The sequence below is a fragment of the Sphingomonas sp. R647 genome, assembly GCF_020177055.1.
GTDB lineage: Bacteria > Pseudomonadota > Alphaproteobacteria > Sphingomonadales > Sphingomonadaceae > Sphingomonas.
Genome location: NZ_JAIQXT010000005.1, coordinates 382,348 through 439,714, shown reverse-complemented (window position 1 = coordinate 439,714; position 57,367 = coordinate 382,348). Strand labels below are relative to the sequence as shown.

Sequence of the window (57,367 nt, the reverse complement as noted above, 5' to 3'; positions counted from 1 at the left end):
AAGTCGAGCTGGTCGTCATTCGCGTCCAGGCTGACGAACAGGTCGAACACTTCGTCCAGCACTTCCTGAATACGCTGGTCGGGGCGGTCAACCTTGTTGACCACGACGATCGGACGCAGGCCCAGCGCGAGCGCCTTGCCGGTCACGAACTTGGTCTGCGGCATCGCGCCTTCCGACGAATCGACCAGCAGGACGACGCCGTCGACCATCGACAGGATGCGCTCCACCTCACCGCCGAAGTCGGCGTGGCCGGGCGTATCGACGATGTTGATGCGGATCGAGTTCGCCTCGGTTCCGTCGGGCGACCAGTCGACCGAGGTCGGCTTGGCCAGAATCGTGATTCCGCGCTCCTTTTCCAGGTCGTTGGAATCCATCGCACGCTCTTCAACGCGCTGGTTGTCGCGGAACGTGCCGGACTGACGGAAGAGCTGGTCGACGAGCGTGGTCTTGCCATGGTCGACGTGGGCGATGATCGCCACGTTGCGGAGATTCATACGAGTTCCTGGATATCGCAGAAGTGCGGTGCGGGCGCCCTTAGCGGAAATGTCGCACTGCGGGAAGACCTAAGCGGTCGCGGCGATCAACCGCTCTGCAGAGTCGGCGTCGACGGGCCGTGAATAGAGATAGCCCTGGGCAAAGGTGCATCCCATCTCGCGCAGCCGATTGCGCTGGCCGATGGTTTCGATGCCCTCGGCGACGACGGCCATATCCATGGTATTCGCCAGGTCGAGCACCGCCTGGACGATCCCGACGCCCTTGCGCCGGTCGACCGCGCTCATGCCGACGATGAACGACCGGTCCAGCTTGAGCGTGTTGAACGGATAGCGGTGAAGGTTGCCGAGCGAGGAATAGCCGGTCCCGAAGTCATCGAGACTGATCTTGACCCCGATATCCGCCAGATCGCGCATCACGCGGATTGCGCGTTCGGGCTGCGCGATGGCGATACTCTCGGTGATCTCAAGCGCAAGCGTTCCGGGCGCGATCCCACTCGTTGCGATTGCCGCCCGCACAATCTTTGCGAAGCCTGGCTGAGCGAATTGCCGTGGCGAGACGTTAACGCTCATCGTCAGCGATCGCCCGGGAAAGCGCCGGTTCCACCGCGACGCTGCCAGACACGCCTCGTTGAGTGCCCATTCGCCGATCGCGACGATCAGGCCGGTTTCCTCCGCCACCTCGATGAATTCGGCCGGCGACACGATCTCGCCGCGCTGGCGCTCCCACCGCAGCAGCGCTTCGAACCCGACCAGCGCATCGCTTCCCATGTCGACAATGGGCTGAAAGAACAGACGGAACTCACCGCGTTGCAGCGCGCGGCGTAGGCCATTTTCGATATGCAGGCGGTTGAGCGCGCGTGTGCGCAATGCGTCGTCGAACAGCGCGGCCTGGCCGCGGCCGCGCGCCTTGGCCGCGTACATGGCGGTGTCGGCGTTGCGCAGCAGTTCGATCGACGTCGTCGCTGGGCTGTTTGCCTCGGCGATACCGATGCTGGCGCCGCCGACCACTTCGGTGCCTTCAACTTCATGCGGCAGCGACGCAGCGTTCAGCAGCGCCGATGCGATGCGGAGCGGCAGGCCTGCGTCATCGAAATCGTCGAGCACGACGGTAAATTCATCCCCGCCCAGTCGCGCCAGCGTCCATTGGGCGCTGGCGCGCGAGTCGCCGAGCGCGGTTTCAAGCGCTTCGCGAAACCGATCCGCCGTCGTGCACAGGATCGCGTCGCCCGCATAATGGCCGACGCTGTCGTTGACATATTTGAACCCGTCCAGATCGATGAACAGTACCGCGATGCCCTGATCGGGATGCCGTTCGCGACGGCGCAGCGCCTGTTCGATGCGATCCATGAACAAGGCCCGATTGGGCAGGCCGGTCAGTGGATCGTGAAGCGCGTCGAAGATAAGCTTGGCGTTGAACCTGTCACGCTCGATCACGCGGCCCAACTGGGTGCCGATCTGGGCGGTCAGGTCGAGCAGCACGGGATCTGCGTCGCGATTGTCGCGAGCGAAAAACTCGATCACGGCCTCGATCCGGTTGCCGACCATCACCGGAAAGGCGAAGGCACAGTTCAGACCCGCCGTCCGCGCGACGTCACGCCGGGGGAAATTGGTGGCATTGCGCAGGTCGTACAACCAGTGCGGGCGCAGATCGGCGAGCACGCGGCCGGGCAGCCCCTCGCCCTTCGCGAAGCTATGGTTGAGTGAAAAGCCGATGAAGTCGGCAAGGTCTTCGGGTTCGGAGGAATACCAGATTCCGGCAGGCTCCATCGATTCGCCATCCGATGCGGTCAGATAGACGTTGCCGAAAGCCGATTCGGTGAATTCGCAGAGCTCGACCAGCGCAAAATCGAGCGCTTCACGCACTGCCGATGATTGATTGGCGACCGTGGCGATGCGTTGAAGCAAGCCGGCGCGCTGCTGCGCCAGATAGAGATCGCGCAGACCCTTCTCGGCAATCGTCTCTGCTTCATCGCGCGCGGCGCGTTCGCGCCGGAGCGCACGTTGAGCGCGCGCGAGTTCCTGCGCGAGATCGATCGCATCCGAAACGTCGAAACTGACGGGGTTCAGGACACCCATTTGACCGCGAGCTGACAGTCGTCGGCACCGTCATGCATGCACCGGCGATGCTCCACGGTGACGGTCTCGCCATAATGGGTGGCGCCCCCTTCGATGAACCCGTGCGCGAGTGCGCACAATTTGCGCGGCGAATTATAGCCGATCAGCAGTTCGCCGGCCTGTTCCTTGAACTGGAAATGCGGGCATCCGGCGCCTGAATAGAGCTTGCGCACCTCCGGGTGGATGATCCCGTTGACGCTGAGCAGGAAGTTTCGTGCATCGGGCTGATTGTCGAAGAAAGCGGGATATTTTACTGCCAGGCGCGGGATTGCCTGCGCGCCGAACCAGCGCAGAATGTCCGCCGGCGTCTTGCCCAGTGCACCCGATGCGGCATCGACCAACGCCATGATCTCGCTATCCGGATAGCTCCCCAGCGACGTGTACGCGCCGTCGAGGCCCGTGGCATCGAGCAGGTCGTCCCAGGTGCCATCGCCGAGTTGTTCGACGACCACCTGTTCGAGGATATTGAAAATCACGCCCTTCATGCCGCCCTCCGCCCGGCTGAACCATGGCGTGAAGCATGTAAAAAAAGGTCTAAAATCCGGGTGCGTAGGGATTCACTGGCAGTTCGAGTTACTCATTTTGGGATCTGCGGTCAGGATCCCGTTGCGGGCCGCGCCCATTTGTCGACGATATCGAAGCGCGCCGCGTTGAGCACCAGACGCCGCCCCGCAATCGAGAACTCGAGCAGCGCGTCGCCGCCGCTCGGGCAGCAATTGGGATCCTTGTCGCGCCACAGCTTGCTGGTCGCCGCCATCCCCTCGAAATCATAATCGACGCCCTTCCAGATGCCGAACCCCGTGGGCAGCTTTGCGGGCAGGGCGTCGCGCCAGCTTTCGAGCTCGATGTCCTGCCAGCTTTTGCTCGCCGCGTCCCATTTGAACAGCAGGTCGGCATTGCCATTACCGGTGCCCATCGTGCGGCCTGGCACCCAGATCATCCCGTCCTGCGTCATGCGTGGCGGCTCATAAACAACGCCGTCGAACGACCATCCGATCGCCTTTGCGGTGCCGTGTCCGCTTTCGGCCCACAGAACGATGCCCGCGCCGATGCCGTCGTCACCCGAAGCGCCGTCCATCATCTGCCAATGGACCGGCTGGCCGTCCTTGCGCCACAGGACGCCCGACGCGGTCACCCCGCACCCCCGGTCCAGCCATTTGGCCATGCACGTCTGGCTGCGCGCCGATGGCGTCTTTATCATCGTGCGCACGCCCTGCGCCTGCGCGAGCGCCTTGTCATACGCGTCGATGGCGTCGCGGAACGTCTGTTCCAGTGCGACGTCGTCCATCGGCTTGCCGTCATAGTCGAGCGCGGCGCGAATGTCGCGCAGCACCGCGTCATGCCGTGCCTGCCAGGTCGCGGTGCGGTTGCCGAGCGCCATCACCGCTGCGAACTTGTGCGCCATTTCGGCGCGGAGCGGGGCGAGCGAAGTCGCCGAGCACGCGCGCTGGCCATAAGTCTGTTGGCAGAGATCTGCCTGCGATGCCGAAGCGGGGATGGCGAGCGCGGACAGCAGAACCGCGATCAAACTAGCGCGCATGATCCTCCATGACGGGGGGCGCATCCTTCGCGGGCTGGGCTTTCAGGCGATAGACTTTCCCCAGATCGACTGCGGCAGGGCGCGCAGCGGCGGCCGAAGCCACCGGCACCCACACCGCGATCGAACCGGCGATCATCATCCTGAGCCTGCGTTCCATGACTCCTCCGTAGGGCCAAGACGTTAACAGCCTGTTTGCCATCAACCACTGATAATCACAGTCGGTTGCACGATAACGCACGTGTATTATATTTGCGATACACTTGAAGGCAACGCGGTTCCCGTTCATCTAGGGGAGAACCGCTGGAGGGATGGGATGGCGACCGAGACTGCGACTGCCGAAAAGACCGACGATCTGGTGCTGACCGCGCCCGAGCCGCTGAAGGAACGTCCGATCGAGAAAATGTCGGGACTGGTGCCCGTCGATGAAGGCAAGAAGTCCGAACTGGTGACCCGGGTCGAGGGCTTTATCGATGACCTCGTCGCGCAGGATGTAAACTCGCCCGAGTTCGGCAAGCGCGTCGATGCGATCACCGCGATGGGATCAAAGGAAATCCGCGACGCGGCGGGCCAGTCCAACCGCTTCCTCGATCGCCCGGTCCGCGCGATGGACAAGGATGTCGGCGTCGGCAAGGATCTGGCCGAGCTGCGCCGCGTGGTCGAGGATCTCGACCCCGGCAAGAAGGGCAGCCTGACTCAGCGCAAGAAGCTGTTCGGCATCATCCCGTTCGGCAATTCGCTGCGCAATTATTTCGACAGCTACAAGTCGAGCCAGGGGCATATCTCGGCGATCCTCAAGAGCCTGCAGTCCGGCAAGGACGAGCTGTTGATGGACAATGCCGCGATCGATGTTGAGCGGCAGAATCTGTGGGCGGCGATGGGTCGGCTTGAACAGATGATCTACATCTCGAAGGAGATGGATCAGCGGCTGGAGGACAAGGCGTTGGAGTTGGATCACAGCGATCCGGCCAAGGCCAAGGCGATCCGCGAGACCGCGTTGTTCTACACCCGCCAGCGCACGCAAGACCTGCTGACCCAGATGGCGGTCACCGTACAGGGCTATCTTGCGCTTGATCTGGTCAAGAAGAACAATGTCGAGCTGGTGAAGGGCGTCGATCGCGCCAGCACCACTACCGTAGGCGCGCTGCGCACTGCGGTGACGGTGGCGCAGGCGCTGACCGCGCAGCGGCTGGTGCTCGACCAGATTACCGCGCTCAACACGACCACCGCGAACATCATCGATTCGACCGGCAAGCTGCTCAAGGACAATACCGGCCGCATCCACGAACAGGCGGCGTCGGCGACGATCCCGATCGAAACGCTGCAGCGCGCGTTCCAGAATATCTATGACACGATGGACGCGATCGACACGTTCAAGGTGAAGGCGCTCGACAATATGAAGACCACGGTCAACGTGCTGTCGACCGAGGTCGAAAAGTCCAAGGGCTATATCGCCCGGGCCGAGGGCGCGGCGCAGAACCAGATCGGCGGCGCCAACGACACGTTCAAGCTGGAGGCTCTGTAAACGCCCGTGCCGACCGAGATCGACCGCCAGATTGACCGCGCGAGCGAAGTCCTCAACCGCTCGCGCGAGCGCTACACGACGCTGAGTTCGCGCGCGAAAAAGCGGCGGGAGGCCGAGATTCTCGGGCGGATCGGGCGGATCGCTGCGGCCGTGGGTGCAATCCTGATCGGCGCGATCGTGGTCGGCTGGTTCATTCCGCTCGGCATGGGCGGCGCGTTGCTGGTGATGGCGGCGCTGATTGCGGTGACGTTGTTCTTCGGGCTCGCGCCGACCAGTCGCGAGGTTGCGCCGGAGAAGTTCGGCGAAGCGCCGCTGGCGACGCTGCCGCACCAGACCGAGGAATGGCTAGACCGCCAACGCCTCAGCCTGCCGGGCGCAGCGATGCCGCTGGTCGATGGCATCGGGGTGAAGCTCGATATACTGGCGAACCAGCTCAAGACGCTGAACGAAGCCGAACCGGCCGCGGCGGAAGTCCGCAAGCTGGTTGGCGAGCAATTGCCCGAGCTGATCAAGGGGTATCAGCGCGTGCCGGACAATCTGCGCGGCGTCGATCGCTTCGGCCAGTCGCCGGACAAGCAGCTGGTCGATGGCCTTGCGCTGATCGATCAGGAGATTTCGCAGATGTCGGCGCAACTAGCGCAGGGCGATCTCGATGCGCTGGCGACGCGGGGGCGGTATCTGCAGATCCGCTATCGCGGGGATGATGAGGTTGCGGGGTAAATACGCGGCTTCGTCGAGCAAGGGGTGGGCGGAGAATGTTGCAGTTCGCAATGCTGGCCGGGCTGATGATGCCGGCCGGTGACCAAGTTCAACCCATCGGCGAGCCTTCGGCTTGGATCAGCGCGGCGGACTATCCCGCGAAGATGATCGCCGCAGATGTAGACGGCACTGTATCGGTCAAGCTAACGGTGAATGCCGCTGGTGCTCCGACGGGTTGCACGGTTCGGACATCGTCAGGCTCCGAAGAGCTAGACGTTCTGACCTGTTCGCTACTGATGCAACGTGCGCGATTCAAACCTGCGACGGGAGCGGACGGACGTGCAACCGAAGCCTTTTTCTCCGCCCGAATCATCTGGCAAATCCCACGCGAGAAGCTGACTACGATGGGCGTACGCTTCACGTTTGATGTTGGGGCCGGGGGGCAGCTAGCCAATTGCAGATCAGAGAAATACGAGTTGCAGGCTGAGACGATCAACTGCGATCCGCAGATGGTCGAGGAAATGGCCAGGCATTTCCTGTCGAAGCCTTTGACTGCATATCAGACGGTCTCGGTAACGCTCGCGGTGGAAGCGGACTCATCCGACATTACAGTTTTGCGGCAGACTGGCGCGGAAGAACGAGCAATTCTTACTGAAGCGCTCGCGAAGATCTCACCCGCTGGAAAAGTCGAGCATTGTATTTCGCGAGTGAGCGTCGAATTCCAAGGTAGAACTTTGAATATGTGCGACGATGGTGGTCCCTTGGAGAGTGGCGCGACGCTCTTTGCGCCGGATGAGGGAGGCAGAATGCGACAAATGGTCGTTCGTTTAGAGATTGCTGGCGTGGTGCGTTAACGCACCCTACCCAAAGCCTCCACCGCGCGCGGGCGCAGGTGATCGGCGGCGGCGGCGTGGATGGCGGGGGTGGTGGCGAGCAGGCCGAAGCTTTCGCCGCGCGGGGTGTTGAAGCGGATTTTCTTGCCCAACGCGTCGGTCACCGTCGCGCCGGCCTCGCGCGCGATCAGCACGGCGGCGGCGATGTCCCAGTCGGCGCCCCAGCGGAAGGTGGCGAGCAGATCGGCGTCGCCCGCCGCGACCATCGCCATGCGCAGCGCGATCGAATTGGGCTTGTCGACCGTGACCAGATGGCGGTCGACCTTGGCCAGATCGTCGGCGGGGACGCGTGCGCCGGTCAGGTCGGTGCGGTCGGACACCGCGATTGGCGCGCCGCTCCGCATCGCGCCCTGGCCCTTTACCGCCAGCCAGTGTTCGCCGCGCACCGGGGCGTCGAGGACGCCGATCACCGGCTGGCCATCCTCGACCAGTGCGACCGACACCGCCCAGCCGGGGCGCTGGCGCAGATAGTCGCGGGTACCGTCGATCGGATCGACCACCCAGACGCGGCGGCAGGACAGGCGGGCGAGGTCGTCGGCGGTCTCTTCCGACAGCCAGCCGGCGTCGGGGAGCAGGGCGGAGAGGCGGTTGCGGAGGAGTTCGTCGACCGCGAGATCGACTTCGCACACGAAATTATTGGGCGATTTCTCCCATTTCTCGACATCGGTGCCATAGCGGCCGAGCGCCAGCCGACCCGCCTCGGCGGCGATGGCGCTGACGGCGGCGGCGAGATCGTCAGCCACTGGCCACCGTCATCCCGTCGATCCGCAGCGTGGGCACGTTGATGCCATAGCGGAAGTTCAGGTCGTTGGCGGGGACCAGTTCGCGGAACATCGATTGCAGCGTGCCCGCGACGGTGAACTCGCTGACCGGCGTGGTGATGACGCCGCCCTCGATCAGATAGCCCGCCGCGCCGCGGCTATAATCGCCGGTGACGAGGTTGATCCCCTGACCGATCAGATCGGTGACGTAGATGCCATAGTCGATGTCGGCGATCAGCGACGCGACCGGGGTCTTGCCATTGGCAAGGTAGAGGTTGCTTGGGCCGACGCTGGGGGCGCCGCCGACGCCGCGCACGGCATGGCCGGTGGGTTCGAGGCCGAGCTGGCGCGCGGCGGCGCTGTCGAGCAGCCAGGTTTCGAGCATGCCGTCGGCGACCAATGTCATCGGCGAAACCGGCAGCCCTTCGCCGTCGAAGGGACGCGAGCGCAGGCCGTGGGGGCGGTGCGGGTCGTCAATGATGTCGATGCCCGGCGCGAAAATGCGGGTGCCCATCGCTTCGAGCAGGAAGCTGGTCTTGCGGGTGATCGCGCTGCCCGAGATTGCGCCGCTCAAATGACCGAGCAGGCTGGATCCGACGCGCGGGTCGAGGACGATCGGCATCGCGCCGCCGCGGACGCGACCGGCACCGACGCGGGCAACGGCACGCTCGCCTGCGCGGCGGCCGATCTCTTCGGCGGAATCAAGCCGGGCGGTGTGGCGGGCGCTGTGATAGTCGTAATCGCGTTCCATCGCGCCGGCGTCGCCCGCGAGCACGCTGGCCGAAATGCTGTGGTTTGACGACGCATAGGCTCCGGCAAAGCCGTGGCTGGTGGCGAGCGCCCAGATGCTGCGGCTGGCGCTGGCACCCGCGCCTTCGCTGTTGGTCACGCCGGGGACGGCACGGGCGGCGCGTTCGGCGATGAGGGCGGTTTTCTTGAGCGCGGCGGGATCGCCCAGCGCGCCATCGTCGAGGTCGAGTTGTGGCACATCGCCGCGCATCAGCCGCTCGGCCGGGGCGAGGCCGGCCCATTCGTCCTCGGGGGCTTCGCGCGCCATTGCGACGGCGCGTTCGGCGAGAATGTCGAGTGCGGCGGGGGTCAGGTCGGTGGTGGAGATGCTCGCCGAACGCTGGCCGAAGAAGACGCGCAGGCCGAGTTCGAGATGCTCGGCGCGATCGACATCCTCGAGAGCGTCGAGCCGGACGGAGACCGACAGCGATTCGCCGGCGGAGAGCATCGCATCGGCGGCGTCGGCACCGGCGCGGGTGGCGCGGGCAATGGCGTCGTGGACGCGGTCGCGGGCTTGATCGGGGGTCAGCATCGACGCGATCTAGGAAGTGCAGGGGCGAAGGTCAAAAGGCAGTGGTCCCCACGACGAAACAGGCGGCGAACATCAGCAGCCCGGCATTGCGGTTCGAGCGGAAGCGATGGAGCGCGTTGGCGCCGTCGGCGGGGGCCAGCGTCACGACCTGCCAGACGAGGTGCAGCGCCATCGGGGCGAGCGCGGCGAGGACGAGCGGGTCGGGGCGGACCTGCCACAAAGCCGCGCCCCACAGACCGAGGGCGAGGGCGTAGAAGATGGCGACCCCGAACTTTACATTGCTGCCCAGACGGCGGGCGGAGGACCGGACGCCGACCAGCGCATCGTCCTCGACATCCTGCAGCGCGTAGATCGTGTCGTAGCCGATCACCCAGACGATGCACCCGGCATAGAGCAGCAAGCCGGGCAGGGGGAGTTCGCGCGCGACCGCCGCCCAGCCGACCAAGGCGGCCCATGAGAAGACGAGGCCGAGCCATGCCTGTGGCCACCAGGTAATCCGCTTCATGAAGGGATAGGCGGCGACCAGCGCGAGGCTGGCGACGGCGATCCCGGCGGCGAAGGGGTTGAGCTGGACCAGCACGACGAGGCCGATCAGGCACAGGAAGCCGAGCCACAGCCACGCGGCCTTCAGGCTCACCGCGCCGCTGGCCAGCGGGCGGCTGCGGGTGCGGGCGACCTGACGGTCGAGGTCGCGGTCGACAATGTCGTTATAGACGCACCCCGCGCCGCGCATTGCGATGCTACCGAGCAGGAACCAGAGGATCAGGTCCCACCGCTCGACCGCGCCACCGGAGAGGGCGATTGCCCAGGCGCCGGGCCAGAACAGCAGCCACCAGCCGATCGGCCGGTCGAACCGGGCGAGCAGGGCGTAGGGGCGCGCGGCGGCGGGCAGCAGCGCCATCAGGCCGCGATGTTCGGTATCGGGGACGATCTGTGCGGGGTCAGTCATGCGCGAAACTGACAACGAAACTGACAAAAAACATGGGTTGTCATGCGCGGTGTCAGGCAGGGGGCGGGGGCCGTTTCGGTCATGCCTCCTGCTGCCACATCGGGCCGCTTGTAGGACAGCGAAAAGACGCCGGGTGACGAACCATTTGGGTCGCGATAAGGCTCGGCCATGATCGCCACCCCCGCCTGGCCGCCGCAATCCACCCCGCGCCTGTTCGTCGAACCCGCGCTGACGCAGGGCGAGCATCGCCGCATCGATGGCCAGCAGGGCCATTATCTCGCCAGCGTGATGCGGTTGAAGGTCGGCGACCCGGTAAAGCTGTTCGACGACGCGACCGGCGAATGGCTGGGCGTCGCGAGCGAAGTGCGCAAGCGCGACGTGGTGCTGGAGATCCGCGAGAAGCTGCGCGAGCGCGAGGCCGTCCCCGATCTGTGGCTGTGCGCCGCGCCGATCAAAAAGGGGCGGATCGACTGGGTGGTCGAAAAGGCGTGCGAGCTGGGCGTCGCCCGCGTCGCGCCGGTGCTGACCCGGCGCGCGGTGGTAGACAAGCTGAACCTCGACCGGCTGCGCGCGCATATGGTCGAGGCGGCGGAGCAATGCGGCCGCACTGCGCTGCCCGAACTGGTCGAGCCGGTGAAGCTGGCGGCGATGCTGCGTGACTGGCCGGCGGGGCGGACGCTGTTCTTCGCCGACGAGACCGGCGGCACGCCCGCGCTGGAGGCGATGAAGGCGCATCCCGGCCCGGCGGCGATCCTGGTGGGGCCGGAGGGTGGCTTCGACGCCGAGGAACGCGACGCGATCCGGGCGACGCCGGGGGCGGTCGGAATTTCACTCGGCCCGCGGATTCTGCGCGCGGAGACCGCGGCGGCGGCGGCGGTGAGCCTGTGGATGGGCGCGGTGGGGGATTGGTGAGCGTTTAAGCAAGTGCCAGGGTGGACCGCGCACGGTAACGCACAGTCGGATTAGGGCAGTCTGTCGCCAAAAACCGTCTGTCGGCTGACGACCCCGTTGGGGACATCGCTGACGGCAGGGACTCGAACCCGCAACCTCCGGTTGTGACCGTTGCTCCAGCCGATTGAGCTACGTCAGCAGTGTCAGTGTAGCGAACAGCGGCCTGAGGTAAACGACCCAGTTGCCGCCCTTTGCGAAGAGCGCATAAAGAAGGGCAATGAACGCCCTCAAATATGTCCTGCTTTGGCGAAAGCTGCGAATAATTCTGACCAACGCGCTTGAACGGGAGCGCGGTAGACTCGGGTCCGAGCAAGTGGAGATTGTGACCGATTTCCTCAGCAATAACGAGTTCGGCTTGGCGCACGATCACTTGCTCGATGCTCTGTCTGATTTGGAGCTTACGCCGCTGGAAGAGACGCAAGGACTTCTCAGGAAGGCGGCATCCCTTATGTGGCCATCGGAATAGCTGCCGGACCGCTTTCCACCCAGTTTCCGCCGTTGCGGCGCTGTTACCGCCATCCCGATAGCGGACGGGCCGCAAACGACGCCATTGCGGATGTCCGCTAAAGCCCTCGTAGAACTCCGTCGAACTTGCCACACTCGCACTGGTGCCATGTCGTTGTGCCCTCTTGCCGGAAGGCGATTAGAGAGCGGCATCGGTCACAAGTTACTGAGGCTACTCGGTCATTTGCCGCCCATGTATCGAGAGCGAGTAGAAAGCGCTCTAAATCGGAATTGGGGTTAGGATAACCAGCCATAACGTAGAATATCTACCTGCCAGCACCGCAGCAAGGACCGCTTCCCACCCATTTGTGGACCTTTGGCGCCACCGCCCCTTATCCTGATAGCTGCCGTTCGTGAGCGGCCGCTAAGAGGGGCGGGGCCAGGTTAATGGCGTCATGGAAGAAGCGCGGGACAGCAGGCAGTTCAACCGCCGCATCTCCCATCCCGATTTGGGTGTTTCATCCCCCCTTTCGCAGATCGTTTCGCGCGCCTAAATGCGCGCGATGAGCACAAAGACGGTTTCAAACAGCAACGCGCCTGTCATCGAGAGCCGTCAGGCGCTCCTCGATTATTTCGCCGGGGGCGAGAAGCCGGCGGAGCGCTGGCGCATCGGCACCGAGCATGAGAAGTTCGTCTATGCCACCAAGGACAATCACGCGCCGAGCTATGACGAGCCCGGCGGGATCCGCGACCTGCTCGCCGAACTGACGCAATTTGGCTGGTCGCCGGTCGAAGAGGGCGGCAACGTGATCGCGCTGGCCGGGCCGGACGGCAATGTCAGCCTGGAGCCGGCGGGGCAGCTGGAGCTTTCGGGCGCACCGCTCGACAATCTGCATCAGACGTGCGCCGAGACGGGCCGCCATCTGGAGCAGGTCAAGGCGGTGGGCGAGAAGCTGGGCATCGGCTTCCTTGGCCTTGGCATGTGGCCGGACAAGACGCGCGCCGAGCTGCCGATCATGCCCAAGGGGCGGTACGGCATCATGCTGAACCATATGCCGCGTGTCGGCACCCTCGGCCTCGACATGATGCTGCGCACCTGCACGATTCAGGTGAACCTCGATTATTCGAGCGAGGCGGACATGGCGCAGAAGTTCCGCGTCGGGCTTGCGCTGCAGCCGCTGGCGACCGCGCTGTTCGCCAATTCGCCGTTCACCGAAGGCAAGCCGAATGGCATGCTGTCCTATCGCTCGCATATCTGGTCGGACACCGATCCGCACCGCACCGGCATGCTGCCGTTCGTGTTCGAGGATGGGTTCGGGTACGAGCGCTATGCCGACTATGCGCTCGATGTGCCGATGTACTTTGTCTATCGCGAGGGGCGTTACATTGACGCGGCTGGCTTAAGCTTCCGCGACTTCCTCAAGGGCGAGCTGTCGGTCCTGCCGGGCGAGAAGCCGACGATCGACGACTGGGCCGATCATCTGTCGACCGCCTTCCCCGAAGTGCGGCTGAAGACCTTCCTCGAGATGCGCGGCGCCGATGGTGGGCCGTGGGGTCGGATCTGTGCGCTGCCGGCGTTCTGGGTCGGGCTGCTCTATAACCAGGGCGCGCTCGATGCGGCATGGGATCTGGTCAAGGACTGGGACATGGCCGGGCGGCAGGAGCTGCGCGACAGCGTCCCCCGGCTTGGCCTCGACGCGCCGCTGCCGGGTGGCGGGACGTTGCGCGATATTGCGGGGCAGGTGATCGACATCGCCGGGGCTGGGCTGACCGCGCGTGCGCGGCTCAATTCGGCGGGGGACAGCGAGAATGGCTTCCTCGACCCGCTGCGTGAGATCGTGCGGAGCGGCAAGGTGCCGGCGGAGCTGCTGCTCGACCGCTACCATGGCGAGTGGCAGGGCGATGTTTCGCAGATTTACGCAGAGACGAAGTTCTAGCGTTTCTGTTGCGCCGCCGTGTCCCAGGCGGCGCGGACCTGAAGCGCGAAGATGCCGCCGAAATCGCGCAGTTCCTTCTGCGCCCGGCTGCCGAAATCGCGATAGGCGGCGGAGCGGTCGAGGCCTGCGCGGGTGACGATGCGCAACTGGGCGAGCGCTCCGGCGGCGTCGCCCTGCGCGTAGAGCAGGATCCCGGCATAGGCGAGTTCGGCCTGAACCCGCTCCATATGCGTCGCCGGGCGGGTCTCGCGCACGATATCGACCGCCGCGCGCATCAGCCCGAGCCAGTCGCCCTTGCCCAGACGCATCATCACCACCGACTCGTACATCATCGCGCGGCCGGTCAGCGGGTGGCGCTTGCCGAACGCTTGAATCAGCGACTTGCGCGCGGTGGCGAAGGTGGCTTCGGCAGCGGGAAGATCGCCGAGCGAGAGCAATGTGTAGCCCCAGTCGAGATAGGCGGTGGCGGTTTCCGGGTGCGTCAGCTGAAGATGCCGTTCCAACACCGGAATCGCCTCGCGCCATAGCTGGGCGGACTCACCGGGTCGGCGATACTGGTCGAGCAGGCGCGCATAGGCGACCTTTGCGCGCGCGGTCTGCACATGCTGCGCGCCGAATTGCTCTTGGCGCAGCGTGATCGCGGCGCTGGCGAGCGTTAGCCCTTCGCTGGGCGCGACGAGCGGGGCGAGGTCGATATAGGCGCGGGCGATGCGATCGGGATCGGCCTTGGTCTTGAGCAAGTCGGCCACCACTGCGCGGTGCAGCTGTTCGGCGGCTTCGCTGCGGTCGAGGACGGCGAGGAACCGGGCCTTGCGCGCGCGGGCGTCGAGCAGCACTTCGGGTGGCTGCGTCGCCAGCCCCGCGAGTGCGCGATCGTAGAGCGGTTCGGCCTCCGCCGTCTGGCCCATTCCGGTGAGCACGTCGGCGAGCGACAGCACGATCCGCGCCGTCGCCGGATCATTCGCACCGAACGCGGCGGTCACATCGATCAGCGCCTGTCGCGCCACGGGCAGTGCCTCGGCGATGCCGGGTGAATCGATGTAGGAATCGATCTGCTTGGCCGCGGCGCGGAACTGCGCGCGGGCATGGGCGGGAGTCGTGCCGCTATTGCGCCGGATCGACACGGCGGTGAGGAAGCGGCTGGCCGATGCGCGGTAAAATGCGGTGCCGCCGCGCACGCCGGCATCGCCCTCAATCTCGTTGACATCGGCCATTTCGAGCCAGAGCGGCGCGATTTCCTTGCCGGCGCGGTCGATCACGGCCTGCTCGGCGGGCGTGATCGTGCCGGCGTCCACCTTGTCGTGAAGCGGTCGAAGCCGCGTTGAGACGGCATTGAACACCCAATTAAGGTCCAGCCGCGCGCGATCGGCGATCTTTGCGGCGCGATCGGGGTCGGTCGGGATCAGCGCGCGGGCGAGCGCGAGTTGCAGGTCGAGGCAGCGGTCGCCGTTGGGCGTCGCCGCCTTGCAGCGATCATGCGCCGCCTCAAGCTGGGCGAGCGTCGCGCGGGCGGGCACGGGCGCGCGCTCGGCGGCGAAGGTTGGCGTAGCCAGCAGCAGCAGGGGGAGAAGCGCATGCATGCTGCCAGACTATCACCGCGCCGCGCATGCGCCAGAGACAAAGCCTGTCAGCCGATGCGTAGCCCCATCGCCTGTTGCACGTCGCGCAGCAGCGGTGCGGCGAGGGTGGCGGCGCGTTCTGCCCCCTTGCGCAGTTCGGCATCGACCGCGCCCTTGTCGGCGATCAGGCGGACCATCTCGTCGCGGATCGGGCCGAGTTTCGCGACGGCGAGGTCGGCGAGGGCGGGCTTGAAGCTGCCGAACCCTTGCCCGGCATATTCGGCGACGACATCGTCAGGCGTGCGGTCGGCGAGCGCGGCGAAGATGGTGACGAGGTTCTTCGCTTCCGGCCTGTCCTTGAGCGATTCCAGGGTCTCGCCCATCGGTTCGGGGTCGGTCTTGGCCTTGCGGAATTTTTGGGCGATCGCGTCGTCGTCATCGACCAGATTGATCCGCGCCGCTTCGGACGGGTTCGACTTGGACATTTTCTGCGTCGCATCGCGCAGCGACATGATGCGCGGCGCGGCCTTGCTGATCAGCGGTTCGGGCTCGAGCAGCAGGTCGGTCTTGTAGTCGAGGTTGAACTTGGCGGCGATGTCGCGCGCCAGCTCGAGATGCTGCTTCTGATCCTCGCCGACGGGCACATGCGTCGCGCGATAGAGCAGGACGTCGGCGGCCATCAGCACGGGGTAATCGTACAGGCCGACGCTCGCGCCCTCACGGTTCTTGCCCGCCTTGTCCTTGAACTGGGTCATGCGGTTGAGCCAGCCGACGCGGGCGACATTGTTGAGCAACCAGGCGAGCTCGCTGTGCGCGGGGACGCGGGCCTGGTTGAACAGGATCGAGCGCGATGGATCGATGCCGCTGGCGATCATCGCGGCGGTCACTTCAAACGTGCTGTCGGTGATTGCGGCGGGCTCGCTCCATTCGGTCAGCGCGTGGAGGTCGGCAATGAAGTACATCGACTCGCCGCCCGCCGCCTCGACCTCCGCCTGCATGCCCACCCATTGCTTGATCGCGCCGAGATAGTTGCCGAGGTGGAGATTGCCGGTGGGTTTGATGCCGGAAACGACGCGCATGTTCAGGTGTCCAAGGTTCAGGTGGCTTTACGGCGGACCAGCGACTTGATGTCGCTCGGCCGGAACGCGCCGGTTGCGAAACAGGCGGCGGCGTAGACGATGCAGCCTGCGCCGACCAGCACCATCATTGCGCCGGTGCGGATCGTCCAGGTGCCGCTGGTATAGGGTGTGAACAGGTCGTTGAGGAAGAACATCACCGCGCCCATCGCCACTGCCGCACCGACCAGTCGCCACACGCGGCGGCGCAATTGCGGGTCGGCGTCGAAATGGCCGCGCTTGACGAGCGTGCGGTAGAGCAACGCGACATTGACCCAGGCGGCAATCGCGGTGGCGAGCGGCGGGCCCATATGTTTGAGCGGGACGATCAGGGCGAGGTTGAGCACCAGATTGATGCCGATCGAAATCATCGCATAGCGCACCGGCGTCTTGGTATCCGACCGCGCATAGAAGCCCGGGGTGAGCACCTTGACCAGAATGTACGCGGGCAGGCCGACCGAGAAGGCGGCGAGCGCTTGGGCCGTCGCGCGGCTGTCCTCGGGCGTGAAGGCGCCATGCTGGAACAGCGCCGCGACGATCGGCACCCCGCACACGACCAGCGCGACGGTGGCGGGGAGGGTGAGGAACAGCGCCAGCTCCATCCCGCGATTCTGCGTGTGCATCGCCGCGCCGTCATTCCCCGCACCCAGCTGACGCGCGATGGTCGGGAGCAGCACGGTGCCAAGCCCGATGCCGATCAGCCCGAGCGGGAGCTGGTTCAGCCGGTCGGCATAATAGATGTACGACACCGACCCCTCGACCAGCAGGCTGGCGGCGAGTGCGGTCGAGATGACGAGGTTGATCTGATACGCGCCCGCACCCGCCGCCGCCGGGCCGATCAGCTTGAGCAGCTTCTTTACGTCCGGGGTCAGGCGCGGGAGGCGCAGCTTCAGCTTCACGCCAGCAGCGCGACAGGCGAGGATCAACCATAACAGCTGGAGCACGCCCGAGACGGTGACGGCAATCGCCTGATTGCGCGCGGTCAGCAGCGTCTCGTCGGCATGGAAGAACAGCAACGCGACGATCAGCGTCGCGTTGAGCAGGATCGGCGCGGCGGCATTGACCCAGAATTTGTTGAGCGAATTGAGGATGCCGCCGAGCAGCGAGACGAGGCTGATCAGCAGCAGATAGGGGAAGGTGATCCGCGACAGTTCGACCGCATAGGCGAATTCGCCGGCACTTGCGTCGTTGAACCCGCCCGACAGCGCCCACACCACCGGAAAGGCGGCGATCTCCATCACCGCGGTGATCAGGATCAGGAGCGGCAAGAGGACCGACAGCGCCTCTTCAGCAAAGGACAGCGCCGGTTTGGTGTCGCCGCCGGCTTCGCCGACCTTCTTGCTGAACATCGGGACGAACGCGGCGCTGAATGCCCCTTCGGCGAACAGCGCGCGGAAGAGGTTGGGCAGGCGAAAAGCGATCAGGAAGGCGTCGGACGCGAAGCTCGCGCCGACATAGCGGGCGAACAGCGAATCGCGGACCAGCCCCAGCACCCGGCTGACGAGCGTCAACCCGCCGATCGACCCGAGTGCCTTGACGAGATTCATGGATTCCCCGCCCTTATCTCAATCCTCCCCCGCCAGGGGGAGGTGGCGCCGTAGGCGACGGAGGGGGAGGACGGGAACGTCCTCTCGACCGTCGTGCTTCCGCCCCCTCCGTCAGCGCTGCGCGCTGCCACCTCCCCCTGGCAGGGGAGGATTGAAGGGGGCGAACACTTTTACGCCTGGCCGGCCTCGCCGCCCAGCAGGTTCTGTGCATCCTGCTGCGCGCGCTGCTGTTCGTACAGGCCGTTGAAGTCGATCGGCTCGAGCATCAGCGGCGGGAAGCCGCCGTCGCGGACGGCATCGGCCAGCACACGGCGCGCGAACGGGAAGAGCAGGCGCGGCGCTTCGCCGAGCAGGAAGGGCTGGAGGTGCTCGTCCGGCACGTTGCGGATCGCGAACAGGCCCGCATAGGAGAGGTCGATGATGAACGCGACTTGCTCTTCCATCGTGGCGCGCACGTCGATCTTCAGCGTCACTTCATGGACGTCCTGTGCCACTTCGGCCGCGCCGATGTTGAACTGGACGTCGAATGCGGGCTGGCCCTGCACCTGATAGATGGCGGGCGAGTTCGGATTCTCAAACGAGAAGTCCTTGGTATATTGCGAAATCACGCCGACCGACGGGGCGGTATCGGCGCCGTTCGCCTGGGGTGCTGCGGTGTCGGGCGTATCCATGGTCGTGAAACTTCCTTTGCGTGTTCGGGATATTGTCGCGGCGACCCGCGTTGCGATGACGGTCGCGACTAGCAGGGGCGCTTGCCCGTTTCAACGGGCGTCCGAAGCGGCGTAATCGCGGATTTGAAACCCGGCGTGTTCCCGCCTATGTTGCGGGAGAGAAAGAAGGTGCCAACGTGTATCTAGTGATCCTGTTTGCGGCGATTGCCGCGTTCCTTGCGCTCCGCCTCTATTCGGTGCTGGGCAAGCGCACCGGGCATGAGCAGCCCCTGCCGAAACCGGCGGAGGAGCGCGTCGGCGCGCCGCAGATGCCGCGTACCATCGATATGCCGGCCGAAGTCCGTGACGCGGGTCCCCGCCCGCTGGAGAGCGGTGCCGAATCCGGTCTGCGCGCGCTGGTCGCCGCTGACCCGTCGTTCGATGTCGGCCAGTTCGTTGAGGGCGCGAAGTCGGCCTATCGCATGATTCTGGAAGCGTTCTGGAAGGGCGACCGCGAGACGCTGGAGTGGCTGGTCGAAGCCGAGGTCCGCGATAGCTTCATCGCCGCGATCGATGCGCGTGATGCTGCCGGCGAGACGCTCGACAACCGCCTGATCGGGATCGAGCGCGCGGTGATTTCGGACATCGCGCTGGATGGCCGGGCCGCACGCATCACCGTGCGCTTCGACGCCGACATCGCCGCGATCACCCGCGACAAGGACGGCACCGTGATCGCCGGATCGATGAGCGATGCGGTGCAGACGCATGATTCCTGGACGTTCAGCCGCACGCTCGGCAGCGGCGATCCGAACTGGAAGCTCAGCGACACCGACGAAGTTTGATCGGTCATAAGGGGGACATGATGCGCGCTTGGGGAGTAGCGGCTTGCGCCGCGCTGTTGGGCGCGTGTTCGTCCGGAGTGGTTCCGGCGGGTCGACCCGCCACTGGTGGAGCGGCGCCCGTGCGGCCTGCACCGTCGAGCGGCGGTGTTCCGGTGCGCCAGCCGGTTGCCGCCACCCCGCTGACCCCGGCACCTGCCGCGCCGGTCCCGACGGGTGTCACCACCGCCGCCGCCGCCGGATTGCTCGCAGGGCCGGCTGTCGAGGATCTGCCGATCACGATGGCCGCCGCGGCCCGGGCATTGGGCGCGTTCAAGCTCAGCTGTGCGACACTGGTCCGCCGTACCGATGCGAGCGGTCTTTCGCGCGGCGCGGACTGGCAACCGGCCTGCGATGCCGCGCGTACGACGCAGGATCGCGACGCCGCGACCTTCTTCGCGCGCTATTTCGAAACGGTGCAGGTCGCCGACGGCAAGGCATTCGCGACCGGCTATTATGAGCCCGAGATCGCCGGATCGCGCACGCGTCGCCCCGGTTATGAAGTGCCGGTCTATGCCCGCCCGACCGATCTGATCGATGTCGATCTGGGCGGCTTCACCGACACGCTGGCGGGCAAGTCGATCCGCGGTCGCGTCGATGGCACCAAGCTGGTTCCCTATCACGACCGCACCGCGATCGAGCAGGGTGCGCTCGCCGGGCGCGGGCTGGAAATCGCCTGGGCCGCCGATCCGGTCGAGCTGTTCTTCCTGCAGATCCAGGGCTCGGGCCGCCTGCGCCTGCCTGATGGCGGGGTGATGCGCATCGGCTATGCCAGCCAGAACGGGCGCGACTATACCGGCATCGGCAAGCTGATGCTCGACCGCGGTTTGGTCCAGCGCGGGCAGGCGTCGATGCAGGGCATTATGGCCTATCTGCGCGCCAACCCCGCACAGGGCACGGCGATCATGCGCGAGAACAAAAGCTATGTGTTCTTCCGAGAGTTGACCGGGGCGGGTCCGCTGGGCGCGCTCGGGATTCCGGTGACGGCGCTGGCGACGGTCGCGACCGATCCGAAATTCGTGCCGCTGGGCGCGCCGGTGTTCCTGTCGATGGATCGGCAGGACGCCAATGGCCTGTGGATCGCGCAGGATACTGGTGGCGCGATCAAGGGGTCCAACCGCTTCGATACCTTCTGGGGCGCGGGCGACGATGCGCGCGCGATTGCCGGCGGCATGGCCGCGCGCGGGACCGCGTGGCTGCTGCTGCCCAAGGGAACGCTACAGCGGCTCGGCGCCGCGCGCGACTGATCCATGGCCCGCCCGCCGCGCGCGCTTTCGCCCGAGGAACGGGCGCTGTGGCAGCGCGTGATTTCCAGCGTGACGCCGATTGCACGGGCCAAGCCGGTTCCGGCGCCACCGCTCGTGCCCTTTGCCGCACCGGTGGCGACCCCTTCGCCCGAGCCAGAACCGGCCAGACGGGTGAAGGGGCGGGTTCCGCCGCCGCGCCAGCCCGCACCGCCACCACCTAAGCCGCCGCGCGATACGCTGGATGGTGGGTGGGATCGTCGCCTGTCGCGGGGCCTGGTCGCGCCGGAAAGTTCGATCGATCTGCACGGCCATACGCTCGCCAGCGCGCATGCGATGCTCGATCGCGGGCTCGACCAGGCGGTGGCGCGGGGGGACCGGGTGCTGCTGCTGATCACCGGCAAGCCGCCGCGCCCCGAGTCCGAGCGGCCGCATGCGCGTGGCGCGATCCGCGCGGCGGTGGGCGACTGGCTCGCGGCGTCACGCCATGCCGATGCCATAGCGGCGGTGCGCGGGGCGCATCCCCGGCATGGGGGGCAGGGCGCGCTCTATATCGTGCTGCGCCGATCCCGGTCGCCGGCGCGAAATTTTTAACTCTTTCGCGGCATACCTTCGTTCCAGGAAGCCGGATGGTCCGGCTGGCGTGGGGGATCGCGCAATCGCAATGGACGGATTTTCGCTCAAAAGCCGCGCGATTGCGTTCGCGTTGTGCGCGGGGGCGTTCGTCTTCATCCTTGCGCTCGCCGCGACCACGCGCGGGCCGTTCGATGTCGCGAGCGCGAGCCGCGCGCTGATCGCCGCGATCATTTGTGCCGCGATGTGCTGGGCCTATGCCGAGCGTACCATCGCCTCGACCGCCGAGGCGATCGACGCCGCGATCGAGCGCCTGACCCAAGCTGCCAATGGCGATCTGCAGAGCGAAATCCCGCGTGAGGTCGAGCAGTTCGTTCCACCGCTCGCCCATGCGATGGACGGCCTGTTCCGCCAGCTCCACACCAATCTCGAGAGCGTTCAGCGGCTGGCGCTGTTCGATCCGGTCACCGGCCTGCCCAACCGCACCCATTTCCGCCGCAGTTGCGAGCGGATGCTGGCCGAGCTGCCGCCGGACGCGATGGCGGCGCTGTTCTTCATCGATCTCGACCGGTTCAAGGCGGTCAACGATACGCTGGGCCATGCCGTCGGCGATCAACTGCTCAGCATGGTCGCCAACCGGCTGCGCGCCGTCGCCGACCGCTTCGCGATTGAGGGCGATGCGCGCCAGCCGCTGATCGGGCGCCTGTCGGGTGACGAATTCACGATCTATTTCCCCGAGCTGGGCCATGTCCGCGACGCCGACCGCGTCGGGCGTGGCATCCTGTTCGCGCTGTCCGAGCCGTTCGATCTGGCCGATCAGGAAGTGTCGATCGGCGCATCGGTCGGCATCGCGATCCGGCCCGAGCATGGCTCGTCGCTGACCGACCTGATGCGCGCTGCCGATGCGGCGATGTACCACGCCAAGGCGAGGGGCCGGGGCCGCGCCGAACATTTCACCGACCAGCTCGCCAACGAGATCGCCGAACGCGCACTGCTCGAAAGCGATTTGCGCATGGCGGTCGAGCGCAACCAGTTCACTTTGGTCTATCAGCCGCAGATCAGCGCGGGCGACGGCCGCATCGTCGCCGCCGAAGCGCTGCTGCGCTGGCAGCATCCGACGCGCGGGCTATGCCTGCCCGGCAGCTTCATCGGACGGGCCGAAGAGACCGGCCTGATCGTCGAGATCGGCGACTGGGTGGTCGAACATGTCGCCGCGACGATCGCGCGCTGGGGCGAGATGGGGATCGAGCAGCGGATGGCGGTGAATATCAGCCCGCGCCAGCTCGACCATGCCGCCTTCTTCCGCCGTCTGCGCGAAGCGATGCAGACCGCCGGTGCGCCAGCGCGGTTGCTGGAGCTGGAGATTACCGAGACGCTGGCGATGCACTGCTCGCGCGAGGTGATTGATGCGATCGCCGCGCTGCGTAGCGACGGCGCGACGGTGGCGGTCGATGATTTCGGCACCGGCTATTCCAACCTTGCGCGCCTGCGTGACCTGCCGCTCGACCGGGTGAAGCTCGACCGCAGCCTGGTCGAGAATGTCGCGACCAATGCCGAGGCGCGGACCATCGCGCATGCGGTGATCGGTCTGATCCACGGCATCGGTTGCGAAGTGGTGGCCGAAGGGATCGAGACCGAGGCGCAGCTGGAAGTGCTGCGCGTGATCGGCTGCGACATCCTCCAGGGCTATGTCATCGCCAAGCCGATGCCGGAGGCCGCGTTCCTCGAATGGGCGAGCGCCGCGCCGCGATTGGCGCTGCGGGCGTAAGCCCTACCCGAACACCCGGCCCAGCACGCCCGCGTAAATCCGCGTCAGCGCGTGCAGATCGTCCAGCGCGACGGCCTCGTCCAGCTTGTGCATCGTCGCGTTGAGCAGGCCGAATTCGACCACCGGGCAGATGCGCGACAGGAAGCGCGCGTCGGACGTGCCGCCGCTGGTGGACAGTTCCGCCTCGACCTCGTTCTCTGAGCGGATCGCATCGGCGACGAGCGTGGACAGGGCGCCCGGCTCCGTCAGGAACGCCTCGCCATAGACGCGGCCGCGCACGATTCCGGCGGGGGCGTGCGTGTGGACGATGTCCTGCACCCGCGCGATCAGGTCGGTCCCGCGATGCTGGTCGTTGAAGCGGATCGAGATGCGCGCCTTGGCCCGGCCGGGGATGACGTTGGTCGCGGGATTGCCGACCTCAAGGTCGATCACCTCGATATTCGACGGCTGGAACCAGTCCGTGCCTTGGTCGAGCACGATTGCGTCGATCTCCGCCAGCGCGCGGACGAGGCGCGGCACGGGATTGTCGGCAAGGTGCGGGTAGGCGACATGGCCCTGCCGCCCCGGCACCTCGATATCGATGACGGTCGATCCGCGCCGCCCGATCTTGATCGTGTCGCCCAACCGATGCGCCGAGGTCGGCTCACCCACCAGGCACAGGTCCGGGGTCAGCCCGCGTGCCGCCATTCGTTCCATGATCGCGAGCGTGCCATAGGTCGCCGGCCCTTCCTCGTCCCCTGTGATGATCAGGCTGACGGTGCCGGAAGCGGGCAGGGGGGCGAGTGCCGCCACGAACGCCGCGATCGCGCCCTTCATGTCCACTGCGCCCCGGCCATAAAGCAGGTCGCCGCGGATCTCCGGCTCGAACGCGCCGCTGGCCCAGCCCTCGCCCGGCGGGACCACGTCGAGATGCCCGGCAAAGGCGAAATGCGGCCCCAGCCCTGCGCTACGCACCGCGAGCAGGTTTTCGACCGGGCCGTCGGGTGCCTCACCCGCCACGAACCGCTCGACGTCGAAGCCGAGCGGGATCAGCGCCGCCTCCAGCACATCGAACACCGTGCCCCGCGCCGGGGTGATGCTGGGCGCGGCGATCAGCGCCTTGGTCAGGTCGACGACATCGGGCATATTCGCTCCTTCACTGGGAGGCTCCTTTGCCCAAGCTCGACCTCGACACAATCCCGCAGACCAACGCGACCGGCTATCCCGCCGAATATGCCGATGTGGTGCAGGGCCGCTGGTACCGCCGCCTTGCCCCCGCATCGGGCCTCACCGATTTCGGTGCGAGCCATGTCACGCTCAAGCCCGGCGCTTGGTCGGCGCACCGCCACTGGCATGAAGGTGAGGATGAACTGGTGGTGATGATCGCGGGCGAAGCGGTGCTGGTCGATGATGCGGGCGAGCATGTCCTGCGCGCCGGCGACGTCGCTGCCTTTCCCAAGGGCGACGGCAATGGCCATGTCCTTCAGAACCGCAGCGACGCCGACTGCGTGTTCGTCGCGATCGGCTGCGCTGCCGCGAGCGACTGCCATTATCCCGACATCGACATGCATCTCGCGAACGGCGGCGGGTTCAGGCGGAAGGATGGCAGCGGGTTTTAGACGACTCTAGCCCCTCCCCTTTAGGGGTGGGGCTTAGAAGATCAAACCGCTTCCTGCTCGAACTGCTCGATCACCCATTCCTCTTCCTGCGCGCCCGCGATCCAGTCCTGCATGAAGGGATGCTGGAGCACCGCGTTCATATAGGCTGGCGCAAAGCGGGCGACGGGAAGGGAGTAGGTGACGAAGCGGGTGACGACCGGCGCGAACATCACGTCCACCGCGCCGAACTGGCCGAACAGGAATTCGCCGTCGCTGCCGTAGCGCGCGCGGGCCTGGGCCCATAGCTCCATGATCCGCTGGATGTCGTGCATCACGTCTTCGTCGGGGGTCCTGGGCGGGTAGACCTGACGGATGTTCATGCTGTGCTTGCGGCGCAGCGCGGCATAGCCCGAGTGCATTTCCGCCGCCATCGACCGCGCCATCGCGCGCGCAGCGGGGTCGGTCGGCCAGAATTTGTCGCCGCCCGATTTCTCGTTGAGATATTCGACGATGGCGAGGCTGTCCCACACCACCGCGTCGCCGTCCCACAGGATCGGCACCTTGCCCGACGACGGCGCGAATTCGTCGCCCTCGCGGCGCTGGTCCCAGTCCTGATCGTAGAGCGGGACCACCACTTCCTCGAACGGAAGCCCGGAGAGCTTGCACGCGAGCCAGCCGCGCAGCGACCAGGAGGAATAGGCCTTGTTGCCGATAAAGAGCTTGAGCATCGCGCGGGGATAGCGGCGGGGCGGGGATGGGGCAACCGCGCCGAATCGCTTGCGTGCCGCGCGCTGCCCGGACATTTTGCGTGGAAACGGAGTAGGGGGAATAATGTCGCGTCTTTTCATGGCGGTGCTGGCGCTTGTTGCAGCTCCAGTGGCGGTGGCCCAGGTGTCCGCACCCGCATCGACAACCGCGCGCCCGCCGCTCCCGCTCGAGGTATTTGCGGAACTCCCGCAGATCGAACGTCCGCGCATTTCGCCGAACGGCAAGCGGATCGTTGCGCGGCTGGCACGCGATGGACAGATGTTCCTCGCCGTGATCGCGGTCGATGGCGGGGTTGCGCCGACCTATATCCATCCCGGCAAGGTCGATCTCAACTGGTGGCGCTGGGTCAATGACGACTGGATCGTGGTCGGGGTCGGACGCGAGCAGAATGTCGAGGGCACCAACTTCTACGTAAGGCGCGCGATCGGAATCCAGACATCGACCGGCCAGATGGTGCCCATCGCGGACAAGGATGCGGCGCAACGCGGCGACGACATCGTGTGGGCGGCCCGCGACGGCTCGGCGCGCGTGATGCTCGCTTACCAGACATCAATCTATATCGACCGCCCCGGCTTCTGGTCCAAGGTTGAGGAAGTCGATCTGGCCACCGGCAAACGCCGTCTGGTCCAGGGGCCGCGCGAAGGTGTGCTCGACTGGTATGCCGACCGCGACGGGGTCATTCGTATGGGCATCGGATCGAGCCTCGACGGGCGGTCGAGCCGCCTGCTCTATCGCGAGAGTGCCGATGCGCCCGTCCGCACCGTCGATCGGGCGAAGCGGGGCAAGGACCGGCTGACCGTCCCGTCGCTGTTCCTGCGCGACAAGAACAAGGCGCTGGTGATCGAGGATGACGAGCAGGGCTATTCCGCGCTCTATGAATACGACCTCGCGACGCTTCAGCGAGGAAAACAGCTGTTCGCGACACCCGGCTATGACGTTGGCGGGGTCATCGCGAATATAAACGGCGACGGCTTCGCCGGCGTTTATGTCGAAGAAAATCGCCCGATGATCCGCTGGATCGACCCGGAGATGGCGGCGATGCACACCGCGATCGCTGGGCAGGTCAAGGGCGGGCAGGTGGAGATCAGCTCGTTGAGCCGCGATGGGCAGGCAGCAGTCGTCAATGTCGGCGGAGCGGACTCGCCCGGCGCGTGGCTGGTTTTTCGCAACGACACCCGCGTGCTGAGCCCACTTGCCTTCGACAACCGCACGATCGGGCTCAAGCGGATGCACCCGGTAAGGACGATTCGCTACAAGGCGCGGGACGGGCTGGAGATCGCCGCCGTGTTGACGCTGCCGCGCGGCAAGACGGGCAAGCTGCCGCTGATCGTAATGCCGCATGGCGGCCCCAGTGTGCGCGACAGCGAAGTGTGGGACTGGTGGGCGCAGTTTCTCGCCGATCGCGGCTATGCGGTGGTCCAGCCCAATTATCGCGGCTCGACGGGCTACGGCACCAAGTTCCAGGACAAGGGCGAGGGACAATGGGGCCTGGCGATGCAGGACGATCTGGACGACGCGATCAAGGCGCTGGCGGATCAGGGCATCGCCGATCCCAAGCGGGTGTGCATGGTCGGCGCATCCTATGGCGGCTATGCGGCGCTCCGCGCGGCGCAGCGTGACGGCGACAAATATCGCTGCGCGGTGTCTTATGCCGGGGTCTCGGATCTCAACCGGATGCTGCGGCATCAGCGCGGTTTCCTCTTTGCCGAAGCGCGGGGCGACTGGCTGCGCGCGCAGGCTCCCGATCTGAAGGATGTGTCGCCGGTCAACTTCCCCGCTGCGTTCAGCATCCCGGTGCTGCTCATGCATGGTGAGGAGGATCGCGTCGTGCCGATCATCCAGTCGCGGGTGATGGCGCAAAAGCTCAAAAGCGCGGGTAAGGACGTGACCTATATCGTCCAGCCCCTGGCCGACCATCACTTCACCCGGCAGGAAGACCGCGTCGAATTCCTCAAGGCGCTGGAGGCGTTTCTGGCGAAGCACAACCCGGCGTGACGGCGGTCAATCGGCGGCGGTAGCGCACACAAAAAACGACGCCCGGGAGTGCCCGGGCGTCGTCCTGTTTTTTTGATCCGGATCCGCTGATTAGTTGGCTGCGGGCACCGACACCGGAACCACGGCCGTCGTGTGAACCTTCAGCTCACGCCCGGCCTCGACCACGGCGCTGCGGCCGGTGACGAACAAGCCGCCGATCAGGCCGGCTGCGGCGACGGCGCCGACGGTCGCGCCGGTGTTGCCGCTGCCTTCCTGACGGAACTGACCCGACACCGGGATGCGCTGGCCGTTGAGTTCGACGCTGCGGATTTCGTAGTTCATCTTCGCGCTCTTGCCGAACGAACCCTTGCCGGTGCGATAGGTGACGACGCCATTGGCGGCGGTGCCGCGCGGGATGACCACCATGTTGCCCAGCATCACGTCCTGCGAGACCGAAGCGACGAAGATGTCGCCGGGGCGTGCCTTCTTGGAGCTGAGTTCCGAATTCATCTTGATCACGATTTCGGTGTTGCTCGGCAGCACCGCGCTCGCGTCGACCGTCGGCGTGCCCGACGTGACGCCGGTCGGCCAGGTCAGCGCGACCGGGCTGACCGTGCCTTCAGCGCTGATCTTTGCGATCGACGCGGCGACCTTCGCCTGATCCTTGTCGACCTTTTCCTTGGCCAGCGCCGGAGTGGACGCGAGCACGAGCGCAGCCGCGGTTGCGGCCGTCATAGTCTTTAGCATGAAACCCCCAGTTCGATTCGCCTCTGCTGAGACGACGGGGCGGATATTGTCAGCTAAATTCCTGACAGTAAGCGGCTTTTTCGGGACATTATCTTGCGCAGTAACGACTATGTTCTTCCCCGTGACGGGAATTGATCGTCAGATGCTGACCGCCTCGATCACCGCAGCACGCAGTTCCGCGATGCCGTCGGCCTTCTCGCTCGATGTCGCGAGAATGTCGGGATGCGCGGCGGGGCGCTTGCGGGCTTCGTCGATCGTGCGCTGGGTCACTTCGGCGAGTTCGGCGGGCTTGATCTTGTCGCCCTTGGTCATGACGATGCGATAGCTGACCGCCGCCGCGTCGAGCATGTCGAGGATGTCGCGATCGACCTCCTTGATGCCGTGGCGGCTGTCGATCAGCACCAGCACGCGCTTCAACACATCACGCCCGCGCAGATAGTCGTTCACGAGGAAGCGCCATTTCTTGACGACATCCTTGGGCGCCTTGGCAAAGCCGTAGCCGGGCATGTCGACCAGCCGGAACTTCACCGGATCGCCGACGTCGAAGAAGTTCAGCTCCTGCGTCCGCCCCGGCGTGTTTGACGTGCGCGCCAGCCCGTTGCGCCCGGTGAGCGCGTTGAGCAGCGAGGATTTGCCGACATTCGACCGCCCCGCAAACGCCACTTCCGGCAGCGTCGCATCGGGCAGGAAGTTGAGCGCGGGCGCGGACTTCAGGAACGCGACCGGACCGGCAAAGGTCTTGCGCGCGCTCTCGATCAGCTCGGGGTCGAATTCGGTCACTTCTTCCCCTTGCCGGGCTTGGCGTCGATCACCGCGCCAGTCGCGGGCATCGGTTCCTTGAGCGCCGGGTGGCGCATGTACAGGAACTTCTGCTGCGCGATGGTGAGCAGGTTCGAGGTGATCCAGTAGAGCTGGAGACCCGCCGCGAACGGCGCCATCACGAACATCAGGATCCATGGCATGATCGCGAACATCTGCTTCTGGACTTCGTCGGTCGGCGCCGGGTTCAGCTTGAACTGCGCCCACATCGATACGCCGAGCAGGATCGGGAACACGCCCAGCGCCAGGAACATCGGCAGCTGGATCCCGGTCAGATAATGGACCAGATTGACGAGGTTCGCAGGGTCAGGCGCGGACAGATCCTTGACCCACAGCACCAGCGGCTGGTGCCGCATTTCGATCGACAGCATCAGCACCTTGTACAGCGCGTAGAGGATCGGAATCTGCAGCAGGGTCGGCAGGCAGCCCGCGAGCGGGTTTACCTTCTCATCCTTGTACAGCTTCATGATCTCCTGCTGCTGGCGCGGTTTGTCGTCCTTGTAGCGATCCTGCAGCGCCTTCATCTTGGGCTGGAGCGCGCGGATCGCCGCCATCGACGCGAACTGCTTCTGCGCGATCGGGAACAGCAGCAGGCGGACGGTCACGGTCAGCAGGATGATCGCCAGACCGAAATTGCCGACCATGCGGAACAGCCAGTGGAGATAGTGGAAGATCGGCTTTTCGAAGATTTCGAACCAGCCCCAGTCGATCGACTTGCCGAACTGGCGGATGCCGCCCTCTTCCTCATATTGGTCGAGCAGGTTCACGTCCTTCGCGCCGGCGAAGAAGCGCGTCGTCTGCGTCATCACCTGGCCCGGGGCGACCTGGCGGGCCGCGGTCGGCTCAAACTGCGCCTGCGTTGCGCCATTGGCGGCGGGGCGGAAGCTCAGACCCACCGGCATGCCCTGATCGGGCACGAGCGCGGTCAGCCAGTAGATGTCGGTATAGCCGATCCAGCCGCCCTTGGAATCGAAGCGCTTTGCGCCTTCTTCCGTCACCGTCGAATAGTTGACGCCGTAATCGACCGCGCCGCCATAGGATGCGACCGGGCCGGCATGGATGGTCCAGGTGTCGAGGTCCTTGCCCGCGCCATAGCGATACAGATAGCCATAGCCGGCCGCCGCAATCGCCTTTTGCCCCAGGTTCGCGACCTTCTGACGGACAGTGAACATATAGCCGTCATCGACCGACAGCTCGATCGCGAAACGCTGCGTACCGCTGGTCGCGGTGAGCGTGACCGGGGTGGTGGGGGTCAGCTTCGACCCGCTTGCCGTCCAAACGGTGTCGGGGCCGGGAGCGTTGATGCCCTGACCCGACCAGCCGAAACCGGCGAAATAGGCGTCGCGCGTGCCGCTCGGCGAGAGCAGGCGGATCGGCGGGCTGTCCTTGGCGATCGTCTCCTTGTGCTTGACCAGCACCAGATCGTCGATGCGCGCGCCCTTGAGGTTGAGCGTGCCGCGTACCGTCGGCGTTTCGATCGCGATGCGCGGGCTCTCGCGCAGGACGCTGTCGCGGTCGCGGATCGCCTGTGGCGTGTCGGCGGTGGGGTTCGCGCCCGGATTGGGGACGACCTTGGGCGTGCCGTCCGCTGCCTTGGTCACCGTCGTGGCGGGTGGGGTCGGGAACAGCCAGCTGGTGATCGCGGGCCATGCGAACAGCAACAGGCCGGCAATCACTGCGAACAGCAGGAAATTCTTCTGGTCGTCTTTCACGTCATTCCCCGGTTCAGGAAATCAGGGCACGGGATCATAGCCGTGCCCACCCCATGGATGGCAGCGAAGGATGCGCCGCAGCGCAAGCCATCCGCCCTTGAGCGCCCCATAGCGGGAGAGCGCCTCGATTGCATAGGCCGAACAGCTTGGCGCGTAACGGCAGCTGGACGGCAGGATCCGCGACGGCCCGATCTGCCATGCGCGCGCGACCAGGATCATCAGCCGCGCGATCACCGTTTCACCTTCGCCAGCGCCTTGGCCAGTTCCGCCTTGAGCGCGGCATAGTCCCGTTCGATCCCGCTCGCGCGGCCGATCAGGACATGGTCGGCGCCCGCGACGCCGTCGACCGGAAGGACTTCGCGGACCAGCGCGCGAAAGCGGCGCTTCATGCGGTTGCGGGTGACGGCGTTGCCGACCTTCTTCGACACGGTGATGCCGATTCGCATCGTCGTATCGTCATCGCCGCGTTGCCGGACGATCAGGACAAAGCCGGGCATCGGCACGCGCTTGCCGGCATTGGCGGCGAGATAGTCCTTGCGCTGCGTCATCCGCGCGAGCGGAATGGGCGAACAAGAACAGCCCGCTTCCCCGGTTGAGGAAACGGGCTGGTGTGGCGCCAGCGATGCTGGCGTCAGGCTTATGCGCTCAGCTTGTTGCGGCCGCGGGCGCGACGGGCGCGAATCACCTTGCGGCCGCCCGGAGTCGCCATGCGCGACCGGAAGCCGTGCCGGCGCGCTCGCACCAGATTGCTCGGCTGAAAGGTCCGCTTCATCGCTCATTCCCTGAATTCTAGAAACTGAAAAGGTCGCCGCAGGGGCGACCGTGTGAACGGGGCCGTTAGCCAAAGCGGAGTGCGAAGTCAATTCGCGGCGAGCCTTTTTGCCACCGCACGGCGACGTTTGGCGCTTCCACGGACCAGAATCCGGTCGATGAACGCGCCGACTCGCGGCCAGCGGGCCTTGAGCCGCACGAATCGGATCCGCGCCCAACGCGAATTGCGCAGGATCAGGATCAACCCGAACGCCGCGACGACTGTCCCCGCCGGACCGGGCAAGGGCGAGACCAGCGGGGCGACAACGAGGAACAGCGTCCATCCGGTCACCAGCAGGGCGATTCGCACAAAGGGATGCGGAGTGCTGCGCATCTCGTCGAGGTGGGGTTGTGTGTTGCAGATGCAAGACGCAGGCACGACGAACCGTTCCCTGCCGTCGAAAACCCGTTACAACGACTGGATTATTCGGGGGGATTCATGGTCGCGAGCGTCTCAACGGTGGCGTATCTGGGGCTGGAGGCGCGCAGCGTCGAGGTGCAGTGCAACCTCGTCCCCGGCCTCCCCAAATTCATGATCGTCGGCCTGCCGGACAAGGCGGTGGCGGAAAGCCGCGAGCGGGTGCGCGCGGCGATGGCGGCGATCGGCCTTGCGATGCCGCCGAAACATATCGTCCTCAACCTGTCGCCTGCGGATTTGCCCAAGGAAGGGTCGCATTTCGATCTGCCGATCGCGCTGGCGCTGCTCGCTGCGATGGGGGTGACCGATGCCGAGGCGCTGGCGGATTATGTCGTGGTCGGCGAACTCGCGCTCGACGGACGCATTGCCTCGTCGCCGGGCGTGCTGCTCGCGGCGCTGCATGCGGCGGGGGAGGGGAAGGGGCTGATCTGCCCCGCCGCGCAGGGTGCGGAGGCGGCGTGGGCCGGGACCGGCGCGGTGCTGGCGGCGCCCGACCTGATCGCGCTGCTCAACCATTTGAAGGGTCAGCAATTGCTTGGGTCGCCGGAGCCGGGGGAGGCCGACCCGCCGGGGTTCGGGCCCGATCTCAAACAGGTGAAGGGGCAGGAGACGGCCAAACGCGCGCTCGAGATCGCGGCGGCTGGTGGACATAATCTGCTAATGTAATGTTGATCTACACCGGACAGGATTGATCATGGACGCCGTTATCTACATTCGCTGGTCCTCGGCCGAGCAGGGGAAGGGCAGCAGCCTAGAGCGGCAGCGCGAACAGTGTCGCGCGCTCGCGGCAAGAAAGGGATGGAACGTCGTAGCCGAACTCGTGGACGATGGCGTGTCGGCGTTCAAGGGGCGTCACGCTATCGTTGGCGAACTCGGGAAATTCGTGGCTGATGTCGAGGCCGGTGTTTATCCCGATGGGGTGGTGCTCCTGACTGAGAAGCTGGATCGACTGTCGCGTGAGAAGGCAAAGAAGGTGTTCTCGTGGGTCGTCGATATCACTGACCTCGGCGTCGTCGTGGCGACCGTCGATGGCGACCGGCGCTACGCGAAGGACAATCTGGACATGGCCTCGATCATCGAGGTCGTGGTCAAGGCTGAGCTCGCAAACGAGGAGTCGGAGAAGAAGTCTTCGCGATTGGCGGCGGCATGGGCGTCGAAGCGACGTAGACTGGCAGATGGTGAGACCCAGGTACTGACGCGCCGAGCACCAGCTTGGCTTGCGGTCGAGGGCACGCCCGCGCGATTCGTCCCGATCCCCGAGCGCGTCGCTGTCGTCCGCCGCATTTTCGAAGAGACTAGCGCCGGCCTCGGCAAGCACAGTATCGCGCGTGGTCTTAACCTCGACGGCGTTCCGACTTTCGGCAGGGCGTCGGGCTGGCATCCGTCGTACATTCAGAAGATCCTAACCGGTCCCGCAGTTCTCGGCGAGTTTCAGCCCGGCCAAAAGGCGCGGGGGGAACCGCGCCAATCCGTTGGCGACCCCATCCAGGACTACTATCCCCGTATCATCGATGAGGACCTCTACGCGCGTACTCTCAAGAGCATTTCGGGTCGCCCCCGTCGGGTCGGTGGGCGCGGACGACGTTTGGTCAATCTATTTGGCGGTCTAGCGGTCTGCGGCGGCTGCGGCTCGAAGATGACCTTCAGGGGCAAGGGAAAGAAGGTTCGGGCTGACGGCTCGATCGTCAACGAGGATTACCTCATCTGCGACAGGTACCAACGGGGGCTTGGCTGTCAGAACGGTCGTCACTTCAACTATTCGGTTTGGGAGGACGGCATCCTTGACGCGATCCTCTACGACGCGATGGAGGACCGCCACTTCTCGTCACCCGAGATAATCCGCCCGCTCGAGATCCAACTGGCTGAACGCATCCGCAAGCGGAAAACTGACCGAGAGCGTGCCGAAACGGCGCTTGCACTTTACGTCGAGACCAACCGCCCTGAGGTGAAGGCTAGGTGGATGGCGATCACTCAGGAGATCGACGAACTCGACGCATCAATTGTGGAACTCGAGCGACACATCAAAGACGCCCGCGGTACGGCGACACCGGCCCAGCATCGACGCCGCATCCAAAAGTTGCGTGGTACGCTGAACGACGAGGATGAGCGCATCCGGTTTGAGGCAAGGTCGCTGGTGATGGAGGCTGCGCACGGACTTGTCGAACGCATGTCTTTCTCATCCGAGCACCTGATTGTCGTCATAGCCACGAAGACCGGCGTAGAGATGCATGTTGGCTGGGAGGACTGGGGTGGCGATCGGCAGGGGATTACCATCGCGAAGTTTATGCCGTAACCGCTCGAGAGATTATAGAAATTGCCGTAGTTGCCCAGGGTCGGGACTCATAACCACCACATGCCACCTGGTGGTTGTAAGTCCGGCCCAAGGGTTAAGCGGCGTCAAGATCAAGCCACGGCGCCAGCGTGCTGGCATCGCTAGCAGTTTTTGCGAAGAGAGCCGCAAAGCGCTTTCGTCGGTGCGCTTCAAGCGCTGCGATGTATTCGCGATCCTTACGCTTCTTGATCACGCGCCGCAGAATGCGATCCTCCACCGCAACCGCCGCGACGCGGGCATCGACTAGTCCACGCCAACGCGCTAGCAGGCAGGCGGTCGAAACCACGTCGATTTCGCAGGCGCTTTTCACTTTATCCCATTCGCCCGCAAGTATAAGTCCTGTGACCGCGAAAGGCGGGCACGACAACTTGCCCGGGATGTCCATCGCGGCCAGAACCTCGGACAAGTGCAGAGGCTTCATACGCATCCCGCCGGTGAATGCGTGAGCTAGGTCGAGGTGCCGTTGCTTATGGAATCCGCCATGCATGAGCCAGCCCCAACCTGGAGGCAGGGTTAGTCCGTGACGCATGCATCCGCTAATGAGCAGCGGAATATCATGAGCGAGACCCGCCCACGTTACGATTTCAGTTTCGCTCGGCGCCTCTGCGAGGACCCGCAGGATGCCGGAGAGTACGGCTCGCTCGTTTTGTTCCGGGGCAGAAAGCGTTACGAAGCGGTCAACGTCAATGCCACCCTGCGCGTCTTCGCTAAGCACCATGACCGCGGCGGTGGTGATCGTCTGGAAAACCCATCTGGGACACGTGAGTGGATCCTCACTGCGCGTATAGCCTCGCCGGATTGGCTTGTCGTCGCTGGGGACCCAACGCTCCATGACCTGATAGCGCTTGTGCCCGATATCATCGAGCACTGCAGATTCGATGTCCAGGACTACCCAAGAACGTCGAGCGCGGGGCAGAGTGATAGTCTCGGCCTTTAATATTTCCATGGTTTCTTTCCGTTTGAGTGATGGCCTGCGCGGCCGAGCATTTTTCCCGTTCGTCAGGGGGCTCATCCCTGATTCTTCCCGCCGAAGTCAGTTGATCGTGCGGGACATATGTCGCGCCGACACCGCCACAAGCGTCTCGATCGCTCGACGCAGCCGGCGGACTGAACGGGTGTTGCGGAACAATCGCAGCAACGCCGCTTCCGACCCGCGCTCGATGCCCGGCAGAGCCGAGGGTAGCAGTCCGACATCGCGGGCAACGTCGCGCCAAAGCGTGGCCAGGATCAACTCGGCATGCTCCGGCCCGGGGCCGGCCACCTCCACCACGTCCACGCGGGACAACAGCGGGGCGGGGAGCCGATCGATGCGGTTGGCCGTTAGGATCCAGTTGACGTGGCTAAGGTCGATCTCGACCGCAAGGCAGCCGTCGAAAAACCGGGCAGCAGTTGATCGCTCCAGCATGCCGAGCAGCGTTGAAACCGGATCGCCCATATTCCCGGCCGCCGCTTTGTCGATCTCGTCTATGATTACCACTGGATTGGCGGTACCGGTCTTCAACATCGTCATCGCCGGGAAGCACGGCTGCTGATGGCGAAAACCCCGCGGGTTGCCAGCCAATTCGGCATTACTGCTCACCCCGGCCAGCGACAAAAGAGCGCTGCCGCACCCGGACAGATCTGCGATTCGCTGCGCGAGATGCGTTTTGCCGGCACCTGGCGGTCCCGTAAGCAACATCGGCCGCAACGATAGCCAAGGCCGGCCCGCCCACAAGTTGAGTGCGCACTGGTCCGCAATACGGTCGATCGCTGTCGCCATCCATGGCGCTTCGGCCCGCAGGATCGCCGCGATCCGTGACTCATTACCGCCGCGCGGCCGGGGCAGCGCTGATGCGCCGGCCAATGGCAGCGGAACCGTCAGGCAATCATAGAGATGCGGGATCGAGGCGACCCACTCGTTGTTCTCGTTTCCGTCGCTGGGGATCGATCGGCATGGACGGATGTGGGGCTTGCCCTCGACAATCATCACAGCTGCACCTCCGACTCTGCCGTGTTGTCCCAAGCCGTGGTCGCAGCAATCTGCGTCGTGGCATCGTCCAGACCGTTCAGCCACAGTCGCCAAGTCGCCTTTGCTCGCGCAGCCAGATGGTCGCGTATCGCCCCGTGGCATCCGGTGCGGTGTGCTTCGGCAAGGTCGGCGCGTGTCATCGGCACGAAGGACAGACCCGCCTGGTGTGCGATTGCATCGAAAGATGTGGCTTTGCTGCCCCCATAGCTATCCGCCACGTCGATCACCTCGCCGGTCAGCGCCAAGTCGAACTGACGCAGCAGCCGCGCGCCCGAGATAGCGTCGCGGGCGGTCTCGGCTGCAGCAATGAGCGATGGGACCACGATATCGCCCGCTCTCCACAATAGCAGTCGCGCCGGTGGCGCCTGCAGGCGGTCGGCGAGCCACTTCATGGTTTCGACTTGATCACAGGTCACAGTCGTACTGTGGGCGGCAAGATCAAAGGCAAGCGTGCCGAACCGATTAGAAACGGTCAGCGTTGCAGTTCCGATTAGCAGCGTTCGCGCAGGGCGTTCGCCGAGTTCAGGTTGATTGATCCAGGCGGTGGAAAGGATGACGGTATCCGTGTTCATGTTCTGCCTTCGAAATGAAATCGGCCTGGCCATCGTGGTGATGGCCAGGCCGGCATGGCGTGAGTTGATGAGAGGGCGACGGCTGTGTTCAGGACATCTTAAATGTCCTTTCCTCTTGCTCGCGGCGAAGCCTTGCCGTGACCCGTTCGAGCGAGGCGGCAACATCGGCCTTCAGCGCGCGCGGGCGGCACCAGCGCATGAGTGCGCAGTCGATAAACGTTTGCAAATGCGAGAGGTCCGGCGAGCATTCGATATGGCGAGCGAGCGCTGCCATAGGCCGGGTGACCAGCGCCTCGTCCCCCGCACGTCCGGCCGTCCATGCGAAGTATAGGCAGAGCGTGGCGACTGCGTCCTCCATTACATAACGGCGGATGCGCTCGGTTTCACCTGCTTCCCACAGGCCCCCGACGTCGCCGCCACCTACGTCAGTCTTCACAGGAATGCCCACCGCGTCGCAGAGCTGAGCCAGCCCGACCTTGCGGCCATAGCTCGCATAGAGATCTGCCAGATCGGCGTGCTCGCCACTATAGCGATGAGCACCCGCATGATTGCCCAACGCCTTAGCGTCCCATACCCGGCACCGCTGAGCAGCGAGCCGCAGAACAAGAGCATCGAACTGAGCAGAATTGTAGCCAGTCACCAGCGAAACGGTGGCCATGCGGGTGTCTGCGGCACGGATCAGGTCTGCTTCGTCCGCGCCATCTTTGATGACAAGCGCCTCAATATCGAAAGACCAGCTACCCTCGCGATACGCTGCCGCGGCGAAACCGATCGCAACGGGCCTGTGGAGCGGCCAGGGTGGAAACGAACCGTCCTCCTGCTGGGGTGCAATGGTTTCGATATCATAGGCCAGCACCGACTGCGTGCTAGGCGCACGGCATGGCTGGCGCACGGATGCGCGCATAGACTTACCTCATCATTGGTTGTGTGGTGTGGTGGTGTCGCCAACAGGTTGACCGAAGTTGTCCGGCAACTTTCTCATCTTGCCCCTGATCACAGGGCAGATGGTCGGTGGTTTCACCCGATAGTATCGACACACTGACGGAAAGCGTGCCGCCTGACGGCAAACACGAGTTGATAAAAGGATTTTTCCAAAACCTTCCTCAGCCACCTACAATCTAAATTTTCAAAGGTCGCGCCGTGCGTCATCAGGGGGCACCGCGCTTGAAAGACATACGATATGGGTTCCAGAAGGGATGAAGGCGCCCGTGTGGAGACCGCATTTCAGATGCCGAACGTATTGGCGGTAGAGGAGCTAGTCGTTGCTCGACCTTCCGCCGGATGTAACGCGCGATGGCAGCGTATTCGACATCAAGCAGAACGTGATAGTTGCCGCGATTAACGCCATGCCGATGCAGGGCAGTAATCAGCGGTCCATATGAGCTGGAGCTGCCTTCCACGGCCTCTGCATCATCGCGTTCCTGCCCACGCGCACGCTCGGCTTCTTCCAAGGCTTCGAGCATCTGATCGGCCAGTTCGATCGTAATGATGTGACCGAGAGCTTCCGAAAGCGGCTCCCCGAGCTTGCGTATGGCGTTTGATCGATCAGCGTAGAGCGTATCGCGGGTCGGCCCAAGATATGCCTGGACCCGAAAAGCATTGATCAGCGTACGTCGCGCGCGTTCGCCTTCTTTGCTCCGGCCGCCATCGTCCTCGGCGCGAATTCGCAAAAGAGCGTCGTCAAGCCTGCTCCATCGACCGTGATAGCGACGGGCTAGATATTTCAATGCGTCGAACAAGGTTTCCACGACCACCTCCTTGGTATACCTGTTTTAGGATGACGCAGGGTTCGCACCAAGCGAACCCACGTGCCGCCGCAGTCGTAGACGCGGCGGCACGACCGAGGATGCCAAGCATCCGATCCGAGGCGCGACGCGCCGACCCGGCGAGCGAAGCGAGGGCCTCCGCGGAGTAAAAAACGACGCCGCGCAGCAAACGTGAACGCTTGCGTCACGTTTGCGGTATTGCGCCTGACATATCAGGGTGCCTTTAGGCACCGGCAAACGAGCTCAGACGACAGAATCTGGTCGAATGTGGCTGACTCGTGCCGTTTTCCTTCTCACAAAAACAAAAGTCGGGCTTTAGCGCCCATTGATAGCTGTGCCTTGACTGCCTAGTATCTGAGCTGCGGGTTAAAAAGCAATTATGTGAGGTGGTCAGGATCCCGCGTCGGCGAAGTTGTCGCGGTGGAGGAACGTGTATGGGTAAAGGGACAAGGCCAGTCCGCAGCGGGCGCGGTAGGCCACGGAAAACGCAAGAAATAATCGGATCGATGGTCATGGTGCACGCGCCGGAAATGGCGGGTGAGGCGCTCTTTGCATCGAGCGATAAGTTCGCTGATCCGATAGAGGAATTGGGAACTGAAGCGAAGCTCGACCGAATATCTCAAATAATTAGCGAGTCCGCTCGAAAAGTTGGCGCGCAGGCAAAATTGGCCGGTGACGAACTTGCAGCGGGGGAGCGGGACCTTCCTGGACTAACTGGGGTCCGAGCCACGTCTCGCCCGTGGCTGGAGAAAAAATCTCCCGTAAATGTGTTTTCAGACGCAAAGCGTGCAATTCACGCGAATGGGCGGGTTATGGATACGCTCATTCGCCACTTGGTCGAGCACGTCGCGATCGACCAGGAATTGCGAGAGATCGCGACTGACGCCCGTCATCGCGCAGCAGATGAATTGCGTGATATCCCGCTGGCTATGGTCGATTTCGTAAATCGCCTGATGGCCTCGGGCGTGGTCGCCAGAGACGTCCGCTTCATGCCAAGAGACCGGCTAGCCCGGGTCGTAGCGGCGATCAAGGATGTGGACTTGCAATCTGCCCTCGCCGACGTTCCAGATAATCTCCCGCGTTCTTCGTGGCCCGAACCGGATCACGGGGACGAGGCCGAATTGACGGAGGTCGACGGATCGTCTGCGCAGACGCACCCTGACCGCGTGGAGCGGCGTGTCGACACGAGCCTAGGCAGCGGTTCGACGACAGGCTTGTCGGATGCCTCGCCGGTTAGCACAGTTACAGGCGCCGATTCAGACGCCTCAGCCAACCAAGAATTGAGCCAGGGCATCTGGGACATCATCGATGTGACCGGTACTGGCTATCGCATCGAGGAGGATGAGGTCCGTTCGACCGAGGATGCGGCGGCGTTGCACCTGCAACTTCCTGACGATCGATCGATGCGGGCACTGGCGATACCCATGAGCCTAGAGGAGACGCTGGCAGTCGGCGCCGAAGATGAAGAGAATGGGGTGTGGGCGCAACGCTTCGTCGGTCAACATTGCGCCCGAACGGCGCGAGAATTGACGGAGGAAGAACGCCGCCTGTGGCTGTTCTTGCTGTTCGAAATCAAAACGTCCCCCGAACATCAACTGGGACGGGCGGGCCTCTTCGACGGGGTGCGGCTGCCAGGGCCCGCAGGTACCAACCGCATTCGACGTCTGGTAGCGTTGGACCGTGATCATTTGGAAGATGCGGCCACTGCAGAGACTTTGAAGGGGCCGGCGCTCCAACGAAAGTGAGCCAGCCAGTTAGTCAAGATGATTGTGGCTATGGGGAGATCCAATCGGATCACGGCGGAACCAAGCTGCGGCACGGGCCCGTTCTGACCATTGATTATATAAAGTCCCGGGGGGGCGTACTACCGACGAAAACTAGGTGGTCAGAGCGTTAACCAATGCCCACTAGCCTAAAGGGTATGTGGCGATCCTCCATGACCGCGGGCGTGCCCCAACTGCCAAAGGGCGAGTGCCTGCGGCCCGAGAGCGCTCGAGCGCTGCTGCATGCCGAGCGGTTCGCACGCAAAGCGCTGTCACCTTTGGATACTGCGATCACCATCGAGTTCAGCTCGGCGCTGGCGAGTAGTGCGCAGCCTTATGCGCTGTTTCGAAAAATTTGGCAGAATACGCAGCGAGCATGGAAGTATCGCGTCGGCCAAGGACTCGCGCATGGCACCTTTGATGCGATGGCCGTGTGGGAAAAGCCCCTTGGCGGCCCAATCCATGTTCACTGGCTTTTGCGCTGGTCACCGCTTGATCAGGACGATCTCGACAAGCGCATCCGTCGAACGCTGAAAAAGCTCGCGCCGAATATGCCCAGCCGCTGTTTGTTGGTGCAGCCGGCGACAACTACGAGCAAGCTCGCGAAATATATGGCGAAAGGTATCGACGCCCCCTACGCAAATCACTTCTATCTGAACCACTCGCCTCAAGGGCAAATCAATCATCGTCGCATCATCATCTCCCGATCCCTCGGGCCGGCGGCGCGCAAAATCTATCAGCAGAAGACCGGGCTTTCGCCGATCTAAGGCCAGCTCGCATCGAAAGCAGATTGCATCCCCCGGTGGTGGACTGGCACAGCTGTCCCCATGAACGCCGTCGAGATTGAAGAGGCCGTATCGGAGCTGGTCGTCCAGCCGTTTGATGCCGCCGAATTCCCCTTCCACTTCCTCACCGCTTTCGGCGCGAAGGAGACGACGCTCAAGCGGCTGCGCAAGGGCGACTCGAATGCGTCCGACGTCGCGGGGGGCGTGTTGTGGCGCAACAACATTCACCTCGCCGTCGCGCCATCGGGAGCGGTCGCCGCAACCCTCGCCGCCCTGCGTGCCAGCGCAAAGACCGCCAGCGCCAAGGCCAAGTTCATCCTCGCCACCGATGGCGAGACGGTCGAGGCGGAGGATCTGGTCGGCGGCGATGTCGTCGCCTGCCCCTATGCCGAACTGCCCCGGCATTTCGCGACCTTCCTGCCGCTCGCCGGCATCTCCACCGTCAAGGAGATCAAGAACAACCCGATCGACGTCAAGGCGACCGGGCGCCTGAACAAACTCTATGTCGAGCTGCTCAAGGACAATCCCGACTGGGCGACCGACGATCGGCGGCATGCGCTGAACCAGTTCATGGCCCGCCTGATCTTCTGCTTCTTTGCCGAGGATACCGGCATCTTCCGCGAGGGGCAGTTCACCGCGACCATCACCCAGATGAGCCAGGCTGGCCATGGCAGCGGTGACGAGCAATGGGGCAACACCCATATCGTGCTGACCGAGCTGTTTCGGGCGATGGACACGCCCGTCACGCACAACGGCAATCTGGACGATCGCTATCGCCGCGCGGCGGGCATCCGGCCCTATGCCGATGTCTTCCCCTATGTGAATGGCGGCCTGTTCACCGGGGCGACCGATTGCCCGCGGTTCAGCCGCACCGCGCGCGCTTACCTGCTGCGCGCGGGGGAGCTGGACTGGAAGGAGATCAACCCCGACATCTTCGGATCGATGATCCAGGCGGTCGCCGACGATGGCGAACGTGGCGAGCTGGGCATGCATTATACCAGCGTGCCCAACATCCTGAAGGTGCTGAACCCCCTGTTCCTCGACGATCTGCGCGAACAGCTGGAGGCGGCGGGGGGCAGCAGGGCCAAGCTGCGCAACCTGCGCCGTCGCCTGGGCAATATCCGCGTGTTCGACCCCGCCTGCGGATCGGGCAATTTCCTGGTCATCGCGTATAAGCAGATGCGCGCGATCGAGGCGGAGATCGTCACCCGGCTGGGCGGCGAAGCCAGCCTGAAGCTCGCCGATCGCCGCAGCGTCATCCCGCTCAGCAACTTCTATGGCATCGAGATCAAGGGCTTCGCGGCAGAAATCGCCCGGCTCGCGCTGCTGATCGCGGAGTTCCAGGCGGACTGCCTGTATCTGAGCCAGCAGGAGGCGCGCGCGATGGTCCTCCCGCTGCACAAGACGGGGCAGATCACCGTCGGCAACGCGCTGCGGCTCGACTGGCTGGAGGTCTGCCCGCCGGTCGGCGCGACGTTGGTGGAGGAACAGGATCTCGCCGGGCCGACCGGGCGGCTGGCGCTGGAGGACAATGGGCTGGACGATGGGGGGCGGGTCGAGACCTATATCTGCGGGAACCCGCCTTACGTGGGAGATAAGAAGCAGAGCAAGGAACAGAAGGGTGACACTGGGTTTGTCTTCGGTCGCCTCACCGATAGATGGCGCTCATTCGATTACGTCGACGGCTTTATTTACAAGGCTGCAGAATATCTACCTCGCTTTGGCGACGGAGGCGCTGCGTTCGTAACGACAAACTCCGTGTCTCAGGGCATGCAAGTTGCACAGTTCTGGCCCCTCGTTCTGAACCGGGTCGAAATTAGCTTCGCCCACCTCTCGTTCAAGTGGAGCAACCTTGCCTCTGACAACGCGGGCGTGACCTGCGTGATCGTGGGTTTGGCACCGAACGGACTTCGCCCGACTAAGACGCTCTATCAGAACGACTCCGTTCGGACTGTGAGCCAGATCACGCCTTATCTGACAGCTGGCGAAACTGTGCTGGTCGATGGGAGGGCTGCACCAGTCTCACGGATCACGCCTATGGCGCTGGGAAACTTTGCCAAGGACGGCGGTCATCTGTTTCTCGACGGCGCAGAAGCTGATCAGCTTGACGCGAATGCCGCCCGCTTTGTCCGACCGATCTTCGGCGCCCAAGAATTCATCAAAGGCATCAGGAGATACTGCCTGTGGATCTCCGATGATGAGGCCGAGATCGCTGGAAAAAGCCACGAAGTTGCAGACCGCTACCGGCGCGTGGCGGCGTACCGCAGCCAAAGCACGAAGGCGGAAACTGCCGCGTGGAGCGCGAAACCACACCGATTTGTCGAAATAAGGTCGCAAGAATACCGAAGTGCCATTCTCGTGCCTAGGGTTAGCTCCGAGGAGCGCGAGTATCTCCCAACGGGATTGTTACCGCCAGGCGCGATCGTGACTGAGGCCTTTGGCCTCTACGATGCGCCTCTCTGGAACATGGCGCTGATCGCATCGCGCCTGCACCTTGTCTGGATCGCGACCGTGTGCGGGAAGCTCGAGACCCGATACCGCTACTCCAACACCCTCGGCTGGAACACCTTCCCGGTCCCCAAGCTGACCGAGCAGGAAAAGGCTGACCTCACCCGCACGGCGGAAAATATCCTGCTGGCGCGAGAGGCGCATTTCCCCGCGACCATCGCCGAGCTCTATAATCCCGACGCGATGCCCGACGACCTGCGCCGCGCGCATGAGGAAAACGACGAAGTGCTGGAACGCATTTATATCGGCCGCCGCTTCCGCAACGACACCGAACGGCTGGAAAAGCTGTTCGAGATGTACACCAAGATGACGGCGAACCAGCCAACGCCAAAGAAGGGCAAGAAGGCCGCATGACCCGGTTGTTCCGCATTTCCGATCAGGGGCTGATCGAGAGCCGCCGCAAGCCGCTCGACCTGGAAAGCCGGATCGAGGATTGGGTGGCGCGTGACCTCAGCCTGGTCGGCGTCGATGGCATCATCATCGGGCGACAGGTCGCCACCGATCATGGCAAGCGGATCGACCTGCTGGCGATGGACGAAGACGGCAATCTGATCATCATCGAGCTGAAGCGGGATCGATCGCCGCGCGACATCGTCGGCCAAGTGCTGGATTATGCATCCTGGGTGCGGCACCTGACGACGAAGGACGTGCATGAGCTGACCCGCGCGGTGACCGGACGCGCTCTGCCCGACCTGTATCGCGACCGCTATGGCAAGGCCGTACCGGAGACGCTCAACGCATCCCACCAGATGATCGTCGTGGCGAGCGAGGTGGACGAAGCGACCAAGCGGATCATCGAATATCTGTCCGAAGAGCATGACGTCGGGATCAACGCCAGCTTCTTCAATATCTTTGGCGCCGAGGGGCATGAGTGGCTGACCACCGACAGCCTGCTCGACCAGGAAGAGGTAAAGGATCGCGCGGTCAAAAAGGCGCGGGCGCCGTGGTCCGGCCTCTACTATATCACCGGCGGTGCCGAAGAGGATCGTCCGTGGGAGGAACTGCGCCGATACGGCTTCTTCACCGCCGATGGCGGGCGGCACTACACCAATCAGCTCGACCGGCTCGAAGTGGGTGCGCCGATCTTCTATTATCAGAAGAAGACCGGCTATCTGGGCTGTGGCCGGGTAACGACGGCGAAGATGCTGGCGAGCGATTATGTGCTCGCGGATGGGCGGGTGCTGACGGATGTGCTGCCCGTTCGGTATCTCACCCAGTTTGCCGATGATCCCGATCGCGCTGCCTATGTCGTCGGGGTAGAATGGCTGCGGACCTTCGATCGTGCCGAGGCGAAGACCTATCAGGGCATCTTCGCCAATCAGGCGATCGCGTGCAAAATCTATGACCAGCAGACCGCTGATTTCCTGCGCCAGGAATTTGGCGTGGCGCGTGAGGACAGTGAATGACCGACAATCGCCCGATCCCAGCCGTCCGGCTGGTCACCGCCCACACCGGCGCATCGGCCAGCGCCAACGAACTCGGCATGCGCCCGATGCAGGCGCGCGCCTATGCCCATCGGGGCGAGCAGTATCTGCTCATCAAATCGCCCCCGGCCTCGGGCAAGTCGCGCGCGCTGATGTTCATCGCGCTCGACAAGCTGGAGAACCAGGGCGTCAAGCAGGCGATCATCGTCGTCCCCGAACGATCGATCGGCGGCAGCTTTGCCGATGAGCCGCTGAGCAAGCATGGCTTCTGGGCCGATTGGGTGGTCCGCCCGCACTGGAACCTGTGCAACACGCCCGGCGCCGATGATGTGAAGGTCGCCAAATCCAAGGTGAAGGCGGTCGGCGAATTTCTGGCGAGCGCGGACCGGGTGCTGGTCTGTACCCACGCCACCTTCCGCTTTGCGGTGGATGAGCTTGGGATCGCAGCGTTCGACGATCGCCTGATCGCGGTGGACGAATTCCACCATGTCTCTGCCAATCCCGACAACCGGCTGGGCGCACAGCTCGGCCAGCTGATCGCGCGGGACAAGGTGCATCTGGTCGCGATGACCGGCAGCTATTTCCGGGGCGACGCGGCGGCGGTGCTGTCGCCCGAGGATGAGGGCAAGTTCACCACCGTCACCTACACCTATTATGAGCAGCTCAACGGCTATACCTGGCTCAAGACGCTCGACATCGCCTACAGCTTCTACACCGGGCGCTACATCGACAAGATCAACGACCTGCTCGACCCGGCGGTCAATACGATCGTCCATATCCCCAGCGTCAACAGCCGCGAAAGCACCAAGGACAAGCATCGCGAGGTTGAGGAGATCATGGATCACCTCGGCACCTGGCGCGGCACCGATCCGGCGACGGGCTTTCACCTGATCGAAACAGCCGATGGGCGGACGATCAAGGTCGCCGATCTGGTCGATGACGACCCCGCCAAGCGCGACCGGGTGGCTGCGGCGCTGAAGAGCCCTGAGGCGCGCGCGAACCGCGACCATGTCGACATCATCATCGCACTGGGGATGGCGAAGGAGGGGTTCGACTGGATCTGGTGCGAACATGCGCTGACCGTTGGCTATCGCTCAAGTCTGACCGAGATCATCCAGATCATCGGTCGCGCCACCCGCGACGCGCCAGGCAAGACCGTGGCGCGCTTCACCAACCTGATCGCGGAGCCGGCTGCGGCGGACGATGTGGTGGCCGAAGCGGTCAACGATACGCTCAAGGCGATCGCCGCAAGCCTGTTGATGGAACAGGTGCTCGCCCCCCGGTTCGACTTCACGCCCAAGGATGTCGGGCCGAAGGAAGGGTTCGATTACGGTCCCGGCGGCTATCAGGAAGGACGCACCAATGTCGGCTTCAACGAGGAGCGCGGGCAGTTTCATTTCGAGCTGAAGGACCTGCTCCTGCCCAGCTCGAAGGAAGCCAAGCGCATCTGTGCCGAAGACATCAACGAGGTCATCACCAGCTTCATTCAGGACAAGCAGGCGATCGAGCGCGGGCTGTTCGACCCCGAAGTGGTGCCCGAAGAGCTGACGGTGGTGCGGATGGGCAAGATCGTGCGCGACCGCTACCCGGAGCTGAGCGAGGACGATCAGGAGGCGATCCGCCAGCACGCCATCGCCGCGCTCAACGTGACGCAACAGGCGGCAAAGATCGTCGCTGACAGCGCCACCGACGACGGATCGGGCGAGCTGAAGGCGAATACCTCCTTCGTCGACGGGGTGCGCAAGTTCATGAATGTGCGCGATCTCGACATCGACCTGATCGACCGCATCAACCCGTTCGACGCCGCCTACGCGATCCTGTCGCGCGCGATGAACGAAAATACGTTGCGCCAAGTGCAGGCGGCGATCACCGGACGCAAGGTGACGCTGAGCGAGGAGGAGGCGCGCGCCTATGCCGTCCGCGCGGTGCAGTGGAAGCGTGAACGCGGTCGCGCGCCCGAGGTGACGTCACAGGACCCGTGGGAGCGCCAGCTGGCGGAGGGCGTTGCGGCCTTCGCGCGCTATCGGGCAAAGGCTGCCGCCAGTGGCTGACATGACCGACGACGAACTGCTGGCCGAACTGGGCATCGACCTCGCGCCCAAACAGGTCCGCGCGCGCACGCCGCGCGAAGAGCTGATCATCGCCGGGTTCGAGGATATCGTGAAGTTCCGCGAGGAACATGGCCGCGCGCCCCAGCATGGCGAGGGGCACGACATTTTCGAACGGCTCTACGCCGTCCGGCTCGACCGGCTGCGCGCGCTGCCCGAATGCCGCGCGCTGCTGGCGGAGATGGACACGCACGGGCTGCTCGATGGCGATGCGGGCGACGCACCGCTCGACGACGACGCGCTGCTCGCCGAACTCGGTGTCGACGCGACGCCCGACGACGACATCACCCAACTCCGCAACGTCCGCTCCGCCACCGAACGCAAGGCGGCGGAGGAGATCGCCACCGCGCAACGCTGCGAAGATTTCGACCGCTTCAAGCCGCTGTTCGATCAGGTCCAGGCGGAACTCGAGAAGGGCATCCGCACAACGCGGCGCTTCGGTCGCGACGCCAGCATCGATGTCACCGATTTCTTCATCCTGCGCGGTCAGCTCGCCTATGTCGCTGAAATCATCGGCGAACCGATCAAGGCGGCGAATGGTCAGAACGACGCGCGGCTGCGCGTGATCTATTCGAACGGCACCGAGAGTGATCTGCTCCGCTGGTCACTCCAGCGCGCGCTATACAAGGACGAAGGCGGTCGTCGCGTTACTGAGCCCACCGCCGGTCCGCTGTTCGACGCGCCCGAGATCGAGCCGGACGGCGATTATCTCGAAACCGGCACGCTGTACGTCCTGCGTAGCCGCTCAACCCATTCGACGATCGCCGCGCACCGCGATCTGGTCCACAAGATCGGCATCACCGGAGGCTCAGTCGAGCGCCGCATTGCCGGCGCGATCGACGATCCCACCTTCCTGCTTGCCGAGGTCGATGTCATCGCGACCTACAAGCTGCTCGACGTCGACCGCCCAAAACTCGAACGCCTGATCCACCGCGTTCTCGACAGCGTCCGCTTCGATGCGGAACTCACCGACCGTTTCGGAAAGCCGTTCAGGCCGCGGGAATGGTTCTTGGTCCCGCTGCCGGTGATCGACGAAATCGTGCAGCGGATCGAGAATGGTACGCTGACAGGCATGAAATTCGATCGGCAAACAGCAAGCCTGGTTCCGGAGACCGTCATCTGACTGGTTGTCTGCGGAAGGAACTGGGCTGACTTCTGCCTGTCTGGTTTCAGATTGAGGAATGGCGGAAGCTGACGTTCGGGCGAGCCAATAGCCGGATCAGCTGTCGGCCCATGATGTGCGGTTATGTGGAACGAACTCGAATCGAGACTCTTCCTGAAAGGTCTAGGGGCCTGCGGACCACACACAGCTATGACGACCAATCTTTGCGTCTGACGGGCGCTCAGATAACCGCCGCCGAAGTAAATGGCTGCGAGGATGTGTCGCGGGTGGAACAGTTTCCCTAGCGAAACGTTTCTATAGGGAACGTGATACCGGGTGGAGGTAACAATGCATAACGCTGAACCCAGCGTTTCAAGCGCTGCCGCGCTTAGCGACGAAGACTTCAAGGATCAGCTTCAGAAGGTCATTCCGCACCTTCGCGCTTTCGGACGGGGGCTCAGCGGCAACCCCGATACTGCCGACGATCTCGTCCAGGAGACCATGCTTAAGGCATGGGCCGCGCGTAGCCGGTTTCAGGGCGGCACGAATTTCAAGGCGTGGACCTTCACCATTTTGCGGAACCTTTATTTTAGCCAGACGCGGCGCAAGCGCTTCGTGGGTGAGTGGGATGACGTCGTCGCGGATCGCGTGCTGGCCGCACCGGCCATCCAGGACAAGGTAGTGGAGCTTCGCGACCTGATGCGGGCGCTCCAGCAGATATCCTCCGACCAGCGCGAGGCGATCATCCTGGTCGCCGCGGCAGGCATGTCCTATGAGGAAGTCGCCGAAGTTACCGGCGTGATGCTGGGCACGGTCAAAAGCCGTGTGTCGCGGGCGCGTGCTGCGCTCGAGACGCTGATGACCGAAGGCGTCCTCAACACCAAGCGCCAGGATTTCGCATGCACCGAGGGTGCGGTGCTCAGTCTGCTGTCGTCGCTGAATGCCATCCAGGCGCGCTATGCTCTTACGGCACGCCCGGCACAGGCGGCACCGCTTCGTTTCGCGGCCTGACCGAGCGCGGCAGTATGATCTCCACGTGCCTCGGAAGGGCGCGGTCCCAGCGTTCGTCAAATGCCGGGACCGCGCCGTCTTCATCGCTTCGAACCGGCCAGCGGGAGCACCGCTCCGTCCGGGAGGATGACGCTGGGCCTTTCCAGGACATCCAGTAGCTCCGCAGCGGACATCTGATCTGTGAAGGTCGTGGCGCGGCCTTCCTCGATCGCACGACTGATCGCCGCCGCCATCCCTGCGCACTCCACGAGCCCTTGCACGAACGGCCGATTGCCCAGCAAAAAGGGTAGCGCGCAAAGATGCACGCGCTCCAACGATCGGTCCTGCTCACGCATCGTGAGGTCGCCTGCTGGATTGAGGCCGCTGCTCCACGCCTGGTCGGCTTCTATTGCACTGGCGCAAAGCTGAAGGCGGAGAGTGGGAAACGGGAAGTGGTTCATGGCGGCCGTCTGGGTTCCGCGGGCGTCGAGCAGTTCGTCGAACGTTACGGCCCAATTCGGAGACGCCACCAAGCAGGTGCCATCCGGCTGGGATACTATGTTATACGCTTCGCCGAGCGCGTGGGCGTCGAGGTAGCCGGCGTCATGTAAAGCGAGAAGCCGTTCGATCGAGAGATGTGGAACCGCGGCATAGTTGTCGGTAAAGACGCGCTTCAGCCCCCGATGAAAGCGGGCGAGATCCACCTTCGACAGCGACGGGAGCACGCTAGCAAACACCTCGTGCGCTTTGAGGATCGCGATGCGCCAGAAGGGCGTATCTTGATGCTCATGCCCGTTCCGGGCGTCGGCAAGATTTTGGCGGGCATAGGCCCAAGCATTGGCTGAATGGCGTGCGGCGAAGTAGCGATCCGCGAAATCATCCGCAGTGGCGTCCGCAAGACCGAGCCGCGCCGCCCAATCCGGCGCTCCGTCCCTAAGCACCGCGACGAATTGGTCGAACAGCCTGTCCAGGTCGCCGTCGTCCCCCCGCGTCGTTGCGGCCGCAGTCTCCGGCGTGAACCCGTTCAGTGTAGGGAGCGGGTGGGGGAACCAATAGTCCGCTTCCGGCAACAGGCCGTTCCGGCTGAGCAAGGTCGCGTGCCACGGGGTTTCGGCCACATAGGTCAATGTACCACCGCGCGGGACGAACGTGCCGCGAGCCGTAGCAATCGCGGTCACCACGTCGATCGCCGACAGGGACGAGCCCAGCACAGCAAAGCGTTCGGTCCGCTGACCCCCTCCCAAGGCTGCAGGAGCCTTCTCGTTGTGCCCGTCGGTCGCCGCCGCATCCGTCGCGATCGGGCCATAGCCCGTCGCCACGATCACCCGGTCGAAATGGTCCTGGACGATGTGACCGTCAGTGCCACGCCAGTCGACCCGGCAACCCTGCGGCATCGCTATCACATCGACAACTTCCACTTGCCGCTGCACGGAAACAGGTACCGGGCTGCGGGCGACGATCATGGCGAACTGATCCGCCAGCCAGGCGCCCAGCGCGACCCGGGGGAAAAAGGCGCGATTGTCGCCGGCGGAGGCGCGGATGCCCCAGGCATCGAGCTTGGCGGAAGGCTGCCGCAATGCCCACGCGTTGACGCTCTCGATCAGTGGCGGGATTTCGATCCCGGCGATGTTGGAGAGGGCGTGCGCCTCGTTGAGATGCTCGGCATAGGCGAAACCCGGCCCCAGAGCGTTGCTGACCTCAAACACAACAATCGCGTGTGCCACCCCGCTGCGGAGCAGGGCATCCAGCACATAGGTGCCGGTGGCACCGGCACCGACGATCGCGATGCGCTCGCCCAAGTCATGGCGATCTTCGGTATGGATAAGAAAAGCCTCTATTCGCGCATCGCGCTTCGAAGGGATGCTGGAACGCCGCCCGCCGGTGGGAGGTTCCTGCAACGACGCGCCTGTCGGGCGCGCAATCGAATCGCCAGCATGAAGGATATAGGATGAAGCTCTACCTCGTGGAAATAGGAGGCATGCGCGACGGTAATCTGTTCGAGTGCCACGAAGTCCATGCGCTGGTCGCCCCCGGCGAGGAGCAGTTGATTCTCGATTGTCGGTCCCGATTTGCCGGCGCGATGCGGGCTGCCCATCTCGACGGATGGATCGAACTGGAGCTCGAAGATCTGACCGAGGATGGGGCGCGAGTTGGGCCATCGTTTTTCGTTGTGGAGCTCGGACGCAATTCGGCGAACGCGATACGCGAGCAGCATGATTACCGGTTCTTCAGTGCGGGAAACTTCAAGGAGGCGGTGCAAGCTGCACGTCAAGGTTTCCCGGGGTGGCACGTCGACGCGTGCATCGACCTCGATGACCTGGCCCGGCAGGCGGGATATGCGCTGCGCCGCGATCTGCTCGGGGACGTACCTCAGCCTCGTTCGACAGCACGGTATATTCGCTTTTTTGAACCGCGAACATAAGTGCATCTTCTGGGGCGTTAAAATCGACACCTCGCGCAAGGTGAGGGAGCCTGTCAGGCAATCTCGGGGGCCTCAGTCAAGGCACGCGCATCTTCCGCGTCGATCCCGACATAGCCGAAGTCGTCAAGCTGCAAATCCAGACCCTCACAGGGCCTGCATGCGCACTAGCACTCAATCCTGACTTGTGATCAAGCCGCAAGCGCTTCCAACAACGCCTGGACCCGTTCCGCTCGCGCGGGTTCGTCGATCGCTTCGAGAAGCACGAGGCGGTCGTTTTTGGCCGTCAGGCCGTGCCGAGCAGCATCCGCACTGAAGTCGCGTCGAGGCGTTAAAGCGATTGCTGAAGGCCCGGCGTCGACGCGGGCGACACAGGCGGTCCGCGCGGCCAGGCGCAGCCGGGAATGCGCCATCAGATCGGCAGCGGCATTGGGCAGCGGCCCGAAACGGTCGATCAGCTCCTCTTCGAACGCGTCAATTTCGGCTTCTCGCGTCAATCGGCTTAGCCGCACATAGAGCGTCAGACGCGTATCGGCCTCGGGTATCCAACTGTCCGGCAGCGCGCCATGCGTGCCGAGATGAAGTTCTGGTGTCCAACGGTCTGCCGGCTCCCCGCGCGCTTCGCGCAGCGCCTGCCCGAGCAAATGCTGGTAGAGATCGATTCCTATCAATTTCACGTGCCCGGCCTGCGTCTCGCCCAGCAGATCACCGGCCCCGCGCATGTCGAGATCCTGCGCGCTGATCTGGAAACCTGCGCCTAAGCGATCGAAAGTAGACAAGGTGCGCAGTCGCTTCATCGTCCGCTCTCCGATCGTGCGGTCATCGCCGGTGAGCAGGATTACCTGACCACGACGCGCACCTCGGCCGACGCGCCCGCGAAGCTGGTGAAGCTGGGCCAAACCAAAGCGGTCGGCACGCCAGACGATCATCGTGTTAGCTCGGGGCACGTCGAGCCCAGCTTCGATGATGTTGGTGGCGAGCAGAACGTCCCCTTGTCCGTCCGCAAAGCCCGCCATCACCGCATCGATTTCAGCTGGCGGCATCTTGCCGTGCGCCTCGACCAAGAGCAGATCGGGCGCCACCCGCCTCAGTTTTTCGGCAACATTGGCCATATCCTCGATCCGGGGGACGACGACGAAGCTCTGCCCGCCCCGGACCTTCTCGCGCCGCAGTGCCGTGCGGATGCGCCCATCGTCATAGTGATCAAGGCTGGTGCGTATTGGCTGGCGCCGGGCAGGCGGCGTGGCGATGATCGAAATTTGCTGGAGACCGACAAGCGCCATCTGGAGGGTCCTCGGGATCGGCGTTGCGCTGAGGCTGAGCAAATGCATCTCGCCCGATCCACGCAGGTTCGCCTTGTCGGCGGCACCAAAGCGCTGTTCCTCGTCGATAACCACCAGACCGAGCCGGTCATAGGTCACGCCCTTCGCCATTAGTATGCCGGTTCCGATGACGATGTGCACTGATCCGTCGGCCAAGCCGGCCTTAACCGCCTTTTTCTCGGCGGCGCTCGACAGGCGCGACAATCCGGCTACGTTCAGTCCCGACCCTTCGAAGCGACGTTGGAAGCTGGCGAGATGCTGGCGGACGAGCACCGTGGTCGGCGCCGCGATCACCACCTGATGGCCCGACAGCGCGGCAATCGCCGCGGCACGCAGCGCAACTTCGGTCTTGCCATAACCAACATCGCCGACGACGAGCCGGTCCATCGGCTTGCCGCTGGCAAGATCGGCGCGCACCGCGGCGATGGCACGGGCTTGATCGGCGGTCTCGTTGAACGGGAAGCCGCCAGCGAAACGCTCATAGGCGGCGGGATCGGGCTCGAGGACCGGTGCGACGAGCTTGGCACGCGTCTCGGCAAGGGCAGCCAATCCCTTCGCGCTTTCGGTGATCGCTGCGTTGATTTCACCACGGCGCTTCAACCAGGAAGAACCGTCGAGCTTGTCGAGGGTGACGGCTTCCGCATCCGCGCCATAGCGCCAGATCCGGTCAGCGTCATCGATCGCCACGAGGCGCCGCGCGCCCCCGGCATATTCGAGCGCGATCATCTCGCCGCCTTCGCCGCCAATAGGTGCGGGCTCAAGCCCTGCCACGATGCCGACGCCGTGATCTTCATGAACTACGACATCGCCAATCCGTATTTCGCTGCCGCCGACCGACCAGGGATTGGCGGCGGCAGTGCTGGAGCCGTCGCTGAGTGCGCGGCTGCCGAGCAGGTCCGCGGCCGCCACCAGCACCATTGCCTTGCTTACGAAGCCACGATCGGCCGGCATCTCCAGCAGCCCGGCGGTGCCGGTGGGAAGAGCTTCGGCTTCGGCCCAATCGGCGAGTGATGCGACTTCCAGGCCGAGACGCTTGGCGACGCGGGTACGCAGGAAACGCAGATCGCGCTGGCTCCCCGCTAACACGAAGTCATGTGTTTCCAGCAACGGCTTGGCGAAACGCGTGAGCGCCGACAGCGGCGAGCGCGTCTCCGCAAAATGGGGAACCGGATCGAATGCCGCTTCAAGGCGGTCCACTCGCCATTCGGACAGTGTCGCCGCCCAATCCGCTTCCGCAACCGCGTCGATTTTTCGCTTATCCCCTTGCGCAGCATCCTCAGCCAAGCGCAGGAAACGCCGCCGACGCTTGTCGGCTTTCTCCGAAAATAGGATCGTGCCAGGAACGAGATGCGGCAGGATCGAGCCCGCGCCGTCGGCAGGCGGCTCGGCGGCGCGACCGATCTCGATCGATTCGAGATCGCCGACTGTGCGCTGCGTGACGGCATCGTAGGAACGGATCGCAGCCACCTTGCCCTCGGCAATTTCGATCCGGGCCGGCGCCCCGGCGTCGGCGGGGAAGATATCGACGACGTCGCCACGAACAGCCATCTCGCCGGGTTCATCGACGCGATCATCCGCGACATAGCCGATTGTCTCTAGCATCTCCGACAAGCGCCCGATTGCCAGCACGTCCCCGACCGAGAGCCGCGGCAGCGCCTGATCGAAGGCTTGGGGCGGCGGATAGAGCCGAGCCGCGGCCTCGCCACTCATAACGCAGGCCAAGTGAGCGCGATTAGCCACGTGTTGGGCCATGCGGAGTGCGTGCAGCGCAGCCACGCGCACTCCAATATTGGCTGGCGATGCGGGCGCCACGTCGCCGGGCAGGGCGTCACTCGAGGGCACGAAGAAAACCGGCGCGGCGGGGAGCATCGCCCGAAGCGCGGCAGTAAGCGCCTGCGCCTGTTGGTCATCGTCGGCGAGGTAGAGCAGATCGTCGGCTTCGAGCTTCCGCGCCATCTGGGCTGCGATCCACGCTATCGATGACGTCATTCCTGTCTCCATTCCGCGACGCAACTGCGATCCGGCTGGCGACAAACGCAACGGGTCCGAAAAAGGCCACTGAGCGACAAAAATAGTTTTGCCGGTGGGACCCCTACGAAGACGCTCTTGGGCCGGATTAGCCTGTCGGCTTCGTGGCACCGACTGCGGGGAAGGGACGGGGAGGTATAGTGCTGTTCGGTCACTTCCGCTGTCGGTGCTCTGTTGCTAACGGAGGCGCATGAAGCCCGCATTGCACCCGCATGAAGATGATCGCCTGCGCGAACTTCGTCGCTACGGGATTCTGGACACCGACCGGGAGCGCGAGTTCGACGAGCTGGTCGAAATAGCGTCGGAAATTTGCGAAGCCCCCGTCTCGGTTATCAATTTCATCGACCAAGGCAGACAGTGGTTTAAGGCAGAGGTCGGGCTAGGCGTCAGATCAACTCCGCTCGAGACAAGCCTGTGCGGCCACGCGATCCTGCAGGGCGACTATATCGAGATATCAGACACCCTCGATGATGCACGGATGGCGGATAATCCGCTTTGCACCAGCGATCCGGGATTTCGCTTCTACGCTGGGTCGGTCCTGAAGGGGGCTAACGGTCTTCCGCTAGGCACGCTGTGCGTCCTGGACCACAAGCCGCGGGCGTTGTCGGAACATCAGCGCAAGGTGCTGCGGGTGCTGTCGCGCCATATCATGCGTCAACTGGACCTTCGCTTGGCGCTGGATCAGGAGCAGACACTCCGGCGGGAGGTCGATCACCGGGTCAAGAACTCGCTCGCGTCGATCGGGGCATTGCTTTTTATGAAGGCGCGGAGGGAAACAGACGCCGCTGTGCGGCACGCGCTGGAGGATGCGGGTAGCCGCGTTCGCTCACTGTCATCGCTTCATGCAGAACTCCACGAGCTGGGTGGGCAGGATCTGGTAAGCACGAAATCGCTGTTTATGCGCGTCGAGACCGATTTGCGACAGTTGCTCCCTGAAGGAATAGAACTCTCTATAGTCGTGCGCGACGGCGGGGTAGGCCCGGAACTTGCCAATTCGCTGGTCTTGATAGTCAACGAATTTGTTTCCAATTCCGTCAAGCATGCCTTCGGCTCAGGTCATGGTTCAATCAAGGTCGAGATAGATGCGCAGCCTGGCCGATTGGCGCTCCTTTGCCGTGATAACGGGACCGCAGGCGCGGCAGAGGCAGAGCGCGCGGCGAAGGGTTCTGGTCTGGGATCGCGCGTGATCCAGTCCATCGCCTCTTCAATGAATATCGTCCCCAAGTGGCGGGCTAGTGGCGATGGTATGGAGTTGAGCCTGGACGGCCCTATCCCCCGCCCGGGGAGATAAGGCCGCGTCAGTCGGCTGCGGTGTTGAGTAATGGGCTGAAAGCGGGCCGGAAGCAGACGATGTCCCACCGCAGGAAGGCGAAACAACAACATGTGCAATCCGTCGTTCCAAGTCAGCTTTGCCGATCGGATCGACGCAGTACGTGAAGGACCAGCGCAGCGACCCCAATCGCCAGGGTGAGGTGCAGCAAATTGGCTTCGGCTGACCAGCCCCGGCGCCACAGCTGAACGTTGAAGGCAATCGCGGCGAGCGTTGATCATGCCTTGCATCCACGCCGCGGCCAGGGTGCGGCGGCGCGCCAGCAACCAGACCCGAGTCATCAGCAGCGATAGGCCCATCAATCTGTATCACCTTAGCGAGCTAGAATTTCACCCTGCTTGATCGCGATCTGCGGTCGTCGGAGGACTCCTAGGTTGCGCGTCGGATCGGTAGCGTAGGCGACGAGGCTGGCCTCCGCTCCTTCCGAAAAATTGCCGATGTTCCGGTGGGGGAAAATAGCTTGCGGCGTGGTGGTGGTGGCAAGACGCAGCAATTCTGCGGGGCTGAAGACTTTGGTCCCATCCAGGGCCTCGATCTCGTCGATCACCGATCCGTCGAACAGGTCGCTGCCAGTCAGGATCGGCACACCTGCTGATTTCAGCCGGGCCAGATTATCGGCGATGACCGCCATCAGCGCTTCGCGATCTTCGGGATGCGCCATCAGGTAGTAGCGCGAGACCGCGACGGTCGGAATCATCACCGTGTTGCGCCGCTTCATTTCGGCGATCGTCGCGTCCGACAGGCGCAGATCCGACACGCTCAGGCCAGCGGGGATGCGCGTATTGAGATGTGCGACGATGTCGACACCCGCAGCAACGACACGGGCGATGTCGTCCGCGCTATCAACATGGGCCGCGACGCGCGCTCCGACGGCGCGGGCTCGCTCTACGACCTGCGGCAGCAAAGCCGTGCTCATTCCACGAAGGCCATAACTCGATGGATCCTGGCGCTGAGCCGCTGCATGGGCATCATCGACAACGATTACCTTGACCAGTTTGGGGCGGCTCTCGGCAATCTTCGGCCATTTGGCATCCAGATCTGCGAGGCTATCGATCGCCCAAAACGCCTTATCGATGTAGTCGCCTGGGTTCGCGGGCATTCCGGCCTGTTTTGCGCCCGCAAGGG

The 57,367-nt window shown here is 64.2% G+C and carries 51 protein-coding genes, 1 tRNA gene and 1 pseudogene (2 of these 53 running past the window's edge); 23 read left to right on the top strand and 30 right to left on the bottom strand.

Annotated elements, in window-relative coordinates:
- From typA to K9B35_RS15130, 5 genes are all read right to left on the bottom strand, one after another.
- Positions 1–494 carry the 5' portion of a translational GTPase TypA gene (gene typA, locus K9B35_RS15150; protein WP_224922819.1) on the bottom strand. The gene continues 1,342 nt to the left of window position 1, outside the view, so 494 of the gene's 1,836 nt are visible here — the first part of the coding sequence; its start codon is at positions 492–494; its stop codon lies beyond the left edge, outside the window.
- A 69-nt stretch (positions 495–563) separates the two neighbouring features.
- Positions 564–2,570 (bottom strand): putative bifunctional diguanylate cyclase/phosphodiesterase, encoded by a 2,007-nt coding sequence (locus K9B35_RS15145; RefSeq protein ID WP_224922818.1) that lies wholly within the window; start codon positions 2,568–2,570, stop codon positions 564–566.
- Positions 2,558–3,094, bottom strand: coding sequence for a heme NO-binding domain-containing protein (locus K9B35_RS15140; protein WP_224922817.1), 537 nt, complete (start codon positions 3,092–3,094; stop codon positions 2,558–2,560). Before K9B35_RS15140 ends, K9B35_RS15145 begins: the two co-directional genes overlap by 13 nt.
- Positions 3,095–3,204: 110 nt before the next feature.
- Complete coding sequence (locus K9B35_RS15135; RefSeq protein WP_224922816.1) at positions 3,205–4,149, bottom strand: hypothetical protein; 945 nt, start codon at positions 4,147–4,149, stop codon at positions 3,205–3,207.
- Positions 4,139–4,306 carry a hypothetical protein gene (locus K9B35_RS15130; RefSeq protein WP_224922815.1) on the bottom strand — a complete coding sequence of 56 codons (168 nt, stop codon included), beginning with the start codon at positions 4,304–4,306 and terminating at the stop codon, positions 4,139–4,141. Before K9B35_RS15130 ends, K9B35_RS15135 begins: the two co-directional genes overlap by 11 nt.
- Positions 4,307–4,462: 156 nt before the next feature.
- On the opposite strand from K9B35_RS15130, the gene K9B35_RS15125 reads away from it, so the two are divergent.
- The 3 genes from K9B35_RS15125 to K9B35_RS15115 are packed head-to-tail and all read left to right on the top strand — an operon-like array spanning position 4,463 to position 7,224.
- Positions 4,463–5,671: a toxic anion resistance protein gene (locus K9B35_RS15125; protein WP_224922814.1), complete on the top strand. Its 1,209-nt coding sequence runs from the start codon at positions 4,463–4,465 to the stop codon at positions 5,669–5,671.
- Between the two features lie 6 nt (positions 5,672–5,677).
- Positions 5,678–6,391: a hypothetical protein gene (locus K9B35_RS15120; protein WP_224922813.1), complete on the top strand. Its 714-nt coding sequence runs from the start codon at positions 5,678–5,680 to the stop codon at positions 6,389–6,391.
- Positions 6,392–6,426: 35 nt separating this feature from the next.
- Positions 6,427–7,224: an energy transducer TonB gene (locus K9B35_RS15115; RefSeq protein ID WP_224922812.1), complete on the top strand. Its 798-nt coding sequence runs from the start codon at positions 6,427–6,429 to the stop codon at positions 7,222–7,224.
- Here K9B35_RS15115 and K9B35_RS15110 read toward each other — a convergent pair.
- The 3 genes from K9B35_RS15110 to ubiA are packed head-to-tail and all read right to left on the bottom strand — an operon-like array spanning position 7,221 to position 10,294.
- Positions 7,221–8,006: an inositol monophosphatase family protein gene (locus tag K9B35_RS15110; RefSeq protein ID WP_224922811.1), complete on the bottom strand. Its 786-nt coding sequence runs from the start codon at positions 8,004–8,006 to the stop codon at positions 7,221–7,223. The genes K9B35_RS15115 and K9B35_RS15110 overlap by 4 nt on opposite strands.
- A complete protein-coding gene (locus K9B35_RS15105; protein ID WP_224922810.1) occupies positions 7,999–9,345 on the bottom strand; it encodes a TldD/PmbA family protein in 1,347 nt (448 codons plus the stop codon). The genes K9B35_RS15110 and K9B35_RS15105 overlap by 8 nt, the downstream gene beginning before the upstream one ends.
- Before the next feature lie 31 nt (positions 9,346–9,376).
- Positions 9,377–10,294 (bottom strand): 4-hydroxybenzoate octaprenyltransferase, encoded by a 918-nt coding sequence (gene ubiA, locus K9B35_RS15100; protein WP_224922809.1) that lies wholly within the window; start codon positions 10,292–10,294, stop codon positions 9,377–9,379.
- Positions 10,295–10,462: 168 nt separating this feature from the next.
- Here ubiA and K9B35_RS15095 point away from each other — a divergent pair, with 168 nt between their 5' ends.
- Positions 10,463–11,206 carry a 16S rRNA (uracil(1498)-N(3))-methyltransferase gene (locus K9B35_RS15095; RefSeq protein WP_224922808.1) on the top strand — a complete coding sequence of 248 codons (744 nt, stop codon included), beginning with the start codon at positions 10,463–10,465 and terminating at the stop codon, positions 11,204–11,206.
- A gap of 106 nt (positions 11,207–11,312) precedes the next feature.
- On the opposite strand, the gene K9B35_RS15090 is transcribed toward K9B35_RS15095, so the two are convergent.
- Positions 11,313–11,384 (bottom strand) — tRNA-OTHER (locus K9B35_RS15090).
- 78 nt (positions 11,385–11,462) lie between these two features.
- Between K9B35_RS15090 and K9B35_RS15085 the strand changes: the two genes are divergently transcribed.
- Positions 11,463–11,711: a hypothetical protein gene (locus K9B35_RS15085; protein WP_224922807.1), complete on the top strand. Its 249-nt coding sequence runs from the start codon at positions 11,463–11,465 to the stop codon at positions 11,709–11,711.
- 541 nt (positions 11,712–12,252) lie between these two features.
- Positions 12,253–13,626 carry a glutamate--cysteine ligase gene (locus K9B35_RS15080; RefSeq protein ID WP_224922806.1) on the top strand — a complete coding sequence of 458 codons (1,374 nt, stop codon included), beginning with the start codon at positions 12,253–12,255 and terminating at the stop codon, positions 13,624–13,626.
- Here K9B35_RS15080 and K9B35_RS15075 read toward each other — a convergent pair.
- From K9B35_RS15075 to secB, 4 genes are all read right to left on the bottom strand, one after another.
- The gene (locus tag K9B35_RS15075) at positions 13,623–15,206 is read right to left on the bottom strand and encodes a tetratricopeptide repeat protein (protein ID WP_224922805.1); all 1,584 of its coding nucleotides are present in this window, start codon (positions 15,204–15,206) and stop codon (positions 13,623–13,625) included. The two genes, K9B35_RS15080 and K9B35_RS15075, sit on opposite strands and share 4 nt — an antisense overlap.
- Before the next feature lie 47 nt (positions 15,207–15,253).
- Positions 15,254–16,264, bottom strand: coding sequence for a tryptophan--tRNA ligase (trpS, locus tag K9B35_RS15070; RefSeq protein ID WP_224922804.1), 1,011 nt, complete (start codon positions 16,262–16,264; stop codon positions 15,254–15,256).
- Positions 16,265–16,281: 17 nt separating this feature from the next.
- Positions 16,282–17,847 carry a murein biosynthesis integral membrane protein MurJ gene (gene murJ / locus K9B35_RS15065; protein WP_224922803.1) on the bottom strand — a complete coding sequence of 522 codons (1,566 nt, stop codon included), beginning with the start codon at positions 17,845–17,847 and terminating at the stop codon, positions 16,282–16,284.
- Positions 17,848–18,017: 170 nt separating this feature from the next.
- Entirely contained in the window at positions 18,018–18,518 is a 501-nt protein-coding gene (secB, locus tag K9B35_RS15060) for a protein-export chaperone SecB (RefSeq protein WP_224922802.1), read from the bottom strand.
- Between the two features lie 176 nt (positions 18,519–18,694).
- On the opposite strand from secB, the gene K9B35_RS15055 reads away from it, so the two are divergent.
- From K9B35_RS15055 to K9B35_RS15040, 4 genes are all read left to right on the top strand, one after another.
- Positions 18,695–19,339, top strand: coding sequence for a Tim44/TimA family putative adaptor protein (locus tag K9B35_RS15055; RefSeq protein ID WP_224922801.1), 645 nt, complete (start codon positions 18,695–18,697; stop codon positions 19,337–19,339).
- Positions 19,340–19,356: 17 nt separating this feature from the next.
- The gene (locus tag K9B35_RS15050) at positions 19,357–20,622 is read left to right on the top strand and encodes a murein transglycosylase A (RefSeq protein WP_224922800.1); all 1,266 of its coding nucleotides are present in this window, start codon (positions 19,357–19,359) and stop codon (positions 20,620–20,622) included.
- A 3-nt stretch (positions 20,623–20,625) separates the two neighbouring features.
- Entirely contained in the window at positions 20,626–21,213 is a 588-nt protein-coding gene (locus K9B35_RS15045) for a Smr/MutS family protein (protein WP_224922799.1), read from the top strand.
- A 70-nt stretch (positions 21,214–21,283) separates the two neighbouring features.
- Positions 21,284–22,960: a putative bifunctional diguanylate cyclase/phosphodiesterase gene (locus K9B35_RS15040; protein WP_224922798.1), complete on the top strand. Its 1,677-nt coding sequence runs from the start codon at positions 21,284–21,286 to the stop codon at positions 22,958–22,960.
- A 3-nt stretch (positions 22,961–22,963) separates the two neighbouring features.
- Here K9B35_RS15040 and dapE read toward each other — a convergent pair whose 3' ends face one another.
- Complete coding sequence (dapE, locus tag K9B35_RS15035) at positions 22,964–24,085, bottom strand: succinyl-diaminopimelate desuccinylase (protein ID WP_224922797.1); 1,122 nt, start codon at positions 24,083–24,085, stop codon at positions 22,964–22,966.
- Between the two features lie 26 nt (positions 24,086–24,111).
- On the opposite strand from dapE, the gene K9B35_RS15030 reads away from it, so the two are divergent.
- The gene (locus K9B35_RS15030; protein ID WP_224922796.1) at positions 24,112–24,558 is read left to right on the top strand and encodes a cupin domain-containing protein; all 447 of its coding nucleotides are present in this window, start codon (positions 24,112–24,114) and stop codon (positions 24,556–24,558) included.
- Between the two features lie 41 nt (positions 24,559–24,599).
- On the opposite strand, the gene K9B35_RS15025 is transcribed toward K9B35_RS15030, so the two are convergent.
- Complete coding sequence (locus tag K9B35_RS15025; protein WP_224922795.1) at positions 24,600–25,265, bottom strand: glutathione S-transferase family protein; 666 nt, start codon at positions 25,263–25,265, stop codon at positions 24,600–24,602.
- 103 nt (positions 25,266–25,368) lie between these two features.
- Here K9B35_RS15025 and K9B35_RS15020 point away from each other — a divergent pair, with 103 nt between their 5' ends.
- A complete protein-coding gene (locus K9B35_RS15020; protein ID WP_224922794.1) occupies positions 25,369–27,300 on the top strand; it encodes an alpha/beta hydrolase family protein in 1,932 nt (643 codons plus the stop codon).
- Between the two features lie 90 nt (positions 27,301–27,390).
- Here the strand turns inward: K9B35_RS15020 and K9B35_RS15015 are convergent, their stop codons facing one another.
- From K9B35_RS15015 to K9B35_RS14985, 7 genes are all read right to left on the bottom strand, one after another.
- Positions 27,391–28,014, bottom strand: a complete 624-nt coding sequence (locus K9B35_RS15015) for a hypothetical protein (protein WP_224922793.1) — start codon at positions 28,012–28,014, stop codon at positions 27,391–27,393.
- 150 nt (positions 28,015–28,164) lie between these two features.
- Positions 28,165–28,806, bottom strand: a complete 642-nt coding sequence (gene yihA / locus K9B35_RS15010; RefSeq protein WP_224922792.1) for a ribosome biogenesis GTP-binding protein YihA/YsxC — start codon at positions 28,804–28,806, stop codon at positions 28,165–28,167.
- Positions 28,803–30,557: a membrane protein insertase YidC gene (gene yidC, locus K9B35_RS15005; RefSeq protein ID WP_224922791.1), complete on the bottom strand. Its 1,755-nt coding sequence runs from the start codon at positions 30,555–30,557 to the stop codon at positions 28,803–28,805. Before yidC ends, yihA begins: the two co-directional genes overlap by 4 nt.
- A 21-nt stretch (positions 30,558–30,578) precedes the next feature.
- The gene (gene yidD / locus K9B35_RS15000) at positions 30,579–30,791 is read right to left on the bottom strand and encodes a membrane protein insertion efficiency factor YidD (RefSeq protein WP_224922790.1); all 213 of its coding nucleotides are present in this window, start codon (positions 30,789–30,791) and stop codon (positions 30,579–30,581) included.
- On the bottom strand, positions 30,788–31,105 hold the full coding sequence (gene rnpA / locus K9B35_RS14995; protein ID WP_224922789.1) for a ribonuclease P protein component: 318 nt from the start codon (positions 31,103–31,105) through the stop codon (positions 30,788–30,790). Before rnpA ends, yidD begins: the two co-directional genes overlap by 4 nt.
- A gap of 89 nt (positions 31,106–31,194) precedes the next feature.
- The gene (rpmH, locus tag K9B35_RS14990; protein WP_224922788.1) at positions 31,195–31,329 is read right to left on the bottom strand and encodes a 50S ribosomal protein L34; all 135 of its coding nucleotides are present in this window, start codon (positions 31,327–31,329) and stop codon (positions 31,195–31,197) included.
- An 87-nt stretch (positions 31,330–31,416) separates the two neighbouring features.
- Positions 31,417–31,701, bottom strand: a complete 285-nt coding sequence (locus K9B35_RS14985; RefSeq protein ID WP_224922787.1) for a hypothetical protein — start codon at positions 31,699–31,701, stop codon at positions 31,417–31,419.
- A gap of 105 nt (positions 31,702–31,806) precedes the next feature.
- Between K9B35_RS14985 and K9B35_RS14980 the strand changes: the two are divergent.
- A pseudogene (locus K9B35_RS14980) lies at positions 31,807–32,448 on the top strand (magnesium chelatase domain-containing protein); the annotation flags it as partial.
- A gap of 31 nt (positions 32,449–32,479) precedes the next feature.
- The gene (locus K9B35_RS14975; protein ID WP_224922786.1) at positions 32,480–34,078 is read left to right on the top strand and encodes a recombinase family protein; all 1,599 of its coding nucleotides are present in this window, start codon (positions 32,480–32,482) and stop codon (positions 34,076–34,078) included.
- 94 nt (positions 34,079–34,172) lie between these two features.
- Here K9B35_RS14975 and K9B35_RS14970 read toward each other — a convergent pair whose 3' ends face one another.
- The 5 genes from K9B35_RS14970 to K9B35_RS14950 form a co-directional block, all read right to left on the bottom strand.
- On the bottom strand, positions 34,173–34,985 hold the full coding sequence (locus K9B35_RS14970; RefSeq protein WP_224922785.1) for a 3'-5' exonuclease: 813 nt from the start codon (positions 34,983–34,985) through the stop codon (positions 34,173–34,175).
- Positions 34,986–35,150: 165 nt separating this feature from the next.
- Positions 35,151–36,083, bottom strand: a complete 933-nt coding sequence (locus K9B35_RS14965) for an AAA family ATPase (protein ID WP_224922784.1) — start codon at positions 36,081–36,083, stop codon at positions 35,151–35,153.
- Positions 36,083–36,697, bottom strand: a complete 615-nt coding sequence (locus K9B35_RS14960; RefSeq protein WP_224922783.1) for a hypothetical protein — start codon at positions 36,695–36,697, stop codon at positions 36,083–36,085. The genes K9B35_RS14965 and K9B35_RS14960 overlap by 1 nt, the downstream gene beginning before the upstream one ends.
- Before the next feature lie 88 nt (positions 36,698–36,785).
- Entirely contained in the window at positions 36,786–37,601 is an 816-nt protein-coding gene (locus K9B35_RS14955; RefSeq protein ID WP_224922782.1) for a hypothetical protein, read from the bottom strand.
- 244 nt (positions 37,602–37,845) lie between these two features.
- Positions 37,846–38,445 carry a hypothetical protein gene (locus K9B35_RS14950; protein ID WP_224922781.1) on the bottom strand — a complete coding sequence of 200 codons (600 nt, stop codon included), beginning with the start codon at positions 38,443–38,445 and terminating at the stop codon, positions 37,846–37,848.
- A gap of 830 nt (positions 38,446–39,275) precedes the next feature.
- On the opposite strand from K9B35_RS14950, the gene K9B35_RS14945 reads away from it, so the two are divergent.
- From K9B35_RS14945 to K9B35_RS14915, 7 genes are all read left to right on the top strand, one after another.
- Complete coding sequence (locus K9B35_RS14945) at positions 39,276–40,208, top strand: hypothetical protein (protein WP_224922780.1); 933 nt, start codon at positions 39,276–39,278, stop codon at positions 40,206–40,208.
- Positions 40,209–40,399: 191 nt separating this feature from the next.
- On the top strand, positions 40,400–40,993 hold the full coding sequence (locus K9B35_RS14940; RefSeq protein ID WP_224922779.1) for a hypothetical protein: 594 nt from the start codon (positions 40,400–40,402) through the stop codon (positions 40,991–40,993).
- A 60-nt stretch (positions 40,994–41,053) separates the two neighbouring features.
- Complete coding sequence (locus K9B35_RS14935; protein ID WP_224922778.1) at positions 41,054–43,873, top strand: class I SAM-dependent DNA methyltransferase; 2,820 nt, start codon at positions 41,054–41,056, stop codon at positions 43,871–43,873.
- The gene (locus tag K9B35_RS14930; protein ID WP_224922777.1) at positions 43,870–44,925 is read left to right on the top strand and encodes an endonuclease NucS domain-containing protein; all 1,056 of its coding nucleotides are present in this window, start codon (positions 43,870–43,872) and stop codon (positions 44,923–44,925) included. Before K9B35_RS14935 ends, K9B35_RS14930 begins: the two co-directional genes overlap by 4 nt.
- Positions 44,922–46,994: a DEAD/DEAH box helicase gene (locus K9B35_RS14925; RefSeq protein WP_224922776.1), complete on the top strand. Its 2,073-nt coding sequence runs from the start codon at positions 44,922–44,924 to the stop codon at positions 46,992–46,994. The genes K9B35_RS14930 and K9B35_RS14925 overlap by 4 nt, the downstream gene beginning before the upstream one ends.
- 1 nt (position 46,995) lies before the next feature.
- Positions 46,996–48,174, top strand: coding sequence for a GIY-YIG nuclease family protein (locus K9B35_RS14920; RefSeq protein ID WP_263622636.1), 1,179 nt, complete (start codon positions 46,996–46,998; stop codon positions 48,172–48,174).
- A gap of 327 nt (positions 48,175–48,501) precedes the next feature.
- A complete protein-coding gene (locus K9B35_RS14915) occupies positions 48,502–49,164 on the top strand; it encodes a sigma-70 family RNA polymerase sigma factor (protein ID WP_224922774.1) in 663 nt (220 codons plus the stop codon).
- A gap of 80 nt (positions 49,165–49,244) precedes the next feature.
- On the opposite strand, the gene K9B35_RS14910 is transcribed toward K9B35_RS14915, so the two are convergent.
- Positions 49,245–51,041 carry an FAD/NAD(P)-binding protein gene (locus K9B35_RS14910; protein ID WP_224922773.1) on the bottom strand — a complete coding sequence of 599 codons (1,797 nt, stop codon included), beginning with the start codon at positions 51,039–51,041 and terminating at the stop codon, positions 49,245–49,247.
- Between the two features lie 50 nt (positions 51,042–51,091).
- Between K9B35_RS14910 and K9B35_RS14905 the strand changes: the two genes are divergently transcribed.
- Positions 51,092–51,565, top strand: coding sequence for a hypothetical protein (locus tag K9B35_RS14905; RefSeq protein ID WP_224922772.1), 474 nt, complete (start codon positions 51,092–51,094; stop codon positions 51,563–51,565).
- Between the two features lie 188 nt (positions 51,566–51,753).
- On the opposite strand, the gene K9B35_RS14900 is transcribed toward K9B35_RS14905, so the two are convergent.
- Positions 51,754–54,873: a helicase-related protein gene (locus K9B35_RS14900; RefSeq protein WP_224922771.1), complete on the bottom strand. Its 3,120-nt coding sequence runs from the start codon at positions 54,871–54,873 to the stop codon at positions 51,754–51,756.
- Between the two features lie 229 nt (positions 54,874–55,102).
- Here K9B35_RS14900 and K9B35_RS14895 point away from each other — a divergent pair, with 229 nt between their 5' ends.
- Positions 55,103–56,203 (top strand): sensor histidine kinase, encoded by a 1,101-nt coding sequence (locus K9B35_RS14895; RefSeq protein WP_224922770.1) that lies wholly within the window; start codon positions 55,103–55,105, stop codon positions 56,201–56,203.
- Between the two features lie 352 nt (positions 56,204–56,555).
- Here K9B35_RS14895 and K9B35_RS14890 read toward each other — a convergent pair whose 3' ends face one another.
- On the bottom strand, positions 56,556–57,367 hold the 3' portion of the coding sequence (locus K9B35_RS14890; RefSeq protein WP_224922769.1) for an amidohydrolase family protein. The gene runs 478 nt beyond the window's last position; only the last 812 of its 1,290 coding nucleotides appear in the window; its start codon lies beyond the right edge, outside the window; it ends in the stop codon at positions 56,556–56,558.

Excerpts from the sequence above, each read along its gene's own strand:
- K9B35_RS15145 (WP_224922818.1), bottom strand. The coding sequence starts at position 2,570 with ATGGGTGTCCTGAACCCCGTCAGTTTCGACGTTTCGGATGCGATCGAT.
- K9B35_RS15140 (WP_224922817.1), bottom strand. The coding sequence starts at position 3,094 with ATGAAGGGCGTGATTTTCAATATCCTCGAACAGGTGGTCGTCGAACAA.
- K9B35_RS15135 (WP_224922816.1), bottom strand. The coding sequence starts at position 4,149 with ATGCGCGCTAGTTTGATCGCGGTTCTGCTGTCCGCGCTCGCCATCCCC.
- K9B35_RS15130 (WP_224922815.1), bottom strand. The coding sequence starts at position 4,306 with ATGGAACGCAGGCTCAGGATGATGATCGCCGGTTCGATCGCGGTGTGG.
- K9B35_RS15125 (WP_224922814.1), top strand. The coding sequence starts at position 4,463 with ATGGCGACCGAGACTGCGACTGCCGAAAAGACCGACGATCTGGTGCTG.
- K9B35_RS15115 (WP_224922812.1), top strand. The coding sequence starts at position 6,427 with ATGTTGCAGTTCGCAATGCTGGCCGGGCTGATGATGCCGGCCGGTGAC.
- K9B35_RS15105 (WP_224922810.1), bottom strand. The coding sequence starts at position 9,345 with ATGCTGACCCCCGATCAAGCCCGCGACCGCGTCCACGACGCCATTGCC.
- ubiA (WP_224922809.1), bottom strand. The coding sequence starts at position 10,294 with ATGACTGACCCCGCACAGATCGTCCCCGATACCGAACATCGCGGCCTG.
- K9B35_RS15095 (WP_224922808.1), top strand. The coding sequence starts at position 10,463 with ATGATCGCCACCCCCGCCTGGCCGCCGCAATCCACCCCGCGCCTGTTC.
- K9B35_RS15085 (WP_224922807.1), top strand. The coding sequence starts at position 11,463 with ATGAACGCCCTCAAATATGTCCTGCTTTGGCGAAAGCTGCGAATAATT.
- K9B35_RS15080 (WP_224922806.1), top strand. The coding sequence starts at position 12,253 with ATGAGCACAAAGACGGTTTCAAACAGCAACGCGCCTGTCATCGAGAGC.
- K9B35_RS15075 (WP_224922805.1), bottom strand. The coding sequence starts at position 15,206 with ATGCATGCGCTTCTCCCCCTGCTGCTGCTGGCTACGCCAACCTTCGCC.
- trpS (WP_224922804.1), bottom strand. The coding sequence starts at position 16,264 with ATGCGCGTCGTTTCCGGCATCAAACCCACCGGCAATCTCCACCTCGGC.
- murJ (WP_224922803.1), bottom strand. The coding sequence starts at position 17,847 with ATGAATCTCGTCAAGGCACTCGGGTCGATCGGCGGGTTGACGCTCGTC.
- secB (WP_224922802.1), bottom strand. The coding sequence starts at position 18,518 with ATGGATACGCCCGACACCGCAGCACCCCAGGCGAACGGCGCCGATACC.
- K9B35_RS15050 (WP_224922800.1), top strand. The coding sequence starts at position 19,357 with ATGATGCGCGCTTGGGGAGTAGCGGCTTGCGCCGCGCTGTTGGGCGCG.
- K9B35_RS15045 (WP_224922799.1), top strand. The coding sequence starts at position 20,626 with ATGGCCCGCCCGCCGCGCGCGCTTTCGCCCGAGGAACGGGCGCTGTGG.
- K9B35_RS15040 (WP_224922798.1), top strand. The coding sequence starts at position 21,284 with ATGGACGGATTTTCGCTCAAAAGCCGCGCGATTGCGTTCGCGTTGTGC.
- dapE (WP_224922797.1), bottom strand. The coding sequence starts at position 24,085 with ATGCCCGATGTCGTCGACCTGACCAAGGCGCTGATCGCCGCGCCCAGC.
- K9B35_RS15025 (WP_224922795.1), bottom strand. The coding sequence starts at position 25,265 with ATGCTCAAGCTCTTTATCGGCAACAAGGCCTATTCCTCCTGGTCGCTG.
- K9B35_RS15020 (WP_224922794.1), top strand. The coding sequence starts at position 25,369 with ATGTCGCGTCTTTTCATGGCGGTGCTGGCGCTTGTTGCAGCTCCAGTG.
- K9B35_RS15015 (WP_224922793.1), bottom strand. The coding sequence starts at position 28,014 with ATGACGGCCGCAACCGCGGCTGCGCTCGTGCTCGCGTCCACTCCGGCG.
- rnpA (WP_224922789.1), bottom strand. The coding sequence starts at position 31,105 with ATGACGCAGCGCAAGGACTATCTCGCCGCCAATGCCGGCAAGCGCGTG.
- rpmH (WP_224922788.1), bottom strand. The coding sequence starts at position 31,329 with ATGAAGCGGACCTTTCAGCCGAGCAATCTGGTGCGAGCGCGCCGGCAC.
- K9B35_RS14985 (WP_224922787.1), bottom strand. The coding sequence starts at position 31,701 with ATGCGCAGCACTCCGCATCCCTTTGTGCGAATCGCCCTGCTGGTGACC.
- K9B35_RS14975 (WP_224922786.1), top strand. The coding sequence starts at position 32,480 with ATGGACGCCGTTATCTACATTCGCTGGTCCTCGGCCGAGCAGGGGAAG.
- K9B35_RS14965 (WP_224922784.1), bottom strand. The coding sequence starts at position 36,083 with ATGATTGTCGAGGGCAAGCCCCACATCCGTCCATGCCGATCGATCCCC.
- K9B35_RS14960 (WP_224922783.1), bottom strand. The coding sequence starts at position 36,697 with ATGAACACGGATACCGTCATCCTTTCCACCGCCTGGATCAATCAACCT.
- K9B35_RS14955 (WP_224922782.1), bottom strand. The coding sequence starts at position 37,601 with ATGCGCGCATCCGTGCGCCAGCCATGCCGTGCGCCTAGCACGCAGTCG.
- K9B35_RS14945 (WP_224922780.1), top strand. The coding sequence starts at position 39,276 with ATGGATACGCTCATTCGCCACTTGGTCGAGCACGTCGCGATCGACCAG.
- K9B35_RS14940 (WP_224922779.1), top strand. The coding sequence starts at position 40,400 with ATGACCGCGGGCGTGCCCCAACTGCCAAAGGGCGAGTGCCTGCGGCCC.
- K9B35_RS14935 (WP_224922778.1), top strand. The coding sequence starts at position 41,054 with ATGAACGCCGTCGAGATTGAAGAGGCCGTATCGGAGCTGGTCGTCCAG.
- K9B35_RS14930 (WP_224922777.1), top strand. The coding sequence starts at position 43,870 with ATGACCCGGTTGTTCCGCATTTCCGATCAGGGGCTGATCGAGAGCCGC.
- K9B35_RS14925 (WP_224922776.1), top strand. The coding sequence starts at position 44,922 with ATGACCGACAATCGCCCGATCCCAGCCGTCCGGCTGGTCACCGCCCAC.
- K9B35_RS14920 (WP_263622636.1), top strand. The coding sequence starts at position 46,996 with ATGACCGACGACGAACTGCTGGCCGAACTGGGCATCGACCTCGCGCCC.
- K9B35_RS14915 (WP_224922774.1), top strand. The coding sequence starts at position 48,502 with ATGCATAACGCTGAACCCAGCGTTTCAAGCGCTGCCGCGCTTAGCGAC.
- K9B35_RS14905 (WP_224922772.1), top strand. The coding sequence starts at position 51,092 with ATGAAGCTCTACCTCGTGGAAATAGGAGGCATGCGCGACGGTAATCTG.
- K9B35_RS14900 (WP_224922771.1), bottom strand. The coding sequence starts at position 54,873 with ATGACGTCATCGATAGCGTGGATCGCAGCCCAGATGGCGCGGAAGCTC.
- K9B35_RS14895 (WP_224922770.1), top strand. The coding sequence starts at position 55,103 with ATGAAGCCCGCATTGCACCCGCATGAAGATGATCGCCTGCGCGAACTT.